The 57,671-nt window shown below is 42.9% G+C and carries 48 protein-coding genes and 1 pseudogene (1 of these 49 running past the window's edge); 19 read left to right on the plus strand and 30 right to left on the minus strand.

The features are described 5' to 3' along the window. Positions 1 to 127: 127 nt before the first annotated feature. Positions 128 to 922 (minus strand): annotated as a pseudogene (locus A587_RS24520) (ISAs1 family transposase); the annotation flags it as partial. 142 nt (positions 923 to 1,064) lie between these two features. Between A587_RS24520 and A587_RS0113195 the strand changes: the two are divergent. From A587_RS0113195 to A587_RS0113205, 3 genes are all read left to right on the plus strand, one after another. After that, the gene (locus A587_RS0113195; protein ID WP_017217980.1) at positions 1,065 to 3,773 is read left to right on the plus strand and encodes a CHASE domain-containing protein; all 2,709 of its coding nucleotides are present in this window, start codon (positions 1,065 to 1,067) and stop codon (positions 3,771 to 3,773) included. Between the two features lie 220 nt (positions 3,774 to 3,993). Beyond that, the gene (locus tag A587_RS0113200) at positions 3,994 to 4,671 is read left to right on the plus strand and encodes a substrate-binding periplasmic protein (RefSeq protein ID WP_017217981.1); all 678 of its coding nucleotides are present in this window, start codon (positions 3,994 to 3,996) and stop codon (positions 4,669 to 4,671) included. Between the two features lie 100 nt (positions 4,672 to 4,771). After that, a complete protein-coding gene (locus A587_RS0113205; RefSeq protein ID WP_017217982.1) occupies positions 4,772 to 5,812 on the plus strand; it encodes a tetratricopeptide repeat protein in 1,041 nt (346 codons plus the stop codon). A gap of 66 nt (positions 5,813 to 5,878) precedes the next feature. Here A587_RS0113205 and grpE read toward each other — a convergent pair whose 3' ends face one another. Next, positions 5,879 to 6,490 carry a nucleotide exchange factor GrpE gene (gene grpE, locus A587_RS0113210; RefSeq protein ID WP_017217983.1) on the minus strand — a complete coding sequence of 204 codons (612 nt, stop codon included), beginning with the start codon at positions 6,488 to 6,490 and terminating at the stop codon, positions 5,879 to 5,881. A gap of 65 nt (positions 6,491 to 6,555) precedes the next feature. Further along, a complete protein-coding gene (locus tag A587_RS0113215; RefSeq protein ID WP_171039494.1) occupies positions 6,556 to 7,491 on the minus strand; it encodes an HrcA family transcriptional regulator in 936 nt (311 codons plus the stop codon). 90 nt (positions 7,492 to 7,581) lie between these two features. Here A587_RS0113215 and nadK point away from each other — a divergent pair, with 90 nt between their 5' ends. From nadK to recN, 3 genes are all read left to right on the plus strand, one after another. Further along, positions 7,582 to 8,466: an NAD(+) kinase gene (gene nadK / locus A587_RS0113220; protein ID WP_017217984.1), complete on the plus strand. Its 885-nt coding sequence runs from the start codon at positions 7,582 to 7,584 to the stop codon at positions 8,464 to 8,466. A gap of 62 nt (positions 8,467 to 8,528) precedes the next feature. Next, positions 8,529 to 9,110, plus strand: a complete 582-nt coding sequence (locus tag A587_RS0113225) for a hypothetical protein (protein ID WP_017217985.1) — start codon at positions 8,529 to 8,531, stop codon at positions 9,108 to 9,110. 95 nt (positions 9,111 to 9,205) lie between these two features. Continuing rightward, positions 9,206 to 10,882, plus strand: a complete 1,677-nt coding sequence (gene recN / locus A587_RS0113230) for a DNA repair protein RecN (RefSeq protein ID WP_010375416.1) — start codon at positions 9,206 to 9,208, stop codon at positions 10,880 to 10,882. 28 nt (positions 10,883 to 10,910) lie between these two features. On the opposite strand, the gene A587_RS0113235 is transcribed toward recN, so the two are convergent. The 4 genes from A587_RS0113235 to A587_RS0113250 form a co-directional block, all read right to left on the minus strand. Beyond that, a complete protein-coding gene (locus A587_RS0113235) occupies positions 10,911 to 11,306 on the minus strand; it encodes a DUF1801 domain-containing protein (RefSeq protein WP_017217986.1) in 396 nt (131 codons plus the stop codon). Positions 11,307 to 11,434: 128 nt separating this feature from the next. Continuing rightward, positions 11,435 to 12,850 (minus strand): FAD-dependent oxidoreductase, encoded by a 1,416-nt coding sequence (locus A587_RS0113240; protein ID WP_017217987.1) that lies wholly within the window; start codon positions 12,848 to 12,850, stop codon positions 11,435 to 11,437. 9 nt (positions 12,851 to 12,859) lie between these two features. Continuing rightward, positions 12,860 to 17,317, minus strand: a complete 4,458-nt coding sequence (gene gltB, locus A587_RS0113245; RefSeq protein ID WP_017217988.1) for a glutamate synthase large subunit — start codon at positions 17,315 to 17,317, stop codon at positions 12,860 to 12,862. A gap of 612 nt (positions 17,318 to 17,929) precedes the next feature. Then, entirely contained in the window at positions 17,930 to 18,274 is a 345-nt protein-coding gene (locus A587_RS0113250) for a Grx4 family monothiol glutaredoxin (protein ID WP_010375406.1), read from the minus strand. Between the two features lie 386 nt (positions 18,275 to 18,660). Between A587_RS0113250 and A587_RS0113255 the strand changes: the two genes are divergently transcribed. The 4 genes from A587_RS0113255 (at position 18,661) to A587_RS0113270 (ending at position 24,183) form a co-directional block, all read left to right on the plus strand. Continuing rightward, positions 18,661 to 19,242, plus strand: coding sequence for a Fe-Mn family superoxide dismutase (locus A587_RS0113255; protein ID WP_010375405.1), 582 nt, complete (start codon positions 18,661 to 18,663; stop codon positions 19,240 to 19,242). A gap of 185 nt (positions 19,243 to 19,427) precedes the next feature. Then, positions 19,428 to 21,350, plus strand: a complete 1,923-nt coding sequence (locus A587_RS0113260; RefSeq protein ID WP_017217990.1) for a PrkA family serine protein kinase — start codon at positions 19,428 to 19,430, stop codon at positions 21,348 to 21,350. Between the two features lie 25 nt (positions 21,351 to 21,375). Then, entirely contained in the window at positions 21,376 to 22,659 is a 1,284-nt protein-coding gene (locus A587_RS0113265; protein ID WP_010606430.1) for a YeaH/YhbH family protein, read from the plus strand. Between the two features lie 18 nt (positions 22,660 to 22,677). Beyond that, on the plus strand, positions 22,678 to 24,183 hold the full coding sequence (locus A587_RS0113270; RefSeq protein WP_017217991.1) for a SpoVR family protein: 1,506 nt from the start codon (positions 22,678 to 22,680) through the stop codon (positions 24,181 to 24,183). Positions 24,184 to 24,364: 181 nt separating this feature from the next. On the opposite strand, the gene A587_RS0113275 is transcribed toward A587_RS0113270, so the two are convergent. After that, on the minus strand, positions 24,365 to 24,724 hold the full coding sequence (locus tag A587_RS0113275) for a DUF4870 domain-containing protein (protein ID WP_017217992.1): 360 nt from the start codon (positions 24,722 to 24,724) through the stop codon (positions 24,365 to 24,367). Between the two features lie 381 nt (positions 24,725 to 25,105). Between A587_RS0113275 and A587_RS0113280 the strand changes: the two genes are divergently transcribed. Further along, positions 25,106 to 25,765: a hypothetical protein gene (locus A587_RS0113280; RefSeq protein WP_017217993.1), complete on the plus strand. Its 660-nt coding sequence runs from the start codon at positions 25,106 to 25,108 to the stop codon at positions 25,763 to 25,765. Then, positions 25,747 to 26,232: a DUF2269 family protein gene (locus tag A587_RS0113285; RefSeq protein WP_017217994.1), complete on the plus strand. Its 486-nt coding sequence runs from the start codon at positions 25,747 to 25,749 to the stop codon at positions 26,230 to 26,232. The genes A587_RS0113280 and A587_RS0113285 overlap by 19 nt, the downstream gene beginning before the upstream one ends. Before the next feature lie 149 nt (positions 26,233 to 26,381). On the opposite strand, the gene A587_RS0113290 is transcribed toward A587_RS0113285, so the two are convergent. Then, positions 26,382 to 27,356 carry a sensor domain-containing diguanylate cyclase gene (locus A587_RS0113290; RefSeq protein ID WP_010375394.1) on the minus strand — a complete coding sequence of 325 codons (975 nt, stop codon included), beginning with the start codon at positions 27,354 to 27,356 and terminating at the stop codon, positions 26,382 to 26,384. A gap of 2 nt (positions 27,357 to 27,358) precedes the next feature. Further along, a complete protein-coding gene (locus tag A587_RS0113295) occupies positions 27,359 to 28,363 on the minus strand; it encodes a response regulator (RefSeq protein WP_010375391.1) in 1,005 nt (334 codons plus the stop codon). A gap of 201 nt (positions 28,364 to 28,564) precedes the next feature. Here A587_RS0113295 and tpx point away from each other — a divergent pair, with 201 nt between their 5' ends. After that, a complete protein-coding gene (tpx, locus tag A587_RS0113300) occupies positions 28,565 to 29,146 on the plus strand; it encodes a thiol peroxidase (protein WP_017217995.1) in 582 nt (193 codons plus the stop codon). Between the two features lie 98 nt (positions 29,147 to 29,244). On the opposite strand, the gene htpG is transcribed toward tpx, so the two are convergent. Together htpG and recR are read right to left on the minus strand one after the other, a co-directional pair. After that, complete coding sequence (gene htpG / locus A587_RS0113305) at positions 29,245 to 31,158, minus strand: molecular chaperone HtpG (RefSeq protein WP_017217996.1); 1,914 nt, start codon at positions 31,156 to 31,158, stop codon at positions 29,245 to 29,247. Between the two features lie 167 nt (positions 31,159 to 31,325). Further along, the gene (gene recR, locus A587_RS0113310) at positions 31,326 to 31,925 is read right to left on the minus strand and encodes a recombination mediator RecR (RefSeq protein ID WP_017217997.1); all 600 of its coding nucleotides are present in this window, start codon (positions 31,923 to 31,925) and stop codon (positions 31,326 to 31,328) included. Between the two features lie 270 nt (positions 31,926 to 32,195). Here recR and A587_RS0113315 point away from each other — a divergent pair, with 270 nt between their 5' ends. Next, the gene (locus A587_RS0113315) at positions 32,196 to 34,271 is read left to right on the plus strand and encodes a M13 family metallopeptidase (protein ID WP_017217998.1); all 2,076 of its coding nucleotides are present in this window, start codon (positions 32,196 to 32,198) and stop codon (positions 34,269 to 34,271) included. A 50-nt stretch (positions 34,272 to 34,321) separates the two neighbouring features. Here A587_RS0113315 and A587_RS0113320 read toward each other — a convergent pair whose 3' ends face one another. Then, positions 34,322 to 34,897 (minus strand): rhomboid family intramembrane serine protease, encoded by a 576-nt coding sequence (locus A587_RS0113320; protein ID WP_017217999.1) that lies wholly within the window; start codon positions 34,895 to 34,897, stop codon positions 34,322 to 34,324. 125 nt (positions 34,898 to 35,022) lie between these two features. Beyond that, positions 35,023 to 35,649 carry a DUF3592 domain-containing protein gene (locus A587_RS24735; protein WP_232288065.1) on the minus strand — a complete coding sequence of 209 codons (627 nt, stop codon included), beginning with the start codon at positions 35,647 to 35,649 and terminating at the stop codon, positions 35,023 to 35,025. A gap of 650 nt (positions 35,650 to 36,299) precedes the next feature. Between A587_RS24735 and A587_RS0113330 the strand changes: the two genes are divergently transcribed. Then, entirely contained in the window at positions 36,300 to 38,822 is a 2,523-nt protein-coding gene (locus tag A587_RS0113330) for an amidohydrolase family protein (RefSeq protein ID WP_017218001.1), read from the plus strand. A gap of 124 nt (positions 38,823 to 38,946) precedes the next feature. On the opposite strand, the gene A587_RS0113335 is transcribed toward A587_RS0113330, so the two are convergent. From A587_RS0113335 to A587_RS25280, 6 genes are all read right to left on the minus strand, one after another. Further along, the gene (locus A587_RS0113335) at positions 38,947 to 39,273 is read right to left on the minus strand and encodes a YbaB/EbfC family nucleoid-associated protein (protein ID WP_010368987.1); all 327 of its coding nucleotides are present in this window, start codon (positions 39,271 to 39,273) and stop codon (positions 38,947 to 38,949) included. 63 nt (positions 39,274 to 39,336) lie between these two features. Beyond that, positions 39,337 to 41,664 (minus strand): DNA polymerase III subunit gamma/tau, encoded by a 2,328-nt coding sequence (dnaX, locus tag A587_RS0113340; RefSeq protein WP_017218002.1) that lies wholly within the window; start codon positions 41,662 to 41,664, stop codon positions 39,337 to 39,339. 2 nt (positions 41,665 to 41,666) lie between these two features. Further along, entirely contained in the window at positions 41,667 to 42,212 is a 546-nt protein-coding gene (apt, locus tag A587_RS0113345) for an adenine phosphoribosyltransferase (protein ID WP_010368992.1), read from the minus strand. A gap of 594 nt (positions 42,213 to 42,806) precedes the next feature. After that, on the minus strand, positions 42,807 to 43,556 hold the full coding sequence (locus tag A587_RS0113355) for an HvfC family RiPP maturation protein (protein WP_017218004.1): 750 nt from the start codon (positions 43,554 to 43,556) through the stop codon (positions 42,807 to 42,809). 2 nt (positions 43,557 to 43,558) lie between these two features. Continuing rightward, positions 43,559 to 44,395 (minus strand): HvfB family MNIO-type RiPP peptide maturase, encoded by an 837-nt coding sequence (locus A587_RS0113360; RefSeq protein ID WP_017218005.1) that lies wholly within the window; start codon positions 44,393 to 44,395, stop codon positions 43,559 to 43,561. Between the two features lie 155 nt (positions 44,396 to 44,550). Continuing rightward, positions 44,551 to 44,958 carry an HvfA family oxazolone/thioamide-modified RiPP metallophore gene (locus A587_RS25280; protein ID WP_017218006.1) on the minus strand — a complete coding sequence of 136 codons (408 nt, stop codon included), beginning with the start codon at positions 44,956 to 44,958 and terminating at the stop codon, positions 44,551 to 44,553. 400 nt (positions 44,959 to 45,358) lie between these two features. Here A587_RS25280 and A587_RS0113370 point away from each other — a divergent pair, with 400 nt between their 5' ends. Together A587_RS0113370 and A587_RS0113375 are read left to right on the plus strand one after the other, a co-directional pair. Then, positions 45,359 to 46,345, plus strand: coding sequence for a tRNA-dihydrouridine synthase (locus A587_RS0113370; protein WP_017218007.1), 987 nt, complete (start codon positions 45,359 to 45,361; stop codon positions 46,343 to 46,345). 37 nt (positions 46,346 to 46,382) lie between these two features. Beyond that, on the plus strand, positions 46,383 to 46,757 hold the full coding sequence (locus tag A587_RS0113375; protein WP_017218008.1) for a TraR/DksA family transcriptional regulator: 375 nt from the start codon (positions 46,383 to 46,385) through the stop codon (positions 46,755 to 46,757). Here the strand turns inward: A587_RS0113375 and A587_RS0113380 are convergent. From A587_RS0113380 to A587_RS0113425, 10 genes are all read right to left on the minus strand, one after another. Then, a complete protein-coding gene (locus A587_RS0113380; RefSeq protein ID WP_017218009.1) occupies positions 46,720 to 47,724 on the minus strand; it encodes a hypothetical protein in 1,005 nt (334 codons plus the stop codon). The genes A587_RS0113375 and A587_RS0113380 overlap by 38 nt on opposite strands. A gap of 51 nt (positions 47,725 to 47,775) precedes the next feature. After that, entirely contained in the window at positions 47,776 to 49,035 is a 1,260-nt protein-coding gene (locus tag A587_RS0113385) for a hypothetical protein (protein ID WP_017218010.1), read from the minus strand. Positions 49,036 to 49,045: 10 nt separating this feature from the next. Continuing rightward, positions 49,046 to 49,663 (minus strand): energy transducer TonB, encoded by a 618-nt coding sequence (locus tag A587_RS0113390; RefSeq protein WP_017218011.1) that lies wholly within the window; start codon positions 49,661 to 49,663, stop codon positions 49,046 to 49,048. Continuing rightward, positions 49,663 to 50,067, minus strand: a complete 405-nt coding sequence (locus A587_RS0113395) for an ExbD/TolR family protein (protein ID WP_010369015.1) — start codon at positions 50,065 to 50,067, stop codon at positions 49,663 to 49,665. The genes A587_RS0113390 and A587_RS0113395 overlap by 1 nt, the downstream gene beginning before the upstream one ends. A gap of 14 nt (positions 50,068 to 50,081) precedes the next feature. Beyond that, on the minus strand, positions 50,082 to 50,606 hold the full coding sequence (locus A587_RS0113400; RefSeq protein WP_017218012.1) for a MotA/TolQ/ExbB proton channel family protein: 525 nt from the start codon (positions 50,604 to 50,606) through the stop codon (positions 50,082 to 50,084). Beyond that, entirely contained in the window at positions 50,606 to 51,967 is a 1,362-nt protein-coding gene (locus tag A587_RS0113405; RefSeq protein ID WP_026000992.1) for a MotA/TolQ/ExbB proton channel family protein, read from the minus strand. Before A587_RS0113405 ends, A587_RS0113400 begins: the two co-directional genes overlap by 1 nt. 6 nt (positions 51,968 to 51,973) lie before the next feature. Further along, a complete protein-coding gene (locus tag A587_RS0113410) occupies positions 51,974 to 52,744 on the minus strand; it encodes a DUF3450 domain-containing protein (protein ID WP_010369019.1) in 771 nt (256 codons plus the stop codon). 403 nt (positions 52,745 to 53,147) lie between these two features. Beyond that, entirely contained in the window at positions 53,148 to 53,792 is a 645-nt protein-coding gene (locus tag A587_RS0113415; protein ID WP_017218013.1) for a CatA-like O-acetyltransferase, read from the minus strand. 49 nt (positions 53,793 to 53,841) lie between these two features. After that, positions 53,842 to 54,882, minus strand: a complete 1,041-nt coding sequence (locus A587_RS0113420; RefSeq protein ID WP_010369022.1) for a Leu/Phe/Val dehydrogenase — start codon at positions 54,880 to 54,882, stop codon at positions 53,842 to 53,844. Positions 54,883 to 55,313: 431 nt separating this feature from the next. Beyond that, positions 55,314 to 56,840: a fumarate hydratase gene (locus tag A587_RS0113425; RefSeq protein WP_010606398.1), complete on the minus strand. Its 1,527-nt coding sequence runs from the start codon at positions 56,838 to 56,840 to the stop codon at positions 55,314 to 55,316. Between A587_RS0113425 and A587_RS25025 the strand changes: the two genes are divergently transcribed. Both A587_RS25025 and pabB read left to right on the plus strand, forming a co-directional pair. Beyond that, complete coding sequence (locus A587_RS25025; RefSeq protein ID WP_017218014.1) at positions 56,839 to 57,003, plus strand: hypothetical protein; 165 nt, start codon at positions 56,839 to 56,841, stop codon at positions 57,001 to 57,003. The genes A587_RS0113425 and A587_RS25025 overlap by 2 nt on opposite strands. Beyond that, on the plus strand, positions 57,004 to 57,671 hold the 5' end (the start) of the coding sequence (gene pabB / locus A587_RS0113435; protein WP_017218015.1) for an aminodeoxychorismate synthase component I. It continues 682 nt past the right edge of the window; 668 of the gene's 1,350 nt are visible here — the first part of the coding sequence; its start codon is at positions 57,004 to 57,006; its stop codon lies beyond the right edge, outside the window.

A 57,671-nucleotide genomic window follows, 5' to 3' on the forward strand; every position in this document is an offset into this window, starting at 1 on the left:
CAAGCAAAGAAACCGAGCATAAAGGTTACTCGGCTTTAGTTCTTATACAGATCTCAGGTTAATTAGTCTCATTTTATTCTCCTAATGGGTTAGTACATACCACAGGGGAGGAGCATACTTTGATTACTTATAAGCCAAAGAACACCAGTGCCCTAAATTTGTCGCTCCAGCCAGCGGTTTTCAATTTGCTCCGTTGACTCGGTAAGCCGCATTCACACTGCTTGAGCATATTTACTACAAAACGCCTGAATAGGGCCATATTTTCCACCGCACCATCGAGACAAATTCTTGATGAATCCTCTTTAAAGACAACATCTAGTACATAGTGCTGACAGTTCTCTATACGCCAGTGTTGACGGATTTAGCGGCCTAGCATCTTATTTTTTGGTGACATTGAGCTGACGTAGTAGCTGGTATCAATACTGATTTTACCGCCGCAGGTTCTATGTCGTTCTACCGCGATGATGCTGCGAATTGTCGGCCAACTCACCGCTAACGCTTCGTCTAATTTTGGCTTGAGTTGATACACTATCCGCGTCTCTGTGCGATCATGTGCTTGCTGCTTTACCTCGGTTACGACTTGCTCTTTGCCAGCATCGAATACGCGTTGAAATTGATCGGTTACAGCCTTATATAGCTTGGGCTGATTCTTTTTAACCTGCACCACAACATCGGCTTTTTTCGCAGCGATCATTTCAAGTGTTTGCCGTTGACAATGTAGCGCATCCACTGTGATAACACAGCCCTCAATATCAAGCACTTCAAGCAATTGCCGCACAACATTTATCTCGCCTTGCTTGGTTTCAGTGGACTGTTGTGGCAGTACTAACCCTGACTCTGTATCGTATGCAGTAACAAGTTGTAATGCCGTCTTTTTATCGCCGCGATACGAACCACGCAGTACTTTGCCGTCGAGTACAATTTATCCAAATAACAATTCATAATATGTCTTTCATGGGCCAATTTAGGCATAAATTCAGCATTGTCACCTCACCGTAATCACTATCAATTCAATGCTATCTGGACTAACATATTGGTTAGATTTAAAGCGTAAGGAATATAGCGTGTCGTTAGCGAATGCTCACACAGTTCGCCAGAGCCGATTTTTGCCACTTGTTGCTGCACTACTCGTGTTAGTTGGCAGTATGCTTTACGGGCTGGTGTTATACGAGCAAGAAAAAGAGCATCATGCTGAAAAGGTAGCGACGGCACTTGCCTCACGGCTTGACCATGTGACTGAGGGGGTGAACGAGCGCGTTACACTGTATTGGTACGGTATTTTGGGGCTTCGTACTGCAATTTATGCAAACCAACAGCACAGTTTTGACTATCAGGCTATGCAGCGTTATATCAGCTCATTTGATTTCCAAGCGGAATATTCTGGAGCTCGTGGCGTTGGGATCATCAAATATGTCCCCGTTGGTAGCGTAAGCAGTTTTGTGCAACAAGCACAAGCTGAGCGTACCGACAGAGCATTCTCTATCAAAACGCTAAACCCACATGACACTAGCAAATTTATTATCCAGTATATTGAGCCTGAAGTAAATAATGACCAAGCCGTCGGTTTGGACATTGGCTCTGAAGCTAGTCGTCGAACGGCGGCGATAGAAGCTGCTACTGCCAATGAACCGAGACTTACCGCTCCAATTACCTTAGTGCAAGCCGATAATAAAATTAAATACGGTTTTTTGATCCTCGCCCCGATTTATACCTCTATTGGTATGGCGGAAAATGAAGAAAATCGCTTAGATAACTTAGTTGGTTGGACTTATTCCCCGTTACTTATCGATGAAATCCTGTCGACTTTGCTGTCTTTTCGACAAGATGTTTCGATTCAAATTTCCGATGTAACCAATAACGATGAAACCATACCTTTTTATCAGGTGCTAAAAGAAGAGGTTAAAGAGTTAGATAACTCAGTGGCCAAGCAGGTCACCTTGTTTGGTCGCTCTTGGGAAGTAAAAATTTGGCCAACTCCACAATTTATCCGTTCACTCAATCTCGTCTCTCCTAATACCATTTTACAGGTTGCTCTGCTGGTTTCTACGCTATTGGCAATCATCACTTATATTTTGCTTTTAAGCTTTACACGTCAGCGCTTAGCAGAAAAGGAAAAGCTAGCAGCCGAAGAAGAAAGAGCACAATCTCTTGCTAAACTGAACTCTTCATTAGAGCAGGAAGTCAAAGCACGAACTAAAGAAATCGTAAAATACAGCCAACTTCACACCAGTATTGTTGAAGGTTCGGGTTATGCCATTGTTGCCACCGATCCTGACGGTATCATTACCCAGTTTAACCCCGCAGCTGAACGTCTGTTAGGGTACAAAAAAGATGAACTCATTGGTAAATCATCTCCCGCCATTTTCCATCTTGAAGAAGAGGTCGTTGCAAGAGCAAAAGCGTTAACGGAAGAGCTTGGCAGAGTCATTGAACCTGGATTTGAAGTCTTTGTCGCCAAAGCCAAACAAGGTGTGATAGATACTAGCCGATGGACTTACGTTACTAAGCAAAATCAATACGTTCAAATTAAGTTAAATGTAACGACATTGACCGACGAACGCGGCAACATTGATGGATTTTTGGGTATTGCATTAGACCTCACAGAGCAGCTCAAGCACGAGCGAGAACTCTCGCACGCCAAAGAAGCAGCTGAGCAAGCAGCCAAGGCTAAAGCCGTCTTTTTGGCGAATATGAGTCATGAAATACGAACCCCCATGAACGGCTTATACGGCACATTACAACTATTAAAGTCGGAGCCACTTAACAGCACTGCCACTAATCTGCTTGAGAAGGCCACCTACTCAGTTAAGGCACTTAACACTATCATTAACGATATTTTGGATTTCTCTAAAATTGAAGCCGGTAGAATTGAGCTTGAAGAACGGCCATTTAATATTGAGGTGTTGGTTGAACATCTACGCTCAGACTTCTTAGTGTTGGCAAAAAACAAGGGATTAAAGCTTAAGATCCACGTTGAACTTGAGCATAAATTTTGGCTTGGGGATGAGGTCAGAGTCAGGCAAGTGTTGCTTAACCTATTGTCTAATTCCATTAAGTTTACTGAAACGGGCAGTATCATTACCCATATAAAACCACTTCAAAATGATTCAGGTATGCTTATTACCGTTGCCGACACTGGCATAGGGATGACCGAAGCCACAATTCAAAAGCTCTTTTCACGATTTGAGCAGGCAGATAAGTCCACCACCAGAAAATTTGGTGGTACGGGGCTTGGTCTTTCCATTACCCGCTCTTTAATTGACTTGATGGGCGGCACAATTAAAGTAGAAAGTACCGTTGGCGAAGGCAGCCTATTTAGCATCGAACTGCCCATGCAAAAGTCTGAGGTTACGTCAGAACAACCAAAAGGCGACCAGCTAAAAGCAGCTGACTTGAGCGGCACATCCATATTGCTAGCTGAGGATAATCCAGTGAATCAGCTGGTAGTTCGCTCTATGATCAGTAAAGCCAATGGTGATATTGCGATTGCAAATAACGGTAAAGAGTCGATTGAACAATTCGAGCTAAGTAAACCCGACTTAATACTCATGGACATTCAAATGCCTGAGATGGATGGCGTTGAGGCTTGCAAACGACTCAAAAGGAAGGATCCCAATATCCCCATCATCGCATTAACTGCAAATGCTTTTCCGGAAGACAAAGCCTTGTACGAGCGCGTCGGATTTGATGGTTATGTTGCCAAACCCATAGAGCAGCTTGAACTTATCAATACCATAGCTACAGTGCTCGCACACAGCCGCAATGTACAATAATAAATTAAGAAGCAAAAAAACTTTGAGGATACATTAAATATTCTTAATCGTTTAACAAAACACGTGTACCAGTCTTTTTTTGCTGATAATGTAAGCACGCTCCATATAACACTCAGAGATTTACGCCATGAAATGTTCTAGATCGCTTTTACTTTGTTTACTCATCACATTTTTGGCTTTTGAAACTTTAGCGAAATGTAGCAAAACACTACGAGTAGGTATGAATGAAACGCAGTGGCCTCCCTATATTTCTCGCAGCGGAGGTAATGTCTCTGGTATAGAAATTAATGCGCTAAATACCTTGTTTAACGATTCATCTTATTGCTTGAAATATGTATTTTATCCCACCTCATCAAGAATGCTAACGGAGCTAAAAACAGGCAAAGTAGACTTAGTGGTGGCCGCGACCAAAACCGCAACGAGAGCTAAGTTTGCGTACTTTACTACACCTTACCGCCAAGAAGTCATGTCATTATTCCAACATAAAGACAAACCAAAAATTGGCGGCGAAGTTGAGTCGTTGATCCTTGCAGGAAACACATTTGCACTGAATGCTGGCAGCTATTACGGTATTGCCTTTGAAAAACTGATCCAAGACTTTTATAACGATCAGCTGGTACACCTGCCCAACGCCGCTCGTCGCTTTAAAATGTTGCGTAAACAGCGAGTTGACTATGTTGTTGAAGATAAGCTCGCGGGCGAATACTTTATTCAAACCAAAAAGTATACCGATGTTATCTATTCAGGTGTCGATGCAAATAAAACACCTGTTAGCTATATGCTTAGCAAAGTCAGTTTAACTACTTTAGATCTTGAAAACATCAATCGGCTAATTGAATTGCACCAAAGCGAACTCAGCAATTTGTTTTCTTTTCATCAAGTTTCCGCTCCCCATTGATAACTAAAGAGGCGACCTCTAAATTGTTGCTTATCTTTGTATAATGCTGTTTATCGTAATTGATTTGGAACTATTTGTTACTGCCGACTACAGTTATTAGATGCGCCAAAATGTGGTTGGGGTTTGCTTGGTTCGGTTTTTACTCTTTGTAACTTGTACATTTTATTTTTGCCAACACGCGTTGGCGAAAGACTTTTCATATTTTGAAAGTAAGCTAGATGAGGCCAGCGACTATTTAACGGTTAACCCTGCACAATCACTGACTATTCTCGACAGTTTAGAACAGCTGCAAGATGTACCTGTGCCGTTATTTATTCAGTGGCATTTGCTGAGCGCTCGTGCCTCTGTACCAACAAATAAAGTAGATAGGCTCTATACCTCAATAAACGCGGCCTTTTTGTATCCAGATGACATGTTTTTTAAAGCAAACCTCCCTACCATTTTAAGCGCACTTGGGATTTGGTTACGCCGACAGGAGTACCTTGATGATGCTGATACTAGCCTCAAGTGTGCCTACAAATATGCAGAAAATGACCGCCAACGGCTTACGCTGACTAACAGTATGGCGCTAGTTGCCCGCAACCAAGATGACTATCAAAAAGCGAGAACATTGTATGCCAAGGCACGCAAATTGGCTGAGGAGTTAAAACAAACCCCAGTACTTGCGATGATCGAAAGCAACTTAGGTAGCCTCGCGCTTGATCAAGGCCGAATATTTGAAGCCGAGCAGTATTTTCGTCATGCCCTGTTGGGTTATCAAGCTGTTGATAAACGCTCGGGTCAAATCTCAGCGGGCATTAACTTGATGTTTGTCTTTCTTATTCAAAAGCAAATCGTCAACTACGAACGTTTACAAGGGCCCACATCTACCCTAACTACAGCTTTTCCAAACGAATCAAAACAAGCTTGGCTACAATGGCTTGAGGCGCGTTATAAACAACTCGAAGGAGAAATGCCCAACCAAAACACTAAGCAAGCGTTACAACTGGCATATACCCAGTTAGAAAGCGATAAAGTAAAACTGCTAGTACATAGATATTTAGCAAAAGAATTAGGCGTCGAAGTCACTGCCCCCCTCCCCATCACAGCCAAGTCTTTTTCCAGTCCTTGGTTTGATAAAGTGAAACAGTGTAGTTGGTAAGCGAATACACTCGTTCCTAAACGCAAAAAAGCCGCTCAATGAGCGGCTTTTTCAAATTGGATTTGCTTATTCAGCAGCCTTAGACACCATCACCATTGCAGGGCGCAATAGACGGCCGTTTAAGGTATAACCTTTTTGCATCACAGCAAGCACTGTATTTGGTGATACATCATTGCTCGGCTGAATTGACATTGCTTGGTGTAGCTCTGGGTTAAATGTTTCACCCTGTGGATTTACCGCTTCAACACCGAATTTAGCTAGGGCATCGGCAAATGCCTTGATAGTCATATCGATACCTTCAAGCACAGGCTTTAGCGTTTCGTTTTCTTTGTCAGAAAACTCAATCGCACGCTCTAGGTTATCGATTACAGGTAGTAATTCGTTTGAGAACTTTTCTAGTGCGAATTTGTGTGCTTTTTCAACGTCCTGCGCGGCACGGCGACGAACATTTTCAAGCTCAGCAGCGGCGCGAACAACGCTATCTTTTTGTGAGTCGATAGTTTGCTTAGCGGTTTCAAGCTCAGCATACAGACCAGCGATTTCTTCTTCTGGGCTCAACTCACCCGCATTTTCTGCCTGCTCTTCCTGCGTTTGTTGTTCTGCTTGCGCTTCTACAACTTCTGCTTCCGCTTGTGTTTGTTCAAGCTCTTGCTCTGGGGCTTTTGTCTGCTCAGACATGTGATGATTCTCCGATTCTTTACAACTGCGGTAATTATGGGGATTGAAATGAGAGTTTCAACCCTTTATTGCGGCAATTTTTTGAATTCTGACAAGATGGCTTCGATCTTTGAATCCGCAGGACAAATGACGCAAAAGCGACTTTGATATTCTCCTTTGGAGAAATACGGCACACTGAGCACCACTACGCGATGTAAACCGAGCATGCTTAGCTCTTCGCCAAGTAACACGGATACGCCGTCTTTAAACGCTAAGCGGTCTTCAACTTGGTCTAAAAATCCGACGCCAAGATTAATCTCTCTATCCAACTCTAAGCGGTTATATAAGTAGCGCTCACCGACAACAATTGCATTATCTGAGCCTAATTGCTGACTTAACTGCTTAGTCCACTGGGCCAAAATATGATGACAACTCGGCGGTGCACTGTGTGCCATGGCGCGCATTCGGTGCAACCCTTCAACTAAAGTTTGTTGACTGAATACAGTATTCATCCAAGCCGCGAACTGGTAACGCAACGCGTCGGAGTCATCTACGGGTTTATCAATACAAATATTGTGTGATTGCCCCGCTCTGTCTAACAGTAGGACCAGCCAATTTTTACGATCAAAATCGAGTACTTCCACACGGAACATTTGTTTGCTGCTAACTTGTGGTAATCCCACGCAGCAACAGACCTGAAAGTTTTGGCTCAATAAATGGGCAAAAGAGACTATTGCGGATTGATCTGGTTGCCAATGAACGGCCACATCAGCCAGAGGAAAAAACTCCTGTAGCCAGAATTTTACACCTTGGTCGGTGGGCACGCGGCCAGCTGACGTGTGCGGCGAATACAATAAGCCTTGATTTTCAAGTCTTGCCATTGCATTGCGTACGGTTGCAGAACAAATAGCAAGGCCGTCCTGCTTTGCTATTTTGCTGGATGCAACAGGCTGCCCTTCACCATTACAATAATGGCGCATGACCGCACACAGAATTTGTTCATCTCTGGGATTTAGTTTCATAATTATTTTAATATGGGTGTCAATTGCCAGTTTCAAGCACTACGCTTTTAATATAATCTTGCAACAAAGATACCAAGGACAAATGACTGAATGACGACCACGTTTAACACCATCGGCTTAATTGGCAAACCCAACCACGAAGGCGCGGGGACGACCTTACAACGACTCTACACATTTTTGCAAGCATTAGGATATGAAGTACTCGTAGAAGATCGCGTTGCGGAGCAAATAAAGTCGTTAGACGAAGACGCTGTTGTCGAGTTAGTTGAACTAGGTAAACGTTGCGACCTTGCTATTGTTGTTGGTGGTGACGGTAACATGCTTGGTGCAGCAAGAGTACTTGCTCGTTTTGATGTCGCCGTGATTGGAGTTAACCGCGGTAACTTAGGCTTTTTGACAGATTTGAACCCCGAAGGCTTTGAAGCGCAGCTAGAAGCGGTGTTGAGTGGCCAATTTATTGAAGAATCGAGATTTCTGTTGGAGGTGGCAGTATACCGACATCACCAACTTAAAAGCGCAAATTTAGCAATGAACGAAGCCGTATTACACGCTGATAAAGTTGCGCATATGATTGAATTTGAGGCTTTTATCGATGACGACTTTGTATTTTCTCAGCGCTCAGACGGTTTAATTGTCTCGACACCAACGGGGTCAACCGCTTACTCGCTTTCGGGTGGCGGGCCTATTTTAACCCCGGAACTCGACGCTATTTCACTGGTGCCTATGTTTCCGCATACTTTATCTAGCAGACCTTTAGTGGTGGATGCAGAAAAAGAAGTAAAACTTAAGTTAAGTCTAGAAAACACCGACAGCTTACAAGTGAGTTGTGACAGTCATGTTGTACTGGCAGTGCTACCCGGTGACGAAGTTATCATCAAAAAAGCGGAGAAAAGACTAAGATTGATACATCCCAAATGCTACTCCTACTACAATGTTCTTAGACAGAAATTAAATTGGGGCAGTAGGCTTTACTAAGTCCACAAAGTTACGCAAAATAACCTTGGTTAAATTTTCTAATTTAGGTAAATAACAATAAAATGGCTTACGTTGTATTTTTCACATTGGCGCTGCTTATCACTATACTTTCTGTGTATTTAGTGATTGAAAACAATAGAAGAAAAGCCCGTGAAGCGGAAAAAAAAGCCTTTAATGATCGTTTAAAAGTGATTAGCAGCAACTTTAAACTTAAAGTTGCTGAATTCGTCGAAGCGAAGATTTTAAGGCCAAAATACGCACCGCAGATCAATGCAATTGTTGGCAACTTTTTTGTCGTTCAAACCCACTCGGAAGAGAACTTGGCGCAACTGGAAAAAGTGTCCGAGTTATTTATCTATTCAGTGACAAACGAGCTTAATAAGTGCCGCTCAAATGGCAATATGGATTTGCTTGCTGAGCAATTACAATATTTTGTTGCCGAATTACCTACGGCAGGCATTGCCTATAATCGTGACTTCTATCGCGAGATGCTTCCAGCTCTCATTGCACGCATTCAAACACCTGATACGCCAGCAATACAACAAGATGAAGATGTATTAGACTCACCAGAACTAAGTAGCTCAGAGCCATCCAACCAACAAATGCAAGCAGCAGCTTTAGTAAAAGAGCATGCTGTTGGTTAATCTTGCTATTATTTTTAGTAAAATTTTTTGATTTGAGTTGCTAAACAACAAAATACTGTATAAATTAACAGTAATTCTCTGTTGGGGTGTACAGTATGCTTTTAGCTTTAAATGTTCAAAATTTTGCTATTGTTAGTGCGCTAAATATTGACTGGCATTGCGGCATGACCGCAATTACAGGTGAAACAGGCGCGGGTAAGTCCATTGCAATTGATGCGCTTTCTTTATGTCTCGGTGAGCGTGCTGATCCCTCTGCTATTCGTCCAGGTACCGATAAGGCGGATATCTCTGCTCAGTTTGATGTTTCAAATCTCCCTGCTGCCAAACGCTTTCTAACAGAGCATATGCTAGATAACGAAGAGAATGAATGTATTCTTCGTCGTGTTATTAGTAAAAGTGGGCGTAGTAAAAGCTACATCAATGGCTCCCCTGTTACTGCAGGCCAGCAAAAGGAGCTTGGGCAACATCTTATTGCAATTCATGGGCAGCATGCCCATCAGCTACTGCTAAAGCCAGAGTATCAACTGCACTTGCTTGATGCCTACGCTAGCCACACGACTTTGTTACAAGCAGTTAAGGGACAATACAATCACTACCATAAACTGCAAAAAGAATATGCCGAACTTCAAAAGTCACAACAGGCACAAGCCGCAAAAAAACAACTTCTTGAGTACCAAGTAGCGGAGCTTGACGAGTTTGCCTTACAGGAAGGCGAATATGAAGATATTGAGACCGAACATTCGCGCCTAAGCCATAGTCAAACCATTTTAGAACAATGCCACCGTGAGCTCTCTCGCCTTTATGAAAATGACGAGCAGACTGTGCTATCGCAACTACAACAAAGTGCGCAAGTGTTCTCTGAACTCACCAGTTTTGACAAAACTCTCGAGAATATTGCGCAAGTGCTAGAAGAGGCAGCAGTACAAGTGGAAGAAGCAAGTAGAGAGATCCGCAGCTATTCTGATTCAGTAGAACAAGATCCTATGCGATTACAAGAGTTGGAAGATAGACTCTCTCAAGCTCTAGATTTAGCTAGAAAGCATCAAGTTCAGCCTGAATTGCTATATCAGCACCATCAAGCACTGCAACACGAGCTTGAGTCTATTAGCTCTGATTCTGCACGACTGGATGCACTAGAGGAAGAAATTGCTGAAGCCATCAACGCTTATAACCAAGCTGCACTAGGATTAAGTCAAAGCCGCCAGCAAGCCAGTGCATCTCTTAACGAACGTATTTCGGCAAGTATGAAAGAGCTTGCGATGGGTGATGGTCAATTTGAGATCCAGTTAACGCCTAATCTTGGCGCTAAACCGAGCCCTCTTGGATATGACCACATTGAATTTTACGTCTCTACTAACCCAGGACAACCTTTACAACCGATGGGCAAAGTTGCCTCAGGTGGTGAGCTATCTCGAATAAGCTTAGCCATTCAAGTGATTATCGCAACACGTGTTACGACACCCACTTTGATTTTCGATGAGGTTGATGTTGGTATATCAGGTCCAACGGCTGCAACCGTAGGTAAATTGCTACGCCAGCTTGGTCAGTCCACGCAAGTTATTTGCGTTACCCATTTACCGCAAGTGGCATGCAGTGGTCACAACCAGTTCTTTGTCGCAAAACGGGTAGAACATGGCGAAACCTTTACCAAAATGACCCCAATGGCAGAAAGCCAACGCATTGATGAAATAGCAAGGTTAATTGGTGGGGATAAAATAAGTGACACGACAAGAGCGAGTGCAAAGGAATTATTACAAGTACAAAGTGCTTAACTGTTATCAGGCTGATTGCACCTGTTGATTAACGCGCAGCGTTATACCGAATTGCTGCGCGGATCAATGAACAAAAATGGGCTTCATTGATGGTGTCCTGCTGTTTTATATCAATCGCCCGTCTAGTGTTACCAGCAAAGCCACTATTGAATAACTCGTGTTCATCTTCAAACTTTGCGCCATATGCAAAAGTAAGTTTGACCTTATCTTTGTAAACTTCGCCCGTGCAGATCATGCCAGCTTTTGACCAGACGGGCACACCTGTTGGGTTGCTTGGCTTACGCCATTTGATATCTTCTTCTACATCTTCATCAACACTTAGGATCAGACTTCTGATCTGCTGCAATACCACTGCACGCCAATCGTTTACACTCGCTATTTTTGCGGTTACCGCATCAGCGCCTGAGTTTATTGTTTCATTCATGATCTTTCCTTAATATTATTGATAAATACATGTTGAGTGAAATTAAGTTAGCGGTTAACTACGCAAAATTCAAATAAAAAAACCCCAGCTACAACGAATGTAGTTGGGGTTTGTGAACGATAAAAGCGTTAAACTTCTAAATAATCCAAAATGCCTTCAGCGGCGTTGCGGCCTTCAAAAATCGCCGTCACCACTAAATCAGAACCTCGTACGGCGTCACCACCGGCAAAGATCTTTGGATTACTTGTTTGATGTGTAAATGCGCCTTTTTCTGGCGCAACAATGCCGCCCCAGTGATTTATTGCAACATCGTATTGTGCTAACCAATCAAGGTTGTGTGGCTTAAAGCCGAATGCCATGATCACCGCGTCGGCTTCTAGTGTATGCTCAGAGCCTTCCACGGTTTCAGCACTACGGCGACCATTTTTGTCGGGTTCACCTAATTGGGTTTTCACCATTTTAACGCCCGTGACTTTGCCTGAGCTGTCGACCTCAATACCAACTGGCTGTAAATTGAATCTAAATTCAACCCCTTCTTCTTTGGCATTTTTAACTTCTCGAACTGAGCCTGGCATGTTTTCTTCGTCACGACGATAAGCACAGATCACGGATTGCGCATTTTGTCTGACTGACGTTCTAACACAGTCCATCGCTGTGTCCCCACCACCTAGTACCACCACACGCTTACCAGCCATGTTCACATAGTTATGCTGACTTTCGTCATAGCCCATAACTCGGTTGGTGTTACCAATCAAAAATGGTAGCGCATCATAAACACCATCGGCATCTTCATTTGCAAGATTACCTTTCATGCTTTGGTACGTCCCCACACCTAAGAATACGGCGTCGTATTGCGACAATAACTCATCCATTGAAACATCACGACCAACCTCGGTATTGAGTTTAAACTCAACGCCCATTTCGGTGAAAATCTCGCGACGGTTTTCCATTACCGATTTTTCTAACTTGAATGACGGGATCCCAAAGGTCAGCAAACCGCCAATTTCAGGGTTGCGATCATACACCACAGGGCGCACGCCATTTCGCACTAGAATATCCGCACAGCCAAGTCCTGCCGGACCCGCGCCTATGATTGCGACTTTCTTATCGGTCCAAGTAACGTAAGAAAGATCAGGCTTCCAGCCCTGTGCAAACGCCGTATCAGTAATATATTTTTCAATATTTCCTATAGTCACTGCACCAAACTCTTCGTTCAGCGTACACGACCCCTCACAAAGCCTATCTTGCGGACAAACTCGGCCACACACTTCAGGCAAACTATTGGTACGGTGAGACAGCTCCGCTGCCTCAATGATTCTGCCCGTACGAATAAGTTTGAGCCATTGCGGAATATAGTTGTGAACTGGACACTTCCATTCACAATACGGGTTACCACAATCTAAACAACGATCAGACTGCGAATGAACTTGCTGCTCAGAAAAAGGCTCATAAATTTCAACAAAAGATTGCTTACGCGTAGAAATAGGCTTTTTGCGCGGATCTACACGTTGTACATCGATAAATTGGTAAACGTTCTCGCTCATTGCTCTCTCCTACTGCGCCTGAATTCTCAGCTCAGCGCTACTACGCGCTCGGTGGCCAAGTAAACTGTTTAAATCACTCGACTTTGGCTTTACCAATTTAAACATTGGCAAATACAACTCAAAGTTAGCTAAGATCTGCTCAGCTCGGGTTGAGCTCGTTAAATCTAAATGCTCTGCAATTAAACCGCGTAGATGCTCTTGGTGCGATGCCAGCGCTTTGAGATCTACCAGCTCGACCAGCTCAGGGTTGATCCGCTTATCAAAATCATTTTCTTCATCAAGTATATAGGCAAAACCACCGGTCATGCCTGCGCCAAAGTTAACGCCAACTTGACCAAGCACACACACCACACCTCCCGTCATGTATTCGCAGCCATTATCGCCAAGCCCTTCAACAACCGCTTGTACACCCGAGTTACGCACAGCAAAGCGCTCGCCAGCTCGACCTGCTGCAAACAGCTTGCCGCCGGTCGCGCCATACAAACAAGTATTACCGATGATAGCCGCCTGATGAGAGGCAAAGCTTGAGCCGACAGGAGGACGCACCACTAGCTTTCCACCAGCCATCCCTTTACCAACATAATCGTTAGCATCACCGACTAATGTCATTTCAAGGCCACCCGCGTTCCACACCCCAAACGATTGCCCTGCAGTACCATGTAACTCGAGTGCAATTGGATCTGCTGCCATACCTTGGTTACCATGCTTGCTGGCGATATAACCAGACAGCATTGCACCAATAGAGCGATCCGTATTGGCAATACGACTCACCAACGAGATACCCGTCATTTCATCGATTGCCGTCTTAGCTTTCGCTAGTAAGCTTTCGTTTAACGCACCACTGTAATGTGATGGATTAGTATGGGTGCAATACAGCGCTTCATTTGACGGATTGTTCGGCTTCGCTAACAGCGGACTTAAGTCGAGCTTTTTCTGCTTCGCAGTATTACCCTCAATGGCTTCAAGTAAATCCGTTCTCCCAATCAAATCGGTGAGTTTTGTGACTCCCAAAGCCGCCATCAGTTCACGAGCCTCTTGTGCAATAAACTTAAAGTAGTTCATCGCCATTTCTGGCAATCCGTGATAATGCTTTTGACGCAACGTATCATCTTGCGTCGCAACACCGGTTGCACAGTTATTAAGGTGACAGATCCGCAGGTATTTACAGCCAAGCGCAACCATAGGGCCTGTGCCAAAGCCAAAGCTCTCAGCACCCAAAATTGCTGCTTTAATAATATCTAAGCCGGTTTTTAAGCCGCCATCTGTTTGCAATCGAATGCGGTGGCGTAGACCATTTTCAACCAGCGCCTGTTGCGTTTCAGCAAGGCCAAGCTCCCAAGGGCTACCTGCATACTTTACTGATGTCAGCGGACTCGCCCCAGTACCACCGTCATAACCGGCAATGGTAATGAGATCGGCATACGCTTTAGCAACACCAGTCGCAATCGTGCCGACACCGGGTTCTGAAACCAGCTTGACCGAGATCATCGCTTCAGGGTTGACCTGTTTGAGGTCAAAAATAAGCTGAGCTAAGTCTTCAATCGAATAAATATCGTGATGCGGCGGCGGCGAAATCAAAGTGACACCAGGAACCGAATAGCGTAGCTTCGCGATGTAAGGGGTGACTTTTTCACCCGGCAGCTGACCACCCTCGCCCGGTTTTGCCCCTTGCGCAACTTTGATTTGAATAACGTCGGCTGAACGCAAATAATGTGGTGTCACACCAAATCGGCCAGAAGCAACTTGCTTAATACGCGAATTTTTTTCTGTACCAAAACGTAGCTTATCCTCACCACCCTCACCAGAGTTAGAGCAGCCACCGAGGCGATTCATTGCAATCGCTAACGCCTCATGTGCCTCTGGTGATAAAGCCCCGATACTCATCGCTGCCGAATCAAAACGTTTGTATAGCTCAGTCGCAGGCTCAACATCGTTGATGTCGATTGCTTGTTGCGCCGTATTAAGCTTAAGCATGTCTCGCAGATTCGTAATTGGACGGTTATTTACCAGCTCCGCGTATTTAACGTAGTCTTGATAGTTACCCGAACGAACTGCGGTCTGCAAAGTTTGCACGACATCTGGGTTATATGCATGGTATTCACCACCATGCACATACTTTAATAATCCACCGTGTGATAGTAGTTTACGCTTGCTAAATGCCAATTTATTGAGTTGTTGTTGCTCCAAGGCAAAGTCGTCAAAACACGCACCTTTAATACGGTTTGCAACCCCTTTAAAGCACAATTCAACCACCTCATCGGATAAACCGACGGCTTCAAACAACATCGAACAACGATAGGAAGCAATGGTGCTGATCCCCATCTTCGACATGATTTTATATAAACCTTTGTTAATCGCGCCGCGATAAGACAGAGTCACCTCGCGGTAAGACTTTTTAATGATCTTCTTATCACACATTGCAACAAGGGTTTCGTAGGCTAGATAAGGATAAATCGCTGTTGCGCCAAAACCTAACAGAACAGCAAACTGGTGCGGATCTCTCACGCTACCTGTTTCAACCAAAATATTGGTATCGCAGCGCAGGTTGCCATCCACTAGTCGCCTTTGTACTGCCCCCACGGCCATCGCCGCTGGGATGACTTGTGTACCGGCAGCAATTTCTCGGTCACTGAGCACTAACATCACGCATCCAGAGCCTGCTTTTGCAACCGCTTCATCACAAATGCGCTTGATTGCATCTTGCAATGACTCTTGAATATCGTAAATCAATGAAATTTTGCACGCACAGTAATGGTCATCATCGGCTGTTAATAGCTGCTGCATATCAGAATAAGTCAGTACCGGCGAGGCAAACTGTAAACGTTTAGCATGACCTGTGGTTTCGTTGAAAACGTTTTGCTCACGACCAATACAAGTCGCCAGTGACATTACATGATTTTCTCGTAACGGATCGATTGGCGGGTTCGTGACCTGAGCAAACTTCTGGCGGAAGTAGTCAAATATTGAACGGTGTCCTTCAGATAGCACTGCAAATGGCGTATCGTCACCCATTGAACCAGTTGCTTCTTGGCCATTTTCACCCATCACACGGATCACTTGGTCGAGCTCTTCGTTGGTATAGCCAAACTGCTTCTGATAGGTCAACAAGGTTTCATCGTCAAGATCGCGCTTACCAGCCGCTTTTTCATCTAGTGCTTCAAATGGCGTTAAACGCTTAACGTTTTGCTCAAGCCAAGTTTTGTATGGATGTCTGGATTTCAAATCTTGATCGATTTCATCGGACTGCCAAATCTTGCCATGTAAAGTATCAACCACCAGTAATTCACCTGGACCCACGCGACCTTTTTCGATAACTTCATCTGGCGCGTAATCCCAGATACCCACCTCTGAGGCAAGCGTAATAAAGCCGTCTTGTGTGATCACATAACGAGCAGGACGAAGACCATTACGGTCCAAATTACAGGCAGCAAAGCGCCCATCAGACATAACGATGCCAGCAGGGCCATCCCACGGTTCCATATGCATGGAGTTAAAGTCATAGAATGCGCGTAGGTCTTCATCCATGGCACGATTTTTTTGCCATGCAGGTGGTACTAACATACGCATAGCGCGGAATAAGTCCATGCCACCAGCTAAAAATAGCTCTAGCATGTTATCTAAACTAGACGAGTCAGAACCCGTTTCATTGACAAACGGTGCCGCATTTTGCAAATCTGGTAATAAAGGTGACGCGAACTTGTAAGCACGTGCCCTCGCCCACTGACGGTTACCTTCAATGGTATTGATCTCACCATTGTGAGCTAAATAGCGGAATGGTTGCGCCAACGGCCATCGAGGCTGTGTATTGGTTGAAAAGCGTTGATGGAATACGCAAATCGCACTGGTCATCCGCATATCAGCAAGATCCGTATAAAAATTCGGTAGATCCGCCGGCATCATTAAGCCTTTGTAGATAGTCACTAAACCGGACAAACTACAAATATAAAACTGCTCATCTTGTTCTAAACGCTTTTCTATGCGTCGTCTTGCTATATATAGACGACGCTCTAAATCTTTAGGACGCCACCCTTCTGGAGCACCGACAAAAACCTGTTTAAACTGCGGTAATTGTGCTTTAGCAATAGGACCAAGCATAGATGGATCGGTGGGTACTTCACGCCAACCTATGAGCGTCAGTGTTTCTTTTTCTAATTCTTCACTGATCACTTTTTCAGCCGCAGCTGCAAGCTCATAGTCCTGATTTAAAAATAGCATACCTACCGCATAGTTTTTGCCTACATGCCAATCGTTTTCAGCTGCGACGGCGCGGAAAAAACTATCCGGCTTTTGTAATAACAGACCGCAACCATCACCGGTTTTACCATCTGCAGAAATACCACCTCGGTGCTGCATGCGGTCCAAACCTGTGATTGCTGTACGGATCAGTTTGTGACTCGGCTGACCGCTTACATGCGCAATCAAGCCAAATCCACAGTTATCTTTTTCTAATTTTGAGTCGTATAACATAGACTCCTCCCCTTGCTACAACGGCCAGCCCATGACGGTACGACGAAATGCTGGCAGATATTCAAAATTAGCCTTGATTGAAAGTAGAGTCAACACAAATATGAATACATATTCATAAACTTGAATATTTCTCATTGGTAAGACAAGTTAGCCAAAATCGTAATAAATTTGCCACTTTGAAAATAGTGAATATAAATTTGCAAAATGACACCGGTATCACACCAATAAAAATGCAACGAGACACAACCAAAAGCAAACGTTTACGTAAACGTAAACCAAGGTAAAAATGAATAATTATTCACTTTTTGGATTTTATAGAACTCAATATCGAAGCACGTTCGATTACACTGTTTATATAGGTATGCAAAACAGAGAGCGTTTTTAGCTTGACGCTAACGTCAACTTGAGTTGATAAAAATAAGCGAGTAGCTCTAAGTTAGATAAACGCGAATAGCGTTAATGAAAGTGTCGATACCTTAAATTCAATGAACTTCTGGTTTTCAACCAAACATCAGACAAAAAGACTTGCTAAGAAAAGTAGGTAGGAAGATATTAGAAGATTTTTAGACAATAAAGCATGGCAGAGTATCTACTCTGCCATAAGCGGTTAGCTTATTCCGCTGCTGCTTCGTCTTTCTTATATTTAGCTGCTGTTTCAGCAATAAGAGGTTGAAGCTCACCCTTTTGGAACATCTCAATGATGATGTCACAACCACCGATTAACTCACCTTCGACCCAAAGCTGTGGGAAAGTTGGCCAGTTCGCATAATGCGGTAGTTCAGCACGAATGTCTGGATTTAATAAAATGTCAACATAAGCAAACTGCTCACCACACGCCATCAAAGCCTGAGATGCCTGCGAAGAGAAACCACAGTTAGGGAGTTTTGGCGACCCTTTCATATATAGGATGATTGGATTTTCTTCGATCTGCTGTTTAATCTTGTCAATAGTTTCCATTAGTTACCTCAAAATGACGTTTCGTCCAATGCTAATCAATATTTAGTTTAGCATCGGCGTTTTAGCTTGCTACTCACTTTAACAACACCTGTTGCATTCATAATGCCAAGCTTTAAGCAGCGGTAGAATCTCGGGATACATGGCTAAAATAAGCATGACCGCCTGTCATGATGTTCTACACTTTGACTGCTATTAGGCATATGTTCACAAAGAATGTGTATTATAAGTCATTAAGTCACTGGCACGCATTGCTGTTTGCCAAAACTTGAGTAAAATAGTCAGGAATTATAGTATCACTATATAGGCCAATGGTATAGAAAAGTGGGCTGATGTTAGCTACCTTTCGTATGCGTTATTGGCAAATCAACCAAAAAATGGAGATTAATATGGCATTTGAACTACCGTCACTACCTTATGCACTAAATGCTCTTGAGCCGCACGTTTCTCAAGAGACGCTAGAATTCCACCACGGTAAGCACCACAACACATACGTTGTAAAGCTTAACGGTCTTATCGAAGGTACTGACTTTGAAGGTAAATCACTAGAAGAGATCGTATGTAGCTCTGAAGGTGGTGTTTTCAACAATGCTGCTCAAATCTGGAACCACACTTTCTACTGGCACAGCCTTGCGCCAAATGCAGGTGGCGAACCAACAGGTAAAGTTGCTGAACTAATTAATGCAAAATGGGGCTCATTCGCAGCATTCCAAGAAGCTTTCAACGACAAAGCAGTTAACAACTTTGGCTCAAGCTGGACTTGGTTAGTACAACTAGCTGACGGCTCTCTAGATATCGTTAACACTTCAAATGCAGCGACTCCGCTGACTGAAGAAGGTGTTACCCCTATCATCACAGTTGACCTGTGGGAACACGCTTACTACATTGATTACCGTAATGTTCGTCCTGATTACCTTAAAGGTTTCTGGGCACTTGTTAACTGGGATTTCGCTAACAGCAACCTAGCTTAACATCAACTATCAGTATTGATGCAACAATGGGGCGCAAAAGCGCCCTTTTTCATGCCTGTAACTCAACATTAATACATAAAAAATCTAGTTTTTTTTGGGTATTCTTCATATCACGACTAAGCTTTAAGTAACCTTTCCAAATCTGTGATCCGCAAACCACACCAAGTAGCTTATTGGAGGTCGTTATGACAATATTTGAACATTATCAGGCCAGATATGAAGCCGCGCAAGAAGAAGAGTACACCATCGCGGAATTTCTTGAAATTTGTAAGAATGACAAATCAGCCTATGCCAGCGCACCTGAGCGACTTCTGATGGCAATAGGCGAACCAGAAATGATCGATACGTCGAAAGATGCCAGACTTAGCAGGCTGTTTTCGAATAGAGTAATAGCTCGATACCCTGCCTTCAATGAGTTTTACGGCATGGAGGATGCCATTGAACAAATCGTATCGTATCTCAAACATGCAGCACAGGGGCTTGAAGAGTGCAAACAAGTACTCTATTTACTCGGCCCGGTAGGTGGTGGTAAATCGTCTATCGCAGAAAAGCTCAAGTATTTGATGCAAAAGGTGCCGGTTTATTCTTTAAAAGGCTCACCCGTTAATGACCACCCGCTTTGCTTGTTTAGCCCACAAGAAGATGCCGACCTACTTGAAAAAGAGTACGGCATTCCTGGGCGCTATATTAAAACGATAATGTCTCCATGGGCAACTAAACGCTTACATGAGTACAATGGAGATATTACACAATTTAAGGTCGTAAAACGTTACCCTTCCATTCTTGATCAAATTGCTATCGCGAAAACAGAGCCAGGGGATGAGAACAACCAAGATATCTCAGCGCTGGTGGGTAAAGTTGATATTCGTAAACTTGAGCATTTCGCTCAAAATGACCCTGATGCTTATGCGTATTCTGGCGCGCTATGTCTTGCGAACCAAGGTTTGATGGAATTTGTCGAGATGTTTAAAGCACCCATTAAGGTGCTACACCCGCTGCTAACTGCAACCCAAGAAGGCAACTACAATGGTACCGAGGGTATTTCCGCCCTACCATTTAGCGGCCTAATACTCGCTCACTCTAACGAGTCTGAATGGCAAACCTTTAAGAACAATAAAAACAACGAGGCATTTTTAGACCGTGTTTACATCGTCAAAGTGCCTTATTGTTTACGCGTGTCTGAAGAGGTCAAAATTTACGAGAAGCTTATTGAAAATAGTGAACTCAGGGAAGCCCCCTGTGCGCCTGGCACTTTAGAAACTTTAGCGAAGTTTTCAGCACTGTCTCGAATTAAAGAACCAGAGAACTCCAGTATCTATTCAAAAATGCGGGTTTACGATGGTGAAAGCTTAAAAGACACAGATCCAAAAGCTAAATCCTATCAAGAATACAGAGATTATGCAGGCGTTGACGAAGGCATGAACGGCCTTTCAACTCGCTTTGCCTTTAAGATCCTCTCTCGTGTGTTTAACTTTGACCATAGTGAAGTCGCAGCAAACCCTGTTCATTTGTTCTATGTACTTGAGCAGCAAATTGAGCGCGAACAATTTAACGCTGAAGTACAAGAGCGCTACCTAAGCCATCTAAAAGGGTATCTAATCCCACAATATGTCGAGTTTATTGGTAAAGAACTACAAACAGCTTACCTTGAGTCGTACTCTGAGTACGGCCAAAATATTTTCGACCGCTATGTTACCTATGCAGACTTTTGGATCCAAGATCAGGAATATCGTGACCCAGATACAGGTCAACTGTTTGATAGAGCCGCGCTTAACGGTGAGCTGGAAAAGATTGAAAAGCCAGCCGGTATTTCCAATCCAAAAGATTTCCGTAACGAGATAGTCAACTTTGTTTTAAGAGCAAGAGCCCATCACAATGGTGACAATCCAGTATGGACCAGCTATGAAAAACTAAGAACGGTTATCGAGAAGAAAATGTTCTCTAATACCGAAGACTTACTCCCTGTAATTTCATTTAATGCAAAAACCTCTGCCGAAGATCAGAAGAAGCACGAGGACTTTGTCAATCGTATGGTTGATAAAGGCTATACCCAAAAACAAGTTCGCCTACTTTCAGAATGGTATTTAAGAGTTAGAAAGTCACAGTAACTTGTTAGTATGAAGAGGGTGTTATATGGCGCATTTTATTGACCGCCGTCTTAACGGCAAAAATAAGAGCACTCTGAACCGCCAACGTTTTATCCGCCGCTACAAGAAGCAGATAAAGAAAGCGGTTTCAGAGGCCATCAACAAACGTAGTGTGACTGATATCTCCAGTGGCGAAAGCATTTCTATCCCACAACGAGATATCAGCGAGCCCACTTTCCATCAGGGAAAAGGGGGGGACAGAGAGCTCATTCACCCAGGTAACGATCAATTTTCAACGGGCGATCGGATCCAGCGCCCTCCTTCTGGGCAAGGTGGTGGATCAGGTGATGGCGAAGCAAGTAACCAAGGCGAAGGGCAAGACGATTTTGTATTCTCTATTTCAAAAGACGAATACTTAGACCTATTGTTTGAAGACTTGGAGTTACCCAACTTACAACAAAGCCAGTTAGATAAATTAATGCAAATGAAAACGCATCGAGCTGGCTTTTGTAATGATGGTATGCCTAGCAACTTAGATATCGTACGCAGTTTAAAAGGCTCAATGGCACGCCGTATTGCGATGACCTCAAGTAAACGCCGAGAGTTAAGGGAGTTGGAAGAAGAGCTGGCGAATATGCTTGCTGAACCGGTTCCTCCTCAACAGAAAATCAATGATATAGAACTGCGGATCCAAGTACTAAAAGAGCAAATAGCCGCGGTGCCTTTCATCGATAATTACGATTTACGCTTTCGTAATTACGAAAGGCGTCCACACCCCACCAGCAAAGCGGTTATGTTTTGCTTGATGGATGTGTCTGGTTCAATGGATCAAGCTACAAAAGACATGGCAAAACGTTTTTATATTTTGCTCTATCAGTTCTTAACCCGCACTTATAAAGATATTGAGGTAGTCTATATCCGCCATCATACCCAAGCAAAAGAAGTAGACGAGCAAGAGTTTTTCTACTCGCAAGAGACAGGTGGCACAATTGTCTCAAGTGCACTGAAATTAATGGATGAAATCATTCAAGAGCGTTATGCCCAAGGCGATTGGAATATTTACGCCGCACAAGCCTCTGACGGCGATAACTGGGCAGATGATTCTCCACAATGCACCCAGATACTCTCTAACAAACTACTTAAAATTGTCCGCTACTATGCGTATATAGAGATAACGACCCGTGCACACCAAAGTCTGTGGCGGGAGTATCAAGGAGTAGCCAACTCATTTGACAACTTTGCTATGCAGCACATTCGAGGCGTAGAGGATATTTATCCTATCTTTAGAGAATTGTTCAAGAAGAACAAAAATAAGCAAAGTGCGGCATAATTTTTGGGAGGTTGCGCGATGACATATCAGCCAATTGACGATGGTCCAGATTGGACCTTTGATTTACTTGATACTTATCATCAGGAAATTGCTCGTGTAGCCGAGCATTACAGACTTGACACATACCCAAATCAAATTGAGGTGATCACAGCAGAGCAGATGATGGATGCCTACTCAAGTGTGGGCATGCCAATTGGTTATGCACATTGGTCGTACGGTAAAAAATTTATCCAGACTGAGCAAACCTACAAACGAGGTCAAATGGGTCTTGCCTACGAGATTGTGATTAACTCTAATCCTTGTATTGCGTACTTAATGGAAGAAAATACCATGCCTATGCAGGCACTGGTGATGGCGCATGCGTGCTATGGTCATAATTCTTTCTTTAAAGGTAACTATCTATTTAAAACCTGGACAGATGCATCATCCATCATTGATTACTTGGTATTCGCTAAAAATTATGTCGCCAAGTGTGAAGAAAAGTACGGTATTGATGAGGTAGAAAACCTGATTGACTCTTGTCATGCGTTAATGAATTATGGGGTTGATCGATATAAAAGGCCGCAACGGATCTCTATGTTTGAGGAGCAAAAACGGCAAAAAGAACGGGAAGATTATTTGCAGTCCCAAGTTAATGAATTATGGCGAACCATTCCTAAAGGTGAAGATGAAGAAACCGACAACCGTGCTCGTTTCCCGTCAGAACCTCAGGAAAATATTCTATATTTTATCGAGAAAAATGCCCCATTGTTGGATTCTTGGCAACGCGAAATTATCCGTATTGTGCGTAAAGTATCACAGTACTTCTACCCGCAAAGACAAACTCAAGTCATGAATGAAGGCTGGGCTACATTTTGGCATTACACTATTTTGAACCACTTATATGACGAGGGAAAACTAAGTGACTCCTTTATGTTGGAGTTTTTGCAAAGTCATACCAATGTTGTGTATCAACCGCCATACAATAGTAAATTTTATTCAGGGATAAACCCCTATGCGCTTGGCTTTAATATGATGGTCGATATTCGCCGTATATGCGAAAACCCAACGGAAGAAGATAAACAGTGGTTCCCGGAATTTGCGGGGAGCAACTGGCTAGATACATTGCATTTTGCAATGCAAAATTTTAAAGACGAGAGCTTTATCAGCCAATTTTTATCTCCAAAGCTCATGCGCGACTTTAAACTTTTTACGATTGTCGACAAACAAAAATCTCCACATTTGGAAGTTGGCCCTATTCACGATGAAATGGGTTATCAACAACTTCGCAGCGCCCTTTCAGCGCAGTACAACCTCAGTAACCATGAGCCTAATATTCAAGTTTATGATGTAGATGTACGGGGAGATCGCTCACTTACGCTAAGGTATGTACCACAAGGCGGGATCCCACTTGCCGCTTCAAAGCAAGAAGTGATAAAGCACCTCTATCGCTTATGGGGATTTAGAGTGAAACTTGAACAAGTAGATGAAAATGGCAATCTCGAGCAGATAGCTCAATGCCCTGAAGAAGAAAGTGAATCGTAACTCTGTTAGTTTGACTTAGGAGCCGGCAAACAGGTTGTATTTGCCGTGACTCCTTTCCCATACTCAGGCGCCTTAAATTAGCTCCAACTTCTATATTGTGCCGCTCTGAGGTGTGTTGTTTAATTCAATACTGCTAATGCGAACACTTCCAACAGCAGAGTTTCGCTATTCAAAGTGCCGGTTACTTAAAGAAATTGAAGCTAAGTGGATAAATCCATACTTCCCCATTATTGGCTTTCATCGCGGCTATGATGGCAAATATAACATTAAGAATAGCTAAAACAACGAACCCTAAAATACCAACCGCAACAAAAACTAAAATACCGCAAATTATGGAGTAGATGATTAAGCTAATTAACCAGTTAATAGTAGCTTTTCCGTGTTGATCGATCGTTTCGCTTTTATCCTTATTCGTTGCCCACATAACTACTGGTAATACAAGCCCTAGCCCCGGAGCAACAAAGCTCGCCAGTTGGCTCAAATGCAATAACATACAGTATGTATTTAGCGGCATCCCCCAGTATTCATCATTATCGTTCATTTTTTCATTCCCTTTTATTGTTGTAAGTGATTACGCATTTCAAGCAGGTGTTTCATATTGACTGAAGTCTATAGGGGTATTTCTAATAAATCTCAGGTTAATGAATAAAAGTCATTTTTAGGCAGTACTCATAGGCTAAAGACCTCTAATGAGAACTCAACTCCCCACACCTCCATTAAAGCTAGATAAGCCATGATTTACAAGCCTTTTGATATCGAGAGCATAAGCGTGGGCATACCAGCTCTGGTTAACCGTTATAGTTTAAAGACAAGGGTTATTCAATTTTCACCAAGTAAATAATGTCTATTTAGACTAAGGCTTTACCAATTTTGGGTATAGATTTAAGATGAATCATGGGACTCCAATCCAGATGTAAAACCAATGGATCAATACAAAACCAAATTTGTTGTTGTTTATCTGATTGCCGCAATAATTACGGCCGCATGTCTTTTAATGAATGGACCGATGCGTCCAGGCTTGCCTCTTGATAACACGGTAATAATGCGTATGGAGTTTATTGCCGAAAACTTAGTATTGTGGCAGTGGTCTTGGATAGCTTGGATGTTCTCTGCACTAGGTCTTTTAGTATTTAGTGTTATTTTAGCAGATGAGCTCAAAGCAGACTTTAGAAAGCATGTTGGCCTGCTATTAGTCGCATTGGGTGTGGCCCCAGATCTAATTGCTGAAGTGATTTATGCCTTTGTTTTACCAAAAGTAGTTCATTTAGCCATGGGAGAATCTGTATTTTTACTGTTTGAGCATATTGCAACCCATCTAACTGGTTACTTAGGTAATGGCCTTTATAATTTAGGAGGGCTTACGTTAACCTGTTTAGCCATTAAACAAGGTATATTTAAAACCTGGGTGTCAGTGTGGGGGGTCACCGCTTGGATTTTAGGTTTATTACTGTCTGTATCTATCGCTGCTGGTCAACTTAAAGCTGCTGAGATATTTACTGCATCAAGTATGACTCTTAGTACACTTTGGATGATTATCTTTGCACATCAAGTTTTGAGGCCCAGATGGAATACGCAATCTTAAAATTAGTGCACATAGGTGCCTTGATTTTTTGGCTTGGCCCAGCCCTTGGTGCTTGGCTTGTGTTACAAGCAATAAAAAATGAAAATATAGGACCGGTGACCGCGAAGGTGGATCATGTATTCTTTCTCATGGTCACACTGGAACATGTGGCATTTATAGTTCTCTTATTAACAGGCTTTTCTATGGCTTTTTTAGCCGGATGGTTTACATCTCCATGGCTCCAGCAAAAGCTACTGGTGGTCGGTCTCGTGATTGTCCCATTAGAAATTGTCGATATTTTCTTGGGAAATTGGTTAGCAGCAAAGGCATCTAAAAGTGTCCATTTGGGTATTGCAAGCGCTCAGCAACTGCGCTGGTTAGCGCTCTATCACGGCCCTTTTACTAAACTTGCACTCTTAACCATACCGGTTTCAGCCGTTATTGTGATGTATTTAGCGGTAAGTAAGACGCCACTTTTATCACTTTAATTCGCAGAAATAACAGAACAAGACAGTTGATTTTTCTAACAGACCGCTGTTCATTCCACACTGATACTAAAAAGTTAGTGGGGTAAAAACTATAAAGTGGCAATATGAATAGAACCGCGCCGCGCTAAAGCCACTATATAAAGATAAATTTACTCGCTGGCCATGTCTTCAGAGTATACAGTTACCCGATTTCTTCCGCCCTCTTTAGAAACATACAACGCGCTGTCTGCCGCCTCAATCCATTGCTCATGTTTTTCAAACGACTCTTCGTACACGGCAACGCCAAGACTAACGGTAATCTTGATTTGCTGCTCATCGTAGTAAATTGATGAGTTCTCTATTAACGAGCGCAACCTTTCAGCGAAAGTGATTGCACCTTTTACGTCTGTGTCGAGCAAAGTCACCGCAAACTCTTCACCGCCGTAGCGGCCTGCAGTATCTGTTTCTCGCAGTGTTTTGCGTAGTAAGTCTGAGATATGGCGTATAGCCTCATCTCCACCACTATGACCGTATTCATCATTAATTCGCTTAAAGTGGTCAATATCAAACATAAGAAGTGCACTTTGACCCTGATTACGTTTCAAGCGCTTAAACTCTTGCTTTAGGCTCTCTTCCCAAAAACCGCGATTATGCAATTGCGTTAAACTGTCTGTGCGGCTAATTTTTTCTAATTGTTTATTCAACGATTCAAGTTCTAACTTATTGATTGCTTCGTCGGTTACATCGTATATGATCACACAAATATGCCCAACATCTCCCGTCACTGTGGTCAACGGGATAAAGGTCGCATTCTGATACATGTAATCAGCTTTGCCTGTGATAGGCCGATAATTTTTGAATCGGAAAATATACGGCTGCTGCTCCCAAATAGTAAACGATCGATTTTTTAACACGAATACAGGTTCAGCTTTTGATCTAAACCATTGCTCATCAATGCTTGGGAACAAGTCAAAAATGTCTTTATCTTTAACCGCACTCGGTAATAAACCGGAATGATTTTCCATAAAACCATTCCATATACATACCTTGTAGTCGCGATCGAGTACCACCAAGCCAACATCTACGGTGTTAAACATATCCATTAACCAATGGATTTCATTCATATCAAAATCGGCTGCAGGCATAGTTAATCATCCAATAAATAGGCTACTTTGTATTTTAATGTTTTAAGTGAGTCTTCTGTGAATAACAGCATAAGGTCACAGTTAATGTTGTGATGCTCAATGCCATAGCTAATCTCTATAGCGAGCGTTCTTTGCCATCTCGCTTTGTTGGCTTTCACAAGTTCAGCAACATCACAATGTTGACCAAGCACCACTGGGTGCCCTTGACTGAAAGACATATCGAGCTGCTTAGATAATCCCGTTAAAATTGCGCCAATCAAGATATTGCTAATATCCATTAAAAGCTCAAGCTCAACTTTGGTATTAAGATCGCCATGATAATTCATCAAAGACGCGATCTCTTTGAAACTAGAATCATTGAGCAGTAGCAGCGCTTCTCCGGAAACTCCACCGCCAATAAAACCTTGGCAAACGCCCGACGTAGTCGCGCTCGCATCAATCGCTTGCAGTGCCATATGCAGCTCGTTGACTTCGAGTACGTTGACGTTGGGAATAGGTAGTTCGACGAATACGTTTAGCAATCGCGCCAACAAATCACCCGCCTGCCCCATAGCAACGTTTGTAAGCTCTTGATAGATATCACGGATCTCAGGGTCTAGCTGCTCACCAAGTTTATGAACCAAGCTTTCTCTGATTGCTTTGTCTTTTATTCCATGATGCTCAATAATTTCAGCAAGTTTAGCTGCATCGCAGGGCTTACGGATAAAATCAATAGCGCCGAGTTCTATCACTCGTTGGTGCGCATTAGGTTGAATGTCGCCAGAAACAACGACAGTAAGCACAGATAAATCTTGCTCGCTGATGGCTTGCAGTACTTCGTAGCCATCCATCTGCGGCATATTTAGATCAAGGAATAGAATCTCTGGAGAGAGTGCTTTGATTTGTTTAATACAGTCGAGTCCATTCTCTGCAAATTCTACTTTAATGTCCCAGTCGTCTGGCAATGAACGCGCCAGCTGCCGACGGGCAAGTTTTGAATCGTCACAAATTAGGACTAGTGTTGACATACAAGCTCTCTTTCTGTTTCCCATGCGTATCGGCACGATGTCGGGAAGTTTTAGTTATAATTATGAGATTAAAGCTTAAAATTGCGACATATGTTAATAAAATGACGCCATCTTGACAATCTAAATGTCACTTAAGCTTGGTTAGTTACTGTCAGTATAATACACTCAAATCAATTAAGTTAACTTCAAAAGGAATACTTTATGCTGAAAGCGTTAGTTTTAGCGAGTGGTCTGTTTAGTGCGATATCATTGGCTTATGATTTACCTGAAAACTCGGTAGATATGGGCAAGGTAAAAGCGCAAGGTAAAGCGGTGGTATTGCTTGGTAATGGTGTAAAGCAAGGTCAGGCTGCACCGGATTTTAAGGTTGCCGATGCTGACTTCAGCCCTGTTACCCTGAAAGACTTTGAAAGTCGTGCAATTTTAATTAGTGTCGTACCGAGCCTAGACACTGGTACTTGTAGCCTACAAACAAAACATTTTAATGAGAAAGTAGCAAGCCAATTTCCAGATGTTGCCATGTTGACGATTAGTGCGGACTTGCCGTTTGCGCAAAAGCGCTTTTGCAAAGCAGAAAATATCGACAAGGTTAAAACACTATCAGACGCCGTATGGCATTCTTTTGGTGAAAACTATGGTTTGTTGATTAAAGATATGGGCCTGCTCAGTCGTGCGATTTTTGTGCTAGATAAGGAACACAAAATTGTTTACAAGCAGCTGGTAGAAAATTTAGCAAAAGAGCCAAACTACGAAGAAGTCGTTGGCGCACTGAAGAGTCTATAGCCTCACTATATACTCTCATCAATAAACACAAAAAAGCCGGTCACTTAACAATGACCGGCTTTTTCAATTCGTTATACTAATTTATTACTTAATTAATTTTACTTTTGTAGATCTAGCATTAGCTTGTTAAGACGGCTTACAAAGCCCGCTGGATCTTTCAGGCTACCACGCTCTGCAAGCATTGCTTGGTCTAGTAGTACTTCTGCCCATTGTCCAAACTTGTCTTCGTCTTGTTCGTTATTCAAATGCTTAACCAATTGGTGCTCTGGGTTAAGTTCAAATACCGGCTTAGACTCAGGCACGGCTTGACCCACCTGCTCCATTAGCTTTTGCATTTGCGAGCTCATATCATGATCATCTGCAACCACACACGCTGGAGAATCTGTTAAGCGGTGCGTAAAGCGTACTTCTTTCACTTTATCGCCAAGTGCTGTTTTCACACGCTCAACTAGACCTTCAACTTCCTTCTCACTTTCTTCGTGTGCTTTCTTCGTTTCTTCATCATCCATATCACCCAAGTCAAGGTCACCACGCGTGATTGACTGAAGTGGCTTCTCGTTGAATTCAGTGAGGTGGCTCATCATCCACTCATCAACGCGATCTGACAGCAACAGAACTTCAATACCTTTCTTACGGAAGATTTCAAGATGCGGAGAGCTCTTTGCTGCTTCAAAGCTATCAGCCACAACATAGTAAATCTTATCTTGGCCTTCTTTCATGCGCTCAATGTACTGCTCAAGCGATACGTTTTGCGTTTTCTCATCAGTATGCGTAGAGCTAAAGCGCAATAGTTTTGCAATAGCATCTTTGTTTGCGAAATCTTCAGCTGGACCTTCTTTGATCACATTACCAAACTCATTCCAGAATGCCTGATAATCTTCTGGTTTGTTTTTGCCCATGCGCTCAAGCATTTTAAGAACACGAGATGTACAGCCTTTACGAATAGCTTGAGTGATCTTGTTGTCTTGTAGGATCTCACGAGATACGTTAAGAGGTAAATCGTTAGAATCTAGTAAGCCTTTAACAAAGCGCAGGTAGCTTGGCATAAACTGCTCAGCGTCATCCATGATGAACACGCGTTGTACATAAAGTTTAAGGCCAGCTTGACGCTCACGATTGTATAAATCGAAAGGTGCCTTTTTAGGGATATAAAGTAGGCTGGTGTATTCAGTTTTACCTTCTACTTTATTGTGTGCCCAAGTGAGTGGCTCTTCCCAATCATGACCAACATGCTTATAAAACTCTTTATATTCTTCGTCGCTGATCTCAGATTTATCGCGAGTCCAAAGTGCTGTGGCTTTGTTGATCGCTTCCCACTCGCCAGGTTGCGCTTCAATTTTCTCACCATCTGGACCTTCAGATTCAGGAACTGGGTCTTTATAAAGTTCAACAGGAATTGAAATGTGATCTGAGTATTTAGTCACAATACCGCGAAGGCGATAAGTTTCAAGGAACTCACTTTCTTCTTCACGAAGATGCAGTGTGATCTCTGTACCACGCTCTGCTTTTTCGATTTCAGCAATCGTGAAGTCGCCTTCACCTTGCGATTCCCATTCCACTGCTTCTGACTCACCCGCTTTACGCGTACGAACCGTTACTTTATCAGCAACAATGAATGCGGAATAGAAACCAACACCGAACTGACCAATCAGCTGCGAGTCTTTTGCTTGGTCGCCTGTTAGGTTTTTAAAGAAATCAGCTGTACCAGATTTTGCGATGGTACCTAATGAGCTGATCACTTCGTCACGCGTCATACCAATACCATTGTCAGAAATGGTAATGGTTTTTGCATCTTTGTTTACGCTTAAGCGAACACGTAGCTCTGCGTCACCTTCGTACAGGTCACCATTTTGCAAAGCTAAATAACGTAGTTTGTCAGCCGCGTCTGAAGCGTTAGATACTAATTCGCGTAAAAAGATCTCTTTGTTTGAATACAAAGAGTGGATCATTAGGTTTAATAATTGTTTGACTTCTGTTTGAAAGCCTAATGTTTCTTTTTGAGCTGCGGACATTGTTCTCTCCAATATAAGCAATTAATGCAGTGTTCTTTATCAATATGCTAGGTATATGGGGGAGGAGAAAAAACTTTCAAGAGACTGAACAAAATTTTTAACAAATCGCCCTGTTTTTTTAGATTCAATTGCTCCAAAAACAGGGCTTTTAGCAAGAAACGTTAAGATTAGAGCTTCTTACGCCCGCTAAACGCATGCATTAACGTCATACCGTCTACAAGGTCAAGCTCACCGCCGACAGGCATACCATGGGCAATACGTGACGCTTCAACCTGATATTTATGACATAACTCAGAAATATAATGTGCCGTTGCCTCGCCTTCCACCGTTGGGTTTGTCGCTAAGATAACTTCATTAATATTGCCAGCACTTAGCTTACGCTCAAGAACATCAAGGCCGATTTCATTGGGGCCAATTCCATCCAGAGGCGATAAATGCCCCATCAGTACAAAATACAGGCCATTAAATTGGCCCGTTTGTTCTATCGCCAATACATCCGTTGGTGATTCAACCACACAAAGCAGCCCTGTGTCTTGGCGCTTGATACTTTGGCAGATATCACACACCTCAACCTCACTAAATGTTCGGCAGCTTGAGCAATGACCAATGGCTTGCATCGCATGCGTCAGGCTTTGCCCCAGCTGGTTGCCGCCCTCTCTGTCTCGCTCTAATAAATGAAAGGCAATACGCTGCGCGGACTTAGGCCCAATGCCAGGTAAACAACGCAGCGCTTCAATAAGCGCCGTTAAACTTGGTGATAATTGCATAAATTCGTTTCTTGTGGCCCATGCAGTGCAAAAACACTGATAACAATGCCGAAATGATAAGGGATATTGTTGTTGATTTAAAGCTTGATCCTATTTCATACCCTTCCACTCCTTTTACAGTTTAAAAAAACATTCATCGCGAATTTCCCAACAATTCGACTCAAATGCTTGCAGCAAAAGCGTATTCGCTCGACAATGGCTCCATTCCCGATAGTAAGTACAATAACACAGCTGTCGGGCCTACTTCTCGAACCAAATAGAGACTACATAATGAAAAAAACGATAATAGCGAGTGCGCTTACAGCCATCATGCTGACGGCATGCTCTGAGCCACAAGTCACAACAAGTGAAGCCCAAAAAACAGAAAACGCAGCTGTAGCAACTGGTAAGGCTGAACTTGGCAGCTTTGGTGTTGACCTTAGTGCACGCGATGAAAGTGTAAAACCAGGCGATGATTTCTTTATGTACGCCAGCGGCACTTGGTACAAAAACTACGAAATGCCAGCAGACAAAACGCGTTTTGGTGCATTCTCAGCACTTGCTGAACGCAGTGAAGAACAAGTAAAAACCATTATCGAAGAAATTGCTAACGGTAAAAACCTTAATGCCGAAGAGCAGCTGATTGCCGATTTTTACAATGCTTATATGGATGTGGAAACCCTAAATAAGCTTGGTATCAAACCTATTCAACCACTACTTGCTGACATTGACGCCATTAGCAACACTGACGGCCTCACCAAAGCATTTGGACAATCTTGGCTAACTGGCGTCAATGCGCCGATAGGCGGTGGTATGTGGTTTAACCGTCTAGACCCAAATAAATATGAGATGTCGATGGGTGCTGGCGGACTTGGACTACCAGACCGCTCTTACTATTTAGAAGAAGCAGAGCGTTTCGTTAAAACTCGCGAAGCATACGTTGCACATATTGCCGATATGCTTAAATTTGCGGGTAAAGACAAACCGACTGAGCGCGCAGAAGCCATTCTTGCACTTGAAACTAAAATTGCTGAGGGCCACTGGCCACGTGAAAAACGCAGAAACCGTGACCTGACATTAAATCAAGTTAAACGTGACGAGCTAGCAACACTATACCCAGGCTTTAATTGGGATTTATATTTTGCTGAAACAGGCTACAAAGTGCCTCAGCTAAATATGTCTCAGCCAGAGCCGATCAAAGCAATGATTGCGCTTATCAACTCTGAAGACTTGGCCGTTTGGAAAGACTATCTAACTTATCATGCAGTTAGCGGCAATGCGTCGCTGCTGTCTGAAGATATCTTCAATACTAACTTTGAATTTTATGGCAAACATTTAAGTGGTCAACAAGAACCACGTGCTCGTTGGAAACGCGCTATCAGCGAAATGTCTGGTACTACTTCGCTTGGCTTTGCAATTGGTAAAGTTTACGTTGCCCGTTACTTCCCTGAGTCTTCTAAAAAACAAATGTCAGAATTGGTTGAAAACCTACGCACCGCGCTCGGTGAAAGGATTGAAGGCCTAGACTGGATGGGTGAAGAAACAAAAGTAAATGCTCAAGCAAAACTTGCCGCATTTACTCCTAAGATTGGCTACCCTGACAAATGGCAATCATTTGATGGGTTAATCCTAACCCGTGATAACTTAATGACGAATGTGAAAAACCTACGTGAGTTTTTCCGCAATGACAGCATCGCCAAAGAGCTTGAAAAAACAGATCGTAACCGCTGGGGTATGACACCACAACGCGTTAACGCCTACTACAACAGCTCGTTTAATGAAATCGTTTTCCCAGCGGCAATTCTACAACCGCCATTCTTCGACCCAAATGCAGATCCTGCAGTAAACTACGGCGGTATTGGCGCGGTGATAGGGCACGAAATGGGCCACGGCTTTGACGACCAAGGTTCTAAATCAGATGCCAACGGTATTCAACGTAACTGGTGGACCGATTCAGATCGCGCTGCTTTCGAAGAAAAAGCAGACAAGCTCGCGGCACAGTACAACCAATATGAGCCTATTGAGGGTAACTTTGTGAATGGTCGTAACAGCCTTGGCGAAAACATCGGTGACGTGGGCGGCCTTGCAATGGCTTATCATGCATATAAACTGAGCCTAAACGGCAAAGAAGCACCGGTGATTGATGGCTTGACTGGCGATCAACGTTTCTTCCTTGCTTGGGCACAAGTATGGAAAGAAAAGCGTACAGAGCAAAGCATGCTAAACCAGCTACGCGCAGGTACACACGCACCGGGTCAATTTAGAGCGCTTGCACCTCGCAACCATGATGCATGGTATAAAGCGTTTGACGTTAAACCGGGTGACAAACTTTACCTAGCACCTGAAGAGCGCGTGCGTATTTGGTAATAACTTAAATCCCAAAGCATGACCTGCCGTCACTGGTAGGTTGTGCTGCTTTAACGCCGAGCAATACGCTTTTGCTTGGTTAAGTATGCCCCGCATAATCCGCTTAAAAAGCCAAAAATATGACTTGAACTACTCGTCTGTGCCGAAAAATCAAATAATGTCGCTAAAAAGCTAATATTAGCATAGTAAGTCAATACCAGCAGAGCTACAAAACTAACAATGCCAAGCACATCGCGATTGAATAGCGCAGCACCCAGCAGTAAGCCAAAGTAACCCATTACAATGCCTGATGCACCAATGTGATTAGCATGTCCAGCAAACAGCCACACCATTAGTCCTGTAGCAACCATAATAAAAAAAGTTGCTCGCTTAAACCTCGGTAATCGGGCTGCCAAATAGCCGCTAATACTTAAGCCGAGCAAATTACTCAGCAAATGTCCCCAGCTACCATGTATAAAAGGCGCGGTTAACACACCACTCAAATGATGTACATTATGCGGTACAATCCCAAAACGATAGACAGGTAAGCCAAAAATACCACCTAACACCTGTACGAGACACATCACTGCCATCGCGTACAAAACTAACTTAAAATTGGGCGGAAAAACCAGTGCACGTTTACTCATCTTACTTCCATATACAGACAAAAATAGCGCCTTATTAAGCGCTATTTCGAATAGATTTGCAAACTCAGTCCAAGTGAACTTTACATACTTAGTGTTGTAGTTACGATCCGTCCACTTTCATAAGATTAAGACGCGACCTTTGGGAGAAATGAAATATCCACATGGTATTTGCTCGGATTTCCTTCTTCAATTAACACCGTTATCTCTTCTCGGTCTATGTGATTGGTTGGATCAAACCATATATTATCACTATTAAAAATATGCAATTGCGATGTTGATGGGTTTCTCCATTGTGCACAAATTTGGTAAGGGTTTTTGCCGTTAAACTCTATTCTACGGTTAACTTCAACACTCTGAAACTTAGCCACCACTGGTGTCCCTTTTTCCTTTAGATACTTCACTTTCTTATTTTTTGACGCGCCAAATAAGATAATTGAAAGTCCAATAAGGAAAAATACAGAGCCTATTCCAGCTAGGATCATAACTCCGCCCCAAAGCGAGAAAGTATCGTTAATTTCAGCTTTTTCGATTGATTCTTCTAGATAAACGACGCTTACAACCTCTCCTATTGAATATCTGTTAGGACCGCCCCCAGTAGAGGACACAAACTCCGCTATTTCGCCATTTTTGGTGCGGAATTTAACGAAAGGAGCATAGGTATCCGAGTCTTCAGACTGGGAACGAATAAGGTCTACCACTGTGCCTTCGGTAATGATTGCACGGTCTAGGAAGTCTTGGGTACTGTTGTACATAAAAAGCGATCCGATTAACAGTGCGGACCCAATCAGAGTGAAAATGTATTTAACTATCACGAGCAACTCCTTTTTGCTGGAATGATTTTATAAATTAAATATGCGTAGTATGCATAACGCGTTGTTGGATCAGACTAAACTAGTTCGACCTAGAATGTAGACGTTATTTAAGCGGCGAGAGAAAATTAAGGCGAGCGACTTCACTTGCGTTGATTTACAAGCTATATCGTTACAGCTGCGCTCATTCCCTGACCTAACATCGTATCCTTTATGGCCTATTAGACCGTTTTTCATCATCTATTTCAACTTTCTTAATGCTCAGTTCAATCATACTCGTGAAACTTCACTTCGATATCTGTAGCTGATCCCGCCATGTTATGCAGCTCGCTAGTAAAATTATGCGGTCTCAAGATAACCCAAAACATTTAGGTTAAAGGGAGCCTGCTTAACACCTGTCACATAGTTCAGTGCTTACTTTTGCGGTCTAAATGTAGCTACTCAACATTGCTGTAATAGCGCGTAACTTAGTGTAATTACTACCTTGAAAAATTAACTATAAAATTACATTTAATTTCTGACTGTATGAGAGTGCTAGCCAGAACTTGTAGCTACTTAATAGCGTTATCTAGATAATTTTCAAAGGAAACTTTATGAAAAAGCGTAATATAATCCCATGTTTCGCAGCTGCCTTATTGATTTCGGCGTGCTCGAGTTCAACAAATAACAGCGATGATAAACCAAAAGACGAAGATGTTAGCGCTAAGGTCAGTCTTTTTTTCGGTGGCAATATTATCACTGTTGCTAGCAAAAAACCCTTCTCTTTAGGAGCAGATGAAAATCCCGCGGTGTTGGTCGAAAATGGTGTGATTACATTCGTCGGTTCAGTCGACGACGCAAAGGAGAAGCTAGCAACAATTAGAAACCATGCTCCAAAAACCAAGATATCTTACTTCAATTTAAATGGCAGAACCTTAATGCCAGGATTCATAGAACCTCATGCCCATTTACAATCAACGGCGCAAATGAGTGGAGTAAAAAATTTAATGCCTTGTCTGCCAGACAAATATCAAGAAAAGCTCTCTAAAGATTACGGCTGGATTTACTATCCGAATAAGAAGGCTTCAAGTGCGAAAGATGGACAGGGGCACTGCTTTATATACCTAGATGAAGCAATAGCAAAAGTAACAACAAGTCCGCCATTTGTAATTGACCATGTTAATAAAGTTGGATGGTACATTGGAAATGGGCTTGATCCGTCACGAATGGTCCAAGAAGAGTATGCCAAGAGGCCTTTCGATCAGCGTATAAACGAAAATCGAGAATTTTTTGCATACCCAATGAAAGCTATTGACGAAATTGACAACCAAAAATTAAAAACGGCACAAAGTAACAAAGCTATATTTATGACTGACCAATCAGGGCATTTAGCGTACGCCAATATGTCTGCATTTGAGCAAGTGGGCTTGTGCAATACAGTGGTCAAAAAAGCACAGATAGACATGATTTCTCAAGCAAAAGTCGATGAGTTTGAAAAAGAGAACCCTGACTTTAAACTCCCCGTCGAGGATTACACATTGACTTGTGAAGGTACAGAACAAGACGTAAAAACCAGTCAGTTTATCGTGAAAACCTTATGCTTCAGCGATGGCGACTTAGATATAGTGAATAATGCTAAGTACAAAGAGATTGACTCGAAAAAGTGGCAGTACTCTGGCCTCATCAAAGAACCAAGTGCGTATATGCTGTTTATTAATTCCATTTTAAGAGCAAAAGGCACTAGTAGCAAAGACATTTCAGCACTCGTACACCATGCACCAAATACGTCCCCTGCAACCAGCTGCCCGCTAGATACAGCGCAACCGGAGCTAGCTAAATATGATAAAGATGAAAATGAAGAGGTTTTGATGAAAATGAAGTACTTGCTCAATACTTCATCGCAACAGGGGGTAACCATGTTAGTAGACGGTGGTTCAACAACAGAAATGAAAGACGATTTCATCAATCTAGTTCTCATGGAGCAACTGCAACCGGCCGCAAGAGTTCGCTCTGTGTACGATTGGCGCAACTATCAAGACGAGGCAACAGCCGCTCGCGCTCAATGTGTGTATGATCCTAAAAACCCCAGTGAATGTGATTATATTCCTTTTGAAAGTAAAGCTTTTAACGGTATGTACTCAGCGCAAGGCATTAAGCTACTCTCAGATGGCTCTACCCAAGGCTGTAGCGCAAATTTAAGTACTGATTACTCTGAAGCAGGACTTTGTGACACGTTTGGCAAGGGTCATGTTGATTATACCAAAAACGAAATTGTCCAAAATCTCTCTAGATTTTTACCCACCTGTGACAGCAGCGTACATCAGCCTTGGTACTTTAATCTTCACGCAAATGGTGATCAAGCTATATCAGATTCACTTAATGCGCTAACTCAAATGGCAGGTGATGCAAAACGTCACACCTCAACATGTAAAGAGAAACAGGTCGCTCAGACGTTTACTGATCTAGCTCACACAATTATTCATTCCACAGTGAATGATATAGATGAAAGTACGAAAGAAAATAAAACAATTTATAAATACCTCAAAGCTCGCGAAACGTTTCCGAATTTGACACCCAGTCATTTAATCGCCCATGTGGCCTACTGGGGAGCATCAATGAGGAATGAATTAGGAGATCTACAAGGCAATAGAATCGACCCTATGGAAGAAGAGCTCGCCGCAGGGATCCCCTTCTCGTTACATAGCGATTTGAGTATCAGTCCGTTATTCCCACTATGGTTTATTGAACAAGCCATGACTCGCCACACTTGGGAGTATCCATTCTTAGCATCCAGAGGAAAGTATTTAGGTACAAATAAAGACGGAAAAAGTAACTTATCAATACAAGATGCGATAAAGGCCGTCACTATTGTTCCTGCAATGCAACATAACCTCTCCCATAAGCTAGGTTCAATTGAAGTTGGCAAAATAGCTGACTTGATAGTTTTAGATAAAAACTTAATGGATTTTCAAACCACGCCTGAGAGCATCCACTCCATCAATGTGGAATGTGCATTTATAAATGGTGACGAGGTGACATGGGTCGATCTCGAAGATTTAGGCAAAGCTAAAAACCTTACAGACTACACGCCTAAAACCTTAGCTTCTAAATGTCGCAATAGCAGCACATTGAATTAAAAAGGGCTTTACGCTGCCATTCAGTAATCAATAAGGTCAGCCTCACTGACCCTATTCAAAGATTGATATCTGTAAATTTCAAACAAAAAAAGCGCCAACTGGCGCTTCCTTATAGGATCCTAAATTAGAACGGCATTTTGAAGCCTGGGGGCATTTGCATGCCGCCGGTGACTTCTGACATGCGCTTTTGCGTTTCTTCACCTACGCGACGAACTGCATCGTTTACCGCAGCGGCTAGTAGGTCTTCGATCATGTCTTTGTCATCTTCCATTAGGCTTTCGTCGATTTCTACGCGACGTACGTTGTGGCTACCAAGCATAGTTACTTTAACTAAACCTGCGCCTGCTTCACCTGTTACTTCTAGGCTCTTGATCTCTTCTTGGGCTTTTTCCATGCGCTCTTGCATTTGCTGCGCCTGCTTCATGATGTTGCCCATTCCGCCTTTAAACATATTCTGCTCTCTTATACTTCAATTTGGTTTACTGTGATAAAAGATAAGGGCTAACGCCCTTAATTACAATGCCTGAACGCTATTTTCGTCAAGCATTGCGTCAAATTCTTGGACAAATGCGCTGACGAGTGGATCGTCTCGCATCGCCGCTTTAGCTTGGACAAGCCTATGCTCATCTAATTGCTGCTGTACCAAAAACGGCGTGTTATTTACCGTGTCAATATAGTTAATCTCAAGCGCGATTGGCTGCTCGAGTAATGCGCTTAGGCTTTCTGTTAGTTTCTCTCTCAGCACTGCGGAGTCTAAGTGCTGTTGACTCGCATCTACTTGCAATTGTACCTGCGCGCCTTGCTGTGTTATCACGCTGTGTAATGCATACTGGCGAATTCGACCACCTAATTGCATCTTTTCAATCATGTTTGCCCAATCGTCGCTTTGGTGAGCAAACTTAATGTCACTGATTGGACTAACAAAGTTTTCCGGTGCAGGGATCTCCACTTGAATACTTTGTTCGTTATCATCTTGTTTTACCGGCGATAACTGCTCTAGCAATTCTGGCGCTAAATTTTCCGTAATAGGTTTATGGCGCTCTTGAAACGCTTCTTTCTTTTGCTTTTTTGGTGCTAAGCGAGGTGCAGCGGGCTGTGCGCGTTGCGGCTCAGGCTGATACTCAGGTGTGGTTACCGTCGTGGCTGGCGCTTGCTCTATTGGCATTGGCGCACTAGGCGCCTCAGACTTTTTTACCTCACCATTGACTCCCACCAATCGACCAGCTCCAGAGATATTTCGATTTTTTAAAATTCGTGCTATTGCTGACTGGGCTTGGTTTTGCTGCTCGGTAACACTTGCTGTAGCAGCAGGTTCTGAAGCGCTTTGATTTTGCACCTCAGGTCGAGACCAATCCTCTTGGTTTTGTGATGCCATTTGCGCGTATGCAGCATCATCAACTGGCGCACTTTCATGATGATGTGCAGGAACTTGTTCTTGGAACCCCTGCTCTACCGCCTGCGACATAATGCTGTCGTATTGATTGGCCATCTCCGCCTCAGATGGCACAGAGGCGACTGGTGCTTGGCTTTGCGCAGCAGGCGTTGGCGACACCGGCTCATACTGTGTTGTTTGTTGCGTGGTTGATGTCGTTTCTTCTGGTGCATATGTAGGTGTTGCTGTCGGCTGTACCTGAGGTGATGCCGCTACCGTAGCGTTATCTTCCGTTGGCTTTTTTAACAGCGCTCGTAAATCCCCTACTTTGCTTTGCTTTTCAGCAGTCTCTTGGCTCACAGGAGCGGAAGGCACTACGCTATGGCTTTCTTTTTCGAACGCCATTAAGCGCAGCATGACCATCTCAAACCCAAGTTTAGGCTCAGGTGCCCACTTCAGGTCTTTTTTGCCATTTAACAGCAGTTGATACAACAACTGGCCTTGTTGCGGTGCTAACTGCTCGGCAAATAGCTTAATGTCGTTGTTATCAAAATTTGATAATCGCGCAGCACTAGGCACGAGTTGAGTGAGCTGAATAACATGCAATAACGCAATTAAATCGTCCAGCACACTAACAAAATTACCATTTTGTAGTGCTATTTTTTCAATCGCATTGAGTAAGGCTTCACCGTCGTGGCATAAAATTGCAGACAGCAAAATGACCGCATGAGCACTATCCATCAGTCCCAGCATAGATTGCACTGCAGGCACCGTTAAATTGCCATTTGTTTGTGCAATAGCCTGATCAGTCAAACTTAGTGCGTCACGCATACTGCCATCAGCGGCTTTCGCTAACGTTTGTAGCGCTACCGGTTCAAAGACAACTTGCTCTAACGGGAGGATTTTTTCTAGCTGTTCAACTATTTGTCCTTGTGTCATTGCGTTCAGATTGAACTGCAAACAACGAGACAGAATAGTCACAGGCAACTTTTGTGGATCGGTTGTGGCGAGCAAAAATTTTACATGCTCTGGCGGCTCTTCTAAGGTTTTCAAAAGCGCATTAAAACTGTGCTTCGACAGCATATGCACTTCATCGATGAGATAAACCTTGTAGCGACCACGAGTTGGTGCATATTGTACGTTGTCTAAGATTTCTCGCGTGTCTTCAACTTTTGTACGAGAAGCCGCATCAATTTCGATTAAATCGATAAACTTACCAGTTTCAATCTCAGTACAGGCACTACACTGACCACAAGGCGTTGAAGTAACGCCTTGTTCGCAGTTAAGGCTTTTAGCAAAGATCCTAGCAATGGTTGTTTTGCCCACACCACGTGTTCCGGTGAATAAATAGGCATGGTGTAAACGCTTTTCATTGAGTGCGTTGACCAGAGCTTGTTTAACATGCTCCTGCCCCATTAATTCATGGAAGTTTTGCGGACGCCATTTTCGCGCCAGAACCTGATAGCTCATGCTTATTCGCCTTCGAACTCTACAAGTGAAAGGATTTTGATCCCAAGATCGTTGATTTTCTTTTCACCACCAAGCTCAGGCAATGAAATAACAAACGCCGCATCAGTGGCTTCACCGCCTAAGCGCTTAACCAGTTTTGCTGTTGCTTCAATAGTACCACCTGTTGCAAGTAAATCATCAACAAGTAGCACTTTATCACCTGCTTCAATCGCATCTGAGTGTAATTCAAGCGTATCTTCACCATATTCAAGCTGGTAAGACTGGCTGATCACCTCACGCGGTAATTTACCCGGCTTTCTTACTGGAATAAAAGGAATACCTAACTCATACGCCAATGGTGCACCGAAGATAAAACCACGCGATTCAGTACCGATGATTTTAGTAAAGCCGCCATCTTTATAAGCCGCAACGAACGCATCAATTGTTGCCTTAAACGCAGCTGGATTTGCTAGAAGTGAAGTCACGTCACGGAACATAATCCCAGGTTTTGGGTAATTAGGAACCGTCGCGATACTATTTTTGATCAATGACATATTCTCTGTCGTCATAATTGCTTTGCTTTAAGTTTATTACAAAAGAGTGAGATTATAACAATTTTCTATCCGGTTGAAACCGACTGAGTGACTTTGTGTGTCAGGATGGAGGAAAAGCGAACAATTTAGCGAGTATTTTATACCAATTAGCTTAATTAAGTGATCTATTTTGAGGCGAGAAAATCTTGTCGATAACAAGGCGAAAGTTTTGCGATTTAGTTGTTCTAAATGAGAAATTTTTAACGCAGTTAGCGTCAGATTTGCTCCTTCAAATTGAGCAAGTATTAAGACTAATTGGTATATATCTGTATACAATCGAAAAAGGCTGCATATAGCAGCCTCTAGGTAAATACGTTCAGCTTGACTTATGCAAGCGCTGTTGCCCAGCCTAGAATCGCGTTTAAACAGCCAATTCCAGCGAATACAGCAACAAATGCAAGGAAATACTTTGCATTGAACGGATCTTTAAAGTCACCTTTAGACATAGATACTACCTTTAATTTTACAACTCGCGCAAACTGCCTAGCAGCAGAAAGCATTGACTAGCGCCCTAGTCCGAGTTTAAGCACGACAAAAACAGGCCGTATAATAGTCGATGTTGCCAATAGCTTAAAGGTTTTTTGTTTTGATAATGCCAAGATCCGCGAATTCAGCTAGTGTATGCTGTGCCCCTTGCTGCATCTGCTCAATAGTAAACTGAGGCACTTGCTGCGCGATAACATCCACAATGTCAGTGAGTTGCATACCATCATTGGCTTCAATCACCGACAACATTAAGGCCGTCATCGGGTTTAGTGCGACAAACTGAACATCGTCCTCTTCGTCTCTATACAATGCAAAGCTAAACGTTTGCCCTACTGTTTTAGTTGGCCTAAAGGTTTCACTGATCTGATGAACCGGATATTGATAATGTGCAACTCTGGCTGTACTTGCCAAGCTAATTTCAGCATCTGCAGGCGCTTGTACCTCAATTGAAAGCTCATGCTCTGCCTCAACGGTCGTTGCCACATCTAGCTCTAGCCATTCATAATGAGCAAGCTCTAACAAGAATTCAGGATCAACTTCAGTGGGCTCGTATTCTGTTTGTAAAAACTGCAAGAACTCTTTGCTAATCTCTAAAAAGTATGGCGAATGACAATCGTGCTTAGCAAAAAATAGCCTAATTAACGTCAACCAATCTTCATTGGTATACAAGCTTTTAAGTACAGGAAACGCACTGCTCACGAAGCCTTCGACATTATTAAAAAACAGCTCTTGATAGATTCTTAAGCGCCGAGCTTCTATGCCTTCGGGTGCTGGGTGGTTGTCTGGATCTCTGATATGCGCCATAAACTGCTGCTGAGTTTCTACAAAAGACATAGCTATACCTGCTCCAAGCGCTTGGCGTATTTGGCCTGTATTGCTGAAATTTGCCCCGCTTCTGCCAGTAATTCTGCCATAGGAGGAATATTAAAATCACGCTCTAGCAAAGTCGGAAATACCCCATGTAGCTCATAGGCTTTTTCTAACAAGTCCCATACTGGTGAAGATACCTCAGTGCCGTGGGTATCAACGAGTAAGTCTTCGGCTTCCACATAATGGCCTGCGATATGGCCGTATACAATACGCTCGGTTGGCATAGCCGCTAAGAATTGTTCAGCATCGTAGCCATGGTTAATAGCGTTGACATAGATGTTGTTAACATCGAGTAGCAAATCGCAATCGGCTTCGGCTAATACCCCAAGGGTAAATTCCAACTCCGACATTTCTTGTCCAGGAGCGGCATAGTAAGAGACATTTTCTACTGCAATCCGGCGTTCTAGATGTTCTTGGACTGCTCGGATCCGCTTAGCGGTATGATAGATTGCTTCTTCAGTAAAAGGGATTGGCATCAGATCGTACATATGCCCCTCTCCCGAACAATAACTCAGATGCTCACTATAGGTAGCGATATTATGCTGGTTAAAAAATGTTTTGAGTTGGGATAAAAATTCGCGATCAAGCGGTGCAGGTGAACCTAGCGATAACGATAAGCCATGACAGATAAAGGTATGTTGTTGCGTCAATGCTTGAAATTGCTTTGCAAGCTTACCGCCAAATTTTAGCCAGTTTTCTGGTGCAACCTCATAAAAGTCTACTTGCTTTGGCGGCGCATTGAGCACGTCATCAACCATTTCACGGCGTAAACCAAGTCCTAAGTTGCCTAACTGCACTGCCATATTTCTCTCACTTTAGACATTATTTTGAACTAATCAGAAGCTGGCATCACAGAGGCTTTACTGTATGCATGGCTTCACTTTGGGATTACCCAATAGCGCCGCTTACCTTAACATAACTAGCTGCGCTATTGGGTCGAACAAAATGGTATTCCTATTTAGTGGTTACCACCGCATTTGCCTTCGCCGCATTTACCTTCTTTTTTGCCTTTGGCATCGCCACCACATTTACCTTCGCCGCACTTACCTTCTTTTTTGCCTTTGGCGTCACCACCACATTTGCCTTCGCCGCACTTACCTTCTTTTTTGCCTTTGGCGTCGCCACCACATTTGCCTTCGCCGCACTTACCTTCTTTTTTGCCTTTGGCGTCCCCACCACATTTGCCTTCGCCGCCCTTACCTTCTTTTTTGCCTTTGGCGTCCCCACCACATTTGCCTTCGCCGCCCTTACCTTCTTTTTTGCCTTTGGCGTCCCCACCACATTTGCCTTCGCCGCCCTTACCTTCTTTTTTGCCTTTGGCGTCCCCACCACATTTGCCTTCGCCGCCCGCCGCATTTTCCTTCACCAGCGTCTAGTTGATAACCAGCGGTCATTGTTTCAAAACTAAATGGATTCGCATTTGCGTCTGTCGCGGTTAACCCCGCGGTACCCGCAACAACAGCGCTTAAAGTAAGGGCAATAGAGTTCTTTTTAACGGTATTCATAATGTTTGCTCTCTCAGAAATAGTAGATTCAATTAGTAGACCCAAACGTCTAAATATTTATTTCGCTAAACGTTTAAAAATTTTAGTTGCATTCGCTAAGTTGTGGTTTATATCCAGTTATAGTTCATCTGTTGTCTTTTTGCTATTTGTGGATAACTAGGGGCTGTTGATGACTTGCAGCAAACAATTAGCTAAAATGTCGCGCTTTTCGATGAGTCATCAGTGACTCATTTTATTTTTGTTGTATCTAAAGGTTAACACATGAAGCTTGTTCTGGCGCCGATGGAAGGTGTAGTTGATTTTAAAATGCGCGAATTGCTCACAGATCTCGGCGGCTTTGATCTTTGTGTGACTGAATTTATTCGCGTTGTTGATCTCACTTTTCCACGCAGAGTATTCACTAGATACTGTCCTGAACTATTAAACGGTGGCTATACACGAGCCGGAACACCAGTACGAGTACAGCTTCTAGGTCAGGTTCCCCATGCGCTTGCAGCGAATGCACGAAAGGCCGTAAAGCTTGGCTCTCATGGTGTCGATTTGAACTTTGGTTGTCCTGCGAAAACCGTGAATAAAAGCCGCGGCGGCGCGGTTTTACTGAAAGAGCCTGAGCAAATCTATCAAATCATTAAAGCAGTTAGAGATGCGGTACCAGAAGAACATCAAGTAAGCGCCAAAATACGCCTTGGCTTTGACGATGATGCCAATAGCACTGAAATTGTCGATGCGGTCCAGCAAGGTGGTGCGTCTAGTTTGGCGATACATGCCCGTACCAAACGAGATGGCTACAAACCGCCTGCGTACTGGGAAAAGATCCCACCTTTATTATCAAGGTTAACCATTCCTGTCGTTGCTAACGGTGAAATTTGGCAAGTGGAAGATGCACTACTCTGCCAAACACGCAGCCAATGCCAAGACTTGATGCTTGGTCGCGGTGCACTAGCCACCCCCGATTTGGCAGCAAAAATCAAAGCGCATGTTAACAGAACTCATTACACTCCTCTCACATGGGAAAACGTGGTCTACCATATCCTACACTCTTCCATGCATCAGGATGAAAATATGAGTGAAAAGTACTTTTCAGCTAGAACAAAACAGTGGTTAAGTTATTTGAAACGTCAGTATAGCGGCGCACATGTTCTTTTTGATGAAATCAAAACGCTCAAAAGCAAAGATGACGTCATGAAGGTGTTGCAGAAATACGCAATGTCTCCAGACCTTGATTCAAATCATAACAGTGAAGTTTGACTGAAATGATAATGGGGCGTCGGATAGGAGAGCGCCCATGAATGAAAACACACATAACTACGAGCAAAGCTTACAAGCTGAACTCGCTACACTTAGAAGCGACTTTTTAGGAGAGCTAAAAGCTTCACCCAATGAGTTTACTCATAACCTTGCCAATACCTTAGAGCTCAACCCACCCAATAAATGGCTTGATATTGTAATGGAAAAAATAAATCCCGAGCAGTTTCCGCTCTATGATAGGTTGATGAAAGTCGAAGCGGCATTATGCCAAATGGAGATCGGTCAGTTTGGCTATTGCTGTGATTGCGAACAGACAATAGAGCTTGAGTTGCTAGAACAAGATCCAGCAACTCAGCGCTGTCGCAATTGTAAGACTAAGGCTTTAAAAAATGGGGATATGCAGCAAAAATAGTCGCCGGAAAATAGACTATATTAGCAATCAATTGTTGTGCTTGTTGTTCATTCAGCGCTAGTTTTGAGTTGAGCGCAACAAATGCTTGCTTTTGTGACCACCCTTGATAATGAATTCCTAAATCTACTGCCATTAAAGTCACGATTAGCGCTTTATGCTGCTCTATTGCCTTTGTACACTTTGCTACTGTAGAAGGCACATTAATAAATCCATCACGCCAGTTGAGTCCACTAATTCTTTGGCAATTAGCTGGCAATAACTCTAGTATATAAGGCTGTTGAGTATTAGGCTTTGTATTGAGCACAATTGATTTACTATTTTTCTCATCAATTTTTGATAACATTGCCAAAACTTTATTAGGCGACTCTTGAATAGCTCCGTAAAAATTTAGTTTTGATTGGTACCACTCTTTCCCATTAGGTAACTGATGCAGCCCAAGCATCGCCCTAGATTTATAATCATTTAAATAAGTCAGTAGCGTTGAACGTGATGGTGCGTCAATATTTGAATCTTCAAGTTGCTTTATTATGGCGTCCCGCTCAAACCGATTTAGGCGAATATTACTTTCATCGGCCTCTTTTAGTTTTGTTATTACAAAATTAAGCCACAGATCAAGTTCCTCAGCACTCACTCTACCTTCTACGTTTTTGAGTACAGGGATATGACTAGGCCAAGGTAAGTAACGCTCTGGATATCGCTCTTGAATTCTTAAGTAATCAAGCTCCTTATGCGCCATAACATCTGGTTCATTCAAACTACTTGATAATAAGGCGTGCCGTAACTGTAAATAGCCCTCTGTGAACGGTAAAACAGTAATATCATCCGTAGATGAATGACTTAAACTACTGTTAAGAGAAATTAAAGAAGTTCTGAGTTCCTGATAATTTACGACTGGCTTGTGCTCACTACAAGCGGATAGGAATATAAATGCGACCAAAGTAAGGCTGAACAATAAATGCTTTTTCATAATTTCACATTAAAACTTGAAATCAAAAAAGCCCCTTTCGGGGCTTTTTAATTAGAGGCTAACACCCCTACGTTGTGCTTTTTCTTTGATAAAGCTCGACCAGCTAATTGCAAATCTTCGAGTGCTAGGATCTTCCTTCGCCTTCAAAATTGCTGCATAAGCTTGTTTGAACTTATCTTGATAGTAGTAAGCTTCCGCAAGATCAGCATATGTACTGCCTTTCTTTTTGGTACCAAGCTCTAACGCTTTATTTAGTCTAACTACTGCTGCACTGTACTGCAGATTTTGCAGTAAAAGGCCACCTGCTCTTCCATAAAGTTCTGCGTCATCGTCAAATTTAGCAGCTTCTTCATAGTATTTAGCAGCATCACTGATGTGTTTAGCTTGGTGGTAATAACTTGCAAGCGCTGTCACGTTTTGCTTTGTACGTTCGATTTTGCCATCTTTCATAGCTTTTTCGAACGTTTGAGCTGCACGCCAAGGATCTTCTGTCAAAGAGTATAAGCTTCCAAGAATCTTATAGTCATTCTCTTTTTCAAAGTAACCTTTGCTATACGCCACCTTCATTACAGTCATACCTTTACTGTAATCTTCGGTTTGCAAATAAAAGCCACCTAGTTGCGTCCAAGCTTTCGGGTCTTCAGGGAAAACGCGTACTAACTCTTCACCAACCTCTACAGCCTTTTTGAATTGCTTCAATTCAAAGTAAGCTGCGACTTTCATCAGATAATATTGTTTATTTGGCTCTTCTACACCTGCGATAGCTTTATCAGCTGGAGCAATAACATTAGTATATTGCTTTAACTCATAATAAGCTTGCGCGATACGACCGTGTACTTTAGGGTCATTTTCACCCGTAAAGTCCATCCACGCTTCATAGGCTTTGATACCTTCTGAGTACTTTTCAGTACCTAGCAGAAGGTCACCAAGCAACTTCATTAGATCGCCTTGATCTTTAAAGTTAAGCGCATCAGGAGCAATAGCTAAACGCGTATACTTAATCGCTTCGCCGTAGTTTTCCTTTTGAGCATAAAGCTGACCTAGGTAACGGTTAACCGTTGCTTTATCGAAATCATCTGAAGGGTCAAGCTCGCGAAGCATTGCAATCGCTTCATCGACTTTTTCTTCGTTATATAATTCGAACGCTTTGGCAACCTTTTTACCTACTCGCTCACCCATAATCTTAGTTTTTGCCGCTTTACGCTTCTCTATTTCTTCATAGTTAGGCGCAGCAGAAACTGACTCTGAGTAAATGCCACCAGTCAATGCAATTAGAAGAGCAAGAGCTGTAAATTTGGGTAAACTTTTCATGCCTGCCTCCTTAATTACCTTGGTTTAGTGTGAAATCAAGCTGGACTGTAATGCCAGGTTGCTTCTGTGGTTTACCATCAACAACTTTAGGACGATATTTCCACTTTCGAAGTGCACGCTTCGCTTCACGGTCAAAGAGACGCTTTGGTTCAGCATCGATAATTTCAACATCTTCGACTCCACCTAGCTCATTGATTGTGAAAGATAAACGTACCCAACCTTCTTTGCCATCACGAGCGGCTTGAGGTGGATATTTTGGCTCAATTCGAACGATAGGTGTTGCATCACCATCACGGCCAAACTCGCCAGGTCCAGATAAACCACCTGCAGTACCACCTAGGTCAATGCTAGGCATGTTAAAGCCGATGTTACCCGCAGAAGGATCAGCCGTGTCTGGCTGAGGCGGCTGCGGTTTTGGCGGCTGCTTAGGTGGTGGCGGCGGCGGAGGCGGGACACGCTTCCGCTGCTGCACCTTTGATTCAGGCGGATTCGACATAATCTCGACTACGATTTGTTCCTTTTGTACATCTGCCCTATCTGCTCCTCCGGAGATAAGATATGACATGAAAAAGAACAAGCCGAGAGTTACTGCCCCACCTGCTAGAAGTGAAAACAGAAGTCGAATCATTACTGATCTCCAGCTATTGAAATCTTCAAGTTGTCGCCAGTCGCTTTAATTTGGTCCATAACTTGAACTACTACGCCGTGCTTCGCGCCTTTATCGGCTTGAATAATAATCACGTCAGTAGGTTGTTCTGCCATCAGACTTTCAAGGTTTGCACTTACACGCTCAACATCAACTTGACGCTTGTCCATCCAAATCTCACCGTTTTCACGGATTGCGATAAAGATGTTCGCATTCTTAGTCTTTTGTGCTTGTGCCGCTTTTGGCTTGTTAACCTCAATACCAGCTTCTTTAACAAAAGAAGTGGTTACGATGAAGAAGATAAGCATAATGAATACGATGTCTAGCATCGGCGTCATATCTACTGCTGCATCTTCCTCTTCACGAAAACGTTGTTTACGTGCCATAGTTCAATCTCTCTCTAGTGATGAGGCAAGCTATCAACTAGCTTCTCTTTAGCCATTTTTGCACGTGCTTCTAGACGCGTGCTAAAGAAAACACCTGATAGTGCCGCAACCATTCCAGCCATTGTTGGTACCGTAGCCATTGATATGCCTGAAGCCATTAATCGTGCATTACCCGTACCTTGAGTAGCCATCGTTTCAAATACTGTGATCATACCTGTCACTGTACCTAAAAGACCGATTAATGGACACATCGCAACCAATGTTTTGATAATCAACATGCGCTCATCTAATTTTTCAGACGCTTCAGAAATCCAAGCATCGCGGATTCTGTGTGCGTACCAAGACGTAGTATCTTGGCGGGCGTCCCACTTAGCAACGATATCCTTGTGTAGCTTAGGAAACTCGCCTAGTAGGAACCAATAGCGCTCAATCATTAAAACCCACATTAGAAAGAGTGCTATCGCGACCACGTATAATACATCGCCGCCTGTAGCAACAAAATCCCTGATAGATTCCCATATCTCCATCAGGACTAACATTAGGCTTTCTCCTTCTCCGCGTGAGTAGCAACAATACCTGCGCTTTGCTCATCTAGGATGTGTAGAACCGCTTTGCTACGACCGTGTACAACAGCGTGAAGTAGAATTAGAGGTAGAGCTGCAATAAGACCTAGTGCTGTAGTTACTAGCGCTAGAGAGATGTTACCTGCCATGATTTTCGGATCACCAGTACCGTAAAGTGTGATTGATTCGAATGTCATGATCATACCAACAACCGTACCTAGTAGACCTAGTAGTGGCGCAATAGCCGCTAGGATCTTGATGATGTTTACACCCATCTCAATACGCGGAGTTTCACGTAGGATAGCTTCATCAAGCTTAAGCTCTAGGTTTTCAACGTCTTGATCTTTGTTATCATGATAAACTTTCAAGATACGACCAAGTGGGTTGTTTGTGTTAGGGTTATTCGCGTTTTTGATTTGCGCTTTGATTTTACCGCTAACAATGAATAGGTCTAGCATACGAACGATTGCAATCAACGCACCTAAAATAAGTAGTGCTGTAATGATGTAACCAACCGTATCACCTTGGTGCCAGCGCTCTTCCATCGTTGCACGTTGAGTATTAAGTTGTAGTAATGAACCACGAGTCGGGTCAACTGCAAACATAACGAACTGATTAGCAGGTGCACCGATTAGACGCTCAACACCACCTAGCTCACCACTTGGTTGCTTACCAAGAGGAACAATTTGCTTGTTCTCAGCATCGTAAATAACGTAGCCATCTTTAGTTACAAGGTTGAAGTTACCAACACGTGTTACTTCTTTAACGTTTACGTCACCATTTAGCTCAGCAACTTCAGCTTCAAACTTAGTTACTTTCGCAGACTCAGTCATTTCAGTTTGGAATGCAATCCAAAGATCTTCAAGTTCACGAGTAGTTGGCAGCTCTTTCGCTTCAGCTAGTGAACGAAGAACTTCTGCACGTCCAGGTTTTTCAGCACTTACTAGTGAAGCTTCAATTGAACCGATAGCGTCAGCAGCTGAACGACGTACAACACCAAACATTTCACCAAGTGTACCTTTGGCATTTTCTAGCTCAACTTCTTTCTCAGCAAGCGTCACTTCGTTCTGTTTGAATTGTTCATTTAAACGCTCACCGCGTGCTTTCTCAGCAGCTAGTTCACGCTTCGCTTTGTTCAACAATGCTTGTTTGTCAGCACGGTCGTTTAAAAACTCTTGCTCACGCTGCTTGTTGATTTTACCTTCAGAGATACGGTTTTGTTTAACCTGCTCTAGGATTTTGTCTAAGGCTTCAGTGTTTGCGTGTGCATTTAGCGCGGCACCAGCAGAAACTGTTAACGCTGCAGCAACAGCAAAACCTTTGAATAGTTTCTTCATCATTAATTACTCCGCGCCAAAGATAGGTAGGTTTACAAGTTCAGGAGCCGCTTGCTTACGTGCAATACGGATCATGCTCTTAACTGGCTTCAGATATTCTTCGCCAAGTTGATCCCACTGCTTTGAGTCATTGTTCCAAACCCAAGCGTGTTTTTGGTCGAACGACTGGGCTACATATGCAATACGGCCAAGACGTGCGAAGTCAACATTGATGTTTTTGCCATTTTGCTCAAGAGAACCTTGGCTCGCAACCATTGTTGTGCTGTAGTCAGTTTCAATAGTGTAAGCTTCAAGAACTTGACGGAACTTCTCAGAAGTCGTTACAGACGAGTTAGTCATGATGCTGCGAAGTTTCTCAACGCGCTCTAGACGTGTTTCTTGATTAAACGGAACGTCCGCTTTGATGAATTGCTCAAGCGTATCGATCATGCGATACATCAAAGGCACAACGTCCTGTTTTGTCTTGTCAATAGTACCAATTTGACGCTCAAGAGACTCAATACCTGCATTTTGATCTGCTACAAGACGTGCAACGTGATCGTTATACACTTTAAGCAGTTCTGCTTCTTCAACCAGACCACGGTATTCCGCAATCATTTCTTGAGACTGACCGTAAAGGTTATCAATCTTTTCTTGAGACTTTTTAGCAGCCGTTTGAGTTTGTTGACCTACTTTTTGTATGTCATTCAAAGGATCTGCAATCACATTGCTGCTTGCAAAAGCTGTCGCGCCTAAAAGCGCCGTAGCTACAAGGCTCTTTCTGATTTTAACAGACATAGTTCCCAACCAATTAAGTAATGTTACTTTTATAATTTTCGCGCTCTCACCAACGTGAGAGCAACCCTGATATCATTTGACAGATATCAACTGTCCAATAATGCTAAATGCAACACGATGTGTCAACTTCACTGTGAAAACATTTTTTGTCAATAAATAAGTAATAATTATATACAAAACAAAAAATTAACATCAAAAACACAGCAAAAGATACACATCCTTTGTAAAACCAACCTTTTGCATACGCTGTTTACAATATTTTACATCAGATTTATTCCAATAAATTGAATAGATATTCCAAATAGAAATCATGAATAACCTATAAAAACAGCAGCATAAGCTAGATTTCTCATTGCACAGAACGCAAATTATTTCATCTTCTGCGAACTAACGCAAAATTTGTTTATCTGTCCCAAATCGCTTGATCTATTTTTTCCTGCAGAATTTGAACGAATTCAGCGACGTGTAGACCATCCATTAAGGCATGGTGGACTTCAATACAAAATGGCATCGTACCATCTGCTTTATTGTATTTTCCGAACACAAATTTTGGGATGCCGAAGTCATCTCGACTGTGTCTCGCATGACCAAAACTGGAAAAAGATAACCATGGAAGTATAGATACATGAACACAATTTGGCACCTGACTTTCCATTAAAAATTGCTCATTGACTAGCGGTCCATTTAGTTGCTCAGTTTTGCTATGAATATTGGCGCTAATAAAGCGGTTGAAATCACTTTCAGGTGCGAGCCTTACAAATCTAAAGGTTTCATCCCCTCGCAGAAAAACACTGCTAATTTCTACAGCATCATATTCAACCACCTCTCCTGCCTCTATACGGTAACGAATAGGGGTATAGCTTTGTAATGCCAGTTGTAGTGCGTATAGGCAACTAAGAGAAAACGGAACGGCACTACGTTTACTCATTTCGTAAACTCTTTCCATTTGTAAGCTGACGGTAACGGTGAAATAAGGTTGGGCAAAATCATTGAAGAACGAAAAGTGTTCTTGGCGAGGCCAAGTATCAAGAGGTATTTTCTTTTTCATACAAAAAAAGGGGCGTGTGCCCCTCTCTGGTAATTAAACGGCGCTGTTATTATAGACCGTTTTCAATAATCTCTTGAGCTAATTTATCAGCAATTATATGTGTTGAAACTTTCTCATCTTCAGAACGCTTAAAGATTTCGGTTAGCGTGTCGTAGATACCTTCTACGTGTTTAGTCGCTGCAGCCTCATCATAACCCTCAGGTTTTGTTTCATAGTAAACATTGATGATCCCACCAGCATTAATCACATAGTCTGGTGCATATAAAATGCCTTTTTCACGAATGATCTCACCATGACGCGACTCTGCAAGCTGGTTGTTTGCACACCCTGCAATGATCGTGGCTTTGATACGTGGAATAGTGTCGTCATTTACCGTAGCACCTAGTGCACACGGCGCATACACATCAACATCTAAATCATAGATTTCGTCGATACCAACAGCAGTCGCATTGAAATCATTAACCACTCGTTGTACTGACTCTTCGTTAATATCTGTAACAAATAGCTCAGCACCCGCTTCATGGAGGTGCTTACATAGAGTGTAAGCAACTGCGCCCAAGCCCTGTACGGCAACTTTGATACCAGCCAAATCTTGGTGACCATACTTGTGTTGGTAAGCTGCTTTTATTCCAAGGAATGTGCCTAATGCTGTAAATGGAGAGGGGTTACCGCTTTTACCTTCGAGGCCCATTACGTAGTTAGTTTCTTTATGCATTACCATTACATCACCGGTTGTGATGTTTACATCTTCAGCTGAGTAGTAACTGCCACCTAGGCGGTCTAGGTGTTTACCAAATGCTCTGAATAGCGCTTCTGACTTGATAGTCTTAGCATCGCCAATAATGACAGATTTGCCACCACCAAATGGTAAACGTGCAACCGCATTCTTATATGTCATCCCTTTAGACAGACGCAGTACATCATATACTGCATCTTCATCAGAGGCATAATTCCATAGGCGACAACCGCCTACCGCTGGACCTAGTTTAGTGTTATGTACCGCGATAATCGCTTTTAGGCCTGATGCTTCGTCTGAACAAAATACGACTTGCTCATGGTTATCAAATTCAACTTGGTTAAATACAGCCACTTTCTTCTTCTCCAAAAATTATCTATCCCATACGGGTAAGCTCTTAAGTGTGACTTTGCGTTCAATACCACACTAAGGGCAAATAGCGCTGAAATTGGCAAGACTCTATCACTAACTCTAGCACCATTCCACAAATTGAGATGATATAAACCCAATTCAAAGCAAATACAAATATTTAATTCAAAATAAAAACAAATACAGGAAAAGCAAACCAAAAATAAAAACATTAAAGGAATTTTAATTTAACTTATTGAGCTTTTCTGAAGTTACTGTTTACGTAAACGGAAGGTAACTAGTTGTTGTAAACTTATCCATACAAGAAAGGAGGCGAATAGCCTCCTAAGTAATACTTCGGCTCCCAACTTAACACTGGAGCCGAATGTTTGAAGTGGAAAGTACCTATTTTGTGCTCTCCATCAATGTATAGCTGATTAGCTCAGTTTGCTATCTAACTCTTCAATTCGTGCTTTCCAAATTGCTGGGCCTTGGGTATGCGCATTCTCACCATTGCTATCAACAGCAACCGTCACCGGCATGTCTTCTACTTCAAATTCATAAATAGCTTCCATACCTAAGTCTTCAAACGCTACAACACGTGATTTCTTAATTGCCTTAGCCACTAAGTACGCAGCGCCACCAACAGCCATAAGGTACACAGCTTTATTTTGTTTGATTGACTCGACAGTTGCTGGACCGCGCTCGGCTTTACCAATCATGCCGATAAGGCCCGTTTTCTCTAACATCAGATCAGTAAACTTATCCATACGTGTAGATGTGGTAGGACCTGCAGGTCCCACTACTTCATCGCCAACAGCATCCACTGGACCCACGTAATAGATGAACTTATTAGTAAAATCGACACCTTCTGGCAAGCCTTGACCAGAATTCATCATTTCTTGCAGACGTTTATGCGCTGCATCTCGACCAGTTAAGATCTTGCCTGAAAGCAACACCGTTTCACCCATTTTCCATTCTTGGATATCTGCTTTGGTCAAAGTATCTAGATTGACGCGACGCGTATCTTCACCCACTTCCCAAGTCACTTCTGGCCAATCTTCGAGCTTTGGTGCTTTTAGATCTGCAGGACCTGAACCATCTAGTGTGAAATGTACGTGGCGTGTAGCCGCACAGTTAGGGATCATTACCACTGGCTTAGACGCTGCGTGTGTTGGTGCTGTTTTGATTTTAACGTCAACAACGGTTGTTAAACCACCAAGGCCTTGTGCGCCAATGCCTAGCTTATTTGCACGTTCAAAAATTTCTAGACGCAGCTTTTCTTCTGCAGTTTCGGCGCCACGTTCCATTAGCTCATGAATATCAACCGGATCCATTAAAGATTCTTTTGCCAATACAGCCGCTTTTTCTGCTGTACCACCGATACCTATACCTAGCATACCCGGAGGACACCAACCAGCGCCCATTGTCGGTAATGTTTTTTCTACCCATTCAGCAACATCATCTGATGGGTTTAGCATCACCATTTTAGTTTTGTTTTCAGAGCCGCCACCCTTCGCTGCAATCATCACTTCAACTTCAGCACCAGGTACTAAGTCAATGTGTACTACCGAAGGCGTATTGTCTTTGGTGTTTTTACGGCTACCAGCCGGATCGGCAACGATTGATGCACGTAGTGGGTTATCTGGATTCATGTAGGCACGACGAGTTCCCTCATCTACCATTTGTTGTACCGTCAAGTCTGTTTTATCCCACTTAACGTCCATACCGACTTTAACAAAGCAGGTGACGATCCCTGTGTCTTGACACAGCGGACGCTTACCTTCTGCTGACATACGTGAGTTAATTAAGATCTGTGCAATTGCATCTTTCGCGGCCTTACTTTCTTCTTTTTCGTAGGCTTTTTCTAATGCTTGGACAAAATCAAGTGGGTGGTAAAATGAGATATATTGAAGCGCATCTTCAATGCTATCAATAAAGTCTTGCTGACGGATTGTACTCATGACGGTTCCTCAATTTTCGACGGTATTTTTGGTATTGAAACTTTCGCTGGCAATTGTTGTTATTCAGCGTCAGAAAGTCAATTTCAATACCTTAAACTATGGAATAGCAGGTAACTATGATAACCTCCCCGCCCGTTTGGGGCTAGCTTTGCAGGTCAAGTAAATGATAAACGAGCGAATAAACTGTACGAAATTAGACATTAGGCACAATGCACTAGAATTATTTGAACACTTTGCAAACGAATCTCAGGCTATCCTGTTAGATTCCAGCGATTCTAATCACATCAATAGCCGCTACGATATCATTGCGCTTGCACCAATTAATTTACTTGAAGCTAAAGACGGAAATGTATTTTTAGACGGCCAGCTGCAGAGTAGTTCTATTTTCACTATGATGAAAGATAAGCTTGCCCAGTTTAGTAATTGCAGTGCTCCCCATGATTTACCTTTTAATGGCGGTTGGCTTGGTTATTTTGGCTATGATCTCGGCCGTTATATTGAACACATACCACATTGTGCAGAACATGATATTAAGCTACCCGACGCCCGTGTTGGCTTGTATCCAGACGCGTTAATTCATGACAAAGTACTCAAAGCTTGGTTTTATGTGTCACAACCTAATACACAAAGGCTAGAAATGTATTTGCAGCGGCTCAAAGACGCCTCAGCGTTCGAGCCATTTAGACTGACGTCACAGTGGCAGTCAAACATGAGTAGAACACAATACGAGCAAAATTTTGAGCGCATTCAATCTTATTTGCTAAGTGGCGACTGCTATCAAATAAACCTAGCACAACGATTCAGTGCGAGCTTTTCCGGCGCGCCGTGGTT

This window comes from Pseudoalteromonas sp. NJ631, from assembly GCF_000276645.1.
Taxonomy (GTDB): Bacteria; Pseudomonadota; Gammaproteobacteria; order Enterobacterales; family Alteromonadaceae; genus Pseudoalteromonas; species Pseudoalteromonas piscicida.

Bases quoted from the DNA above. Each gene is read 5' to 3' on its own strand.
- A587_RS0113200 (WP_017217981.1), top strand. From the start codon at position 3,994: ATGAATGAAACGCAGTGGCCTCCCTATATTTCTCGCAGCGGAGGTAAT.
- A587_RS0113205 (WP_017217982.1), top strand. From the start codon at position 4,772: ATGCGCCAAAATGTGGTTGGGGTTTGCTTGGTTCGGTTTTTACTCTTT.
- grpE (WP_017217983.1), bottom strand. From the start codon at position 6,490: ATGTCTGAGCAGACAAAAGCCCCAGAGCAAGAGCTTGAACAAACACAA.
- A587_RS0113215 (WP_171039494.1), bottom strand. From the start codon at position 7,491: ATGAAACTAAATCCCAGAGATGAACAAATTCTGTGTGCGGTCATGCGC.
- nadK (WP_017217984.1), top strand. From the start codon at position 7,582: ATGACGACCACGTTTAACACCATCGGCTTAATTGGCAAACCCAACCAC.
- A587_RS0113225 (WP_017217985.1), top strand. From the start codon at position 8,529: ATGGCTTACGTTGTATTTTTCACATTGGCGCTGCTTATCACTATACTT.
- recN (WP_010375416.1), top strand. From the start codon at position 9,206: ATGCTTTTAGCTTTAAATGTTCAAAATTTTGCTATTGTTAGTGCGCTA.
- A587_RS0113235 (WP_017217986.1), bottom strand. From the start codon at position 11,306: ATGAATGAAACAATAAACTCAGGCGCTGATGCGGTAACCGCAAAAATA.
- A587_RS0113240 (WP_017217987.1), bottom strand. From the start codon at position 12,850: ATGAGCGAGAACGTTTACCAATTTATCGATGTACAACGTGTAGATCCG.
- gltB (WP_017217988.1), bottom strand. From the start codon at position 17,317: ATGTTATACGACTCAAAATTAGAAAAAGATAACTGTGGATTTGGCTTG.
- A587_RS0113250 (WP_010375406.1), bottom strand. From the start codon at position 18,274: ATGGAAACTATTGACAAGATTAAACAGCAGATCGAAGAAAATCCAATC.
- A587_RS0113255 (WP_010375405.1), top strand. From the start codon at position 18,661: ATGGCATTTGAACTACCGTCACTACCTTATGCACTAAATGCTCTTGAG.
- A587_RS0113260 (WP_017217990.1), top strand. From the start codon at position 19,428: ATGACAATATTTGAACATTATCAGGCCAGATATGAAGCCGCGCAAGAA.
- A587_RS0113265 (WP_010606430.1), top strand. From the start codon at position 21,376: ATGGCGCATTTTATTGACCGCCGTCTTAACGGCAAAAATAAGAGCACT.
- A587_RS0113270 (WP_017217991.1), top strand. From the start codon at position 22,678: ATGACATATCAGCCAATTGACGATGGTCCAGATTGGACCTTTGATTTA.
- A587_RS0113275 (WP_017217992.1), bottom strand. From the start codon at position 24,724: ATGAACGATAATGATGAATACTGGGGGATGCCGCTAAATACATACTGT.
- A587_RS0113280 (WP_017217993.1), top strand. From the start codon at position 25,106: ATGGATCAATACAAAACCAAATTTGTTGTTGTTTATCTGATTGCCGCA.
- A587_RS0113285 (WP_017217994.1), top strand. From the start codon at position 25,747: ATGGAATACGCAATCTTAAAATTAGTGCACATAGGTGCCTTGATTTTT.
- A587_RS0113290 (WP_010375394.1), bottom strand. From the start codon at position 27,356: ATGCCTGCAGCCGATTTTGATATGAATGAAATCCATTGGTTAATGGAT.
- A587_RS0113295 (WP_010375391.1), bottom strand. From the start codon at position 28,363: ATGTCAACACTAGTCCTAATTTGTGACGATTCAAAACTTGCCCGTCGG.
- tpx (WP_017217995.1), top strand. From the start codon at position 28,565: ATGCTGAAAGCGTTAGTTTTAGCGAGTGGTCTGTTTAGTGCGATATCA.
- htpG (WP_017217996.1), bottom strand. From the start codon at position 31,158: ATGTCCGCAGCTCAAAAAGAAACATTAGGCTTTCAAACAGAAGTCAAA.
- recR (WP_017217997.1), bottom strand. From the start codon at position 31,925: ATGCAATTATCACCAAGTTTAACGGCGCTTATTGAAGCGCTGCGTTGT.
- A587_RS0113315 (WP_017217998.1), top strand. From the start codon at position 32,196: ATGAAAAAAACGATAATAGCGAGTGCGCTTACAGCCATCATGCTGACG.
- A587_RS0113320 (WP_017217999.1), bottom strand. From the start codon at position 34,897: ATGAGTAAACGTGCACTGGTTTTTCCGCCCAATTTTAAGTTAGTTTTG.
- A587_RS24735 (WP_232288065.1), bottom strand. From the start codon at position 35,649: ATGTACAACAGTACCCAAGACTTCCTAGACCGTGCAATCATTACCGAA.
- A587_RS0113330 (WP_017218001.1), top strand. From the start codon at position 36,300: ATGAAAAAGCGTAATATAATCCCATGTTTCGCAGCTGCCTTATTGATT.
- A587_RS0113335 (WP_010368987.1), bottom strand. From the start codon at position 39,273: ATGTTTAAAGGCGGAATGGGCAACATCATGAAGCAGGCGCAGCAAATG.
- dnaX (WP_017218002.1), bottom strand. From the start codon at position 41,664: ATGAGCTATCAGGTTCTGGCGCGAAAATGGCGTCCGCAAAACTTCCAT.
- apt (WP_010368992.1), bottom strand. From the start codon at position 42,212: ATGACGACAGAGAATATGTCATTGATCAAAAATAGTATCGCGACGGTT.
- A587_RS0113355 (WP_017218004.1), bottom strand. From the start codon at position 43,556: ATGTCTTTTGTAGAAACTCAGCAGCAGTTTATGGCGCATATCAGAGAT.
- A587_RS0113360 (WP_017218005.1), bottom strand. From the start codon at position 44,395: ATGGCAGTGCAGTTAGGCAACTTAGGACTTGGTTTACGCCGTGAAATG.
- A587_RS0113370 (WP_017218007.1), top strand. From the start codon at position 45,359: ATGAAGCTTGTTCTGGCGCCGATGGAAGGTGTAGTTGATTTTAAAATG.
- A587_RS0113375 (WP_017218008.1), top strand. From the start codon at position 46,383: ATGAATGAAAACACACATAACTACGAGCAAAGCTTACAAGCTGAACTC.
- A587_RS0113380 (WP_017218009.1), bottom strand. From the start codon at position 47,724: ATGAAAAAGCATTTATTGTTCAGCCTTACTTTGGTCGCATTTATATTC.
- A587_RS0113385 (WP_017218010.1), bottom strand. From the start codon at position 49,035: ATGAAAAGTTTACCCAAATTTACAGCTCTTGCTCTTCTAATTGCATTG.
- A587_RS0113390 (WP_017218011.1), bottom strand. From the start codon at position 49,663: ATGATTCGACTTCTGTTTTCACTTCTAGCAGGTGGGGCAGTAACTCTC.
- A587_RS0113395 (WP_010369015.1), bottom strand. From the start codon at position 50,067: ATGGCACGTAAACAACGTTTTCGTGAAGAGGAAGATGCAGCAGTAGAT.
- A587_RS0113400 (WP_017218012.1), bottom strand. From the start codon at position 50,606: ATGTTAGTCCTGATGGAGATATGGGAATCTATCAGGGATTTTGTTGCT.
- A587_RS0113405 (WP_026000992.1), bottom strand. From the start codon at position 51,967: ATGAAGAAACTATTCAAAGGTTTTGCTGTTGCTGCAGCGTTAACAGTT.
- A587_RS0113410 (WP_010369019.1), bottom strand. From the start codon at position 52,744: ATGTCTGTTAAAATCAGAAAGAGCCTTGTAGCTACGGCGCTTTTAGGC.
- A587_RS0113415 (WP_017218013.1), bottom strand. From the start codon at position 53,792: ATGAAAAAGAAAATACCTCTTGATACTTGGCCTCGCCAAGAACACTTT.
- A587_RS25025 (WP_017218014.1), top strand. From the start codon at position 56,839: ATGACGGTTCCTCAATTTTCGACGGTATTTTTGGTATTGAAACTTTCG.
- A587_RS0113425 (WP_010606398.1), bottom strand. From the start codon at position 56,840: ATGAGTACAATCCGTCAGCAAGACTTTATTGATAGCATTGAAGATGCG.